The sequence below is a fragment of the Microcella alkalica genome (assembly GCF_014137945.1).
Classification (GTDB): Bacteria; Actinomycetota; Actinomycetes; order Actinomycetales; family Microbacteriaceae; genus Microcella; species Microcella alkalica.
Genome location: NZ_JACGWX010000002.1, coordinates 114,593 through 167,429, shown reverse-complemented (window position 1 = coordinate 167,429; position 52,837 = coordinate 114,593). Strand labels below are relative to the sequence as shown.

General features: G+C 69.3%; 65 protein-coding genes, 1 tRNA gene, 1 other RNA gene and 1 riboswitch (2 of these 68 cut by a window edge). Of the genes, 33 read left to right on the top strand and 34 right to left on the bottom strand.

What is annotated here, in order from left to right:
- The 5 genes from FHX53_RS05165 to FHX53_RS05145 all read left to right on the top strand — a co-directional run.
- Positions 1 to 313, top strand: the final stretch of a protein-coding gene (locus FHX53_RS05165) for a sensor histidine kinase (protein ID WP_182490290.1). 926 nt of this gene lie to the left of the window's left edge; 313 of the gene's 1,239 nt are visible here — the last part of the coding sequence; the start codon falls outside the window, past its left edge; the stop codon is at positions 311 to 313.
- Positions 310 to 1,077 (top strand): LytR/AlgR family response regulator transcription factor, encoded by a 768-nt coding sequence (locus FHX53_RS05160; RefSeq protein ID WP_343050834.1) that lies wholly within the window; start codon positions 310 to 312, stop codon positions 1,075 to 1,077. Before FHX53_RS05165 ends, FHX53_RS05160 begins: the two co-directional genes overlap by 4 nt.
- Positions 1,074 to 1,484 (top strand): hypothetical protein, encoded by a 411-nt coding sequence (locus FHX53_RS05155; RefSeq protein ID WP_182490289.1) that lies wholly within the window; start codon positions 1,074 to 1,076, stop codon positions 1,482 to 1,484. The genes FHX53_RS05160 and FHX53_RS05155 overlap by 4 nt, the downstream gene beginning before the upstream one ends.
- A gap of 13 nt (positions 1,485 to 1,497) precedes the next feature.
- Positions 1,498 to 2,979, top strand: coding sequence for a sodium:solute symporter family transporter (locus FHX53_RS05150; RefSeq protein WP_182490288.1), 1,482 nt, complete (start codon positions 1,498 to 1,500; stop codon positions 2,977 to 2,979).
- A gap of 86 nt (positions 2,980 to 3,065) precedes the next feature.
- The gene (locus FHX53_RS05145; protein WP_182490287.1) at positions 3,066 to 5,195 is read left to right on the top strand and encodes a S9 family peptidase; all 2,130 of its coding nucleotides are present in this window, start codon (positions 3,066 to 3,068) and stop codon (positions 5,193 to 5,195) included.
- Between the two features lie 6 nt (positions 5,196 to 5,201).
- On the opposite strand, the gene FHX53_RS05140 is transcribed toward FHX53_RS05145, so the two are convergent.
- Both FHX53_RS05140 and thiE read right to left on the bottom strand, forming a co-directional pair.
- Positions 5,202 to 5,576, bottom strand: a complete 375-nt coding sequence (locus FHX53_RS05140; RefSeq protein WP_182490583.1) for a YccF domain-containing protein — start codon at positions 5,574 to 5,576, stop codon at positions 5,202 to 5,204.
- A 357-nt stretch (positions 5,577 to 5,933) separates the two neighbouring features.
- Positions 5,934 to 6,620, bottom strand: coding sequence for a thiamine phosphate synthase (gene thiE, locus FHX53_RS05135; RefSeq protein WP_182490286.1), 687 nt, complete (start codon positions 6,618 to 6,620; stop codon positions 5,934 to 5,936).
- A gap of 58 nt (positions 6,621 to 6,678) precedes the next feature.
- A riboswitch (TPP riboswitch) is annotated at positions 6,679 to 6,795 on the top strand.
- Between thiE and thiO the strand changes: the two genes are divergently transcribed.
- The 4 genes from thiO (at position 6,788) to FHX53_RS05115 (ending at position 10,238) form a co-directional block, all read left to right on the top strand.
- Positions 6,788 to 8,011, top strand: a complete 1,224-nt coding sequence (gene thiO / locus FHX53_RS05130) for a glycine oxidase ThiO (protein WP_343050833.1) — start codon at positions 6,788 to 6,790, stop codon at positions 8,009 to 8,011. Its footprint overlaps the riboswitch before it by 8 nt.
- Before the next feature lie 11 nt (positions 8,012 to 8,022).
- Entirely contained in the window at positions 8,023 to 8,262 is a 240-nt protein-coding gene (gene thiS / locus FHX53_RS05125) for a sulfur carrier protein ThiS (RefSeq protein WP_220476210.1), read from the top strand.
- Between the two features lie 3 nt (positions 8,263 to 8,265).
- Entirely contained in the window at positions 8,266 to 9,039 is a 774-nt protein-coding gene (locus FHX53_RS05120) for a thiazole synthase (protein WP_182490284.1), read from the top strand.
- Positions 9,040 to 9,140: 101 nt separating this feature from the next.
- On the top strand, positions 9,141 to 10,238 hold the full coding sequence (locus tag FHX53_RS05115; protein ID WP_182490283.1) for a ThiF family adenylyltransferase: 1,098 nt from the start codon (positions 9,141 to 9,143) through the stop codon (positions 10,236 to 10,238).
- 57 nt (positions 10,239 to 10,295) lie between these two features.
- On the opposite strand, the gene ssrA is transcribed toward FHX53_RS05115, so the two are convergent.
- Positions 10,296 to 10,666: a transfer-messenger RNA gene (gene ssrA / locus FHX53_RS05110) on the bottom strand.
- A 209-nt stretch (positions 10,667 to 10,875) separates the two neighbouring features.
- Between ssrA and FHX53_RS05105 the strand changes: the two genes are divergently transcribed.
- A complete protein-coding gene (locus FHX53_RS05105) occupies positions 10,876 to 11,547 on the top strand; it encodes an SIMPL domain-containing protein (protein ID WP_182490282.1) in 672 nt (223 codons plus the stop codon).
- On the opposite strand, the gene FHX53_RS05100 is transcribed toward FHX53_RS05105, so the two are convergent.
- From FHX53_RS05100 to prfB, 5 genes are all read right to left on the bottom strand, one after another.
- Positions 11,544 to 13,049, bottom strand: a complete 1,506-nt coding sequence (locus tag FHX53_RS05100) for an MFS transporter (RefSeq protein ID WP_343050832.1) — start codon at positions 13,047 to 13,049, stop codon at positions 11,544 to 11,546. The genes FHX53_RS05105 and FHX53_RS05100 overlap by 4 nt on opposite strands.
- Positions 13,050 to 13,141: 92 nt before the next feature.
- The gene (gene smpB, locus FHX53_RS05095) at positions 13,142 to 13,618 is read right to left on the bottom strand and encodes an SsrA-binding protein SmpB (protein ID WP_182490580.1); all 477 of its coding nucleotides are present in this window, start codon (positions 13,616 to 13,618) and stop codon (positions 13,142 to 13,144) included.
- 80 nt (positions 13,619 to 13,698) lie between these two features.
- On the bottom strand, positions 13,699 to 14,613 hold the full coding sequence (gene ftsX, locus FHX53_RS05090; RefSeq protein ID WP_182490281.1) for a permease-like cell division protein FtsX: 915 nt from the start codon (positions 14,611 to 14,613) through the stop codon (positions 13,699 to 13,701).
- Positions 14,610 to 15,359: a cell division ATP-binding protein FtsE gene (gene ftsE / locus FHX53_RS05085; protein WP_182490280.1), complete on the bottom strand. Its 750-nt coding sequence runs from the start codon at positions 15,357 to 15,359 to the stop codon at positions 14,610 to 14,612. Before ftsE ends, ftsX begins: the two co-directional genes overlap by 4 nt.
- A 64-nt stretch (positions 15,360 to 15,423) precedes the next feature.
- Positions 15,424 to 16,533, bottom strand: a complete 1,110-nt coding sequence (gene prfB / locus FHX53_RS05080; RefSeq protein WP_182490279.1) for a peptide chain release factor 2 — start codon at positions 16,531 to 16,533, stop codon at positions 15,424 to 15,426.
- 59 nt (positions 16,534 to 16,592) lie between these two features.
- Between prfB and FHX53_RS05075 the strand changes: the two genes are divergently transcribed.
- On the top strand, positions 16,593 to 17,816 hold the full coding sequence (locus FHX53_RS05075; protein WP_182490278.1) for an MFS transporter: 1,224 nt from the start codon (positions 16,593 to 16,595) through the stop codon (positions 17,814 to 17,816).
- 49 nt (positions 17,817 to 17,865) lie between these two features.
- On the opposite strand, the gene FHX53_RS05070 is transcribed toward FHX53_RS05075, so the two are convergent.
- The 8 genes from FHX53_RS05070 to FHX53_RS05035 all read right to left on the bottom strand — a co-directional run bounded on the left by FHX53_RS05070 (position 17,866) and on the right by FHX53_RS05035 (position 23,727).
- On the bottom strand, positions 17,866 to 19,080 hold the full coding sequence (locus FHX53_RS05070; protein WP_182490277.1) for an SDR family NAD(P)-dependent oxidoreductase: 1,215 nt from the start codon (positions 19,078 to 19,080) through the stop codon (positions 17,866 to 17,868).
- Between the two features lie 63 nt (positions 19,081 to 19,143).
- Positions 19,144 to 19,578, bottom strand: coding sequence for a pilus assembly protein TadG-related protein (locus tag FHX53_RS05065; RefSeq protein ID WP_343050829.1), 435 nt, complete (start codon positions 19,576 to 19,578; stop codon positions 19,144 to 19,146).
- 41 nt (positions 19,579 to 19,619) lie between these two features.
- Positions 19,620 to 20,069, bottom strand: a complete 450-nt coding sequence (locus FHX53_RS05060) for a hypothetical protein (protein WP_182490276.1) — start codon at positions 20,067 to 20,069, stop codon at positions 19,620 to 19,622.
- On the bottom strand, positions 20,044 to 20,424 hold the full coding sequence (locus FHX53_RS05055; RefSeq protein WP_182490275.1) for a TadE family protein: 381 nt from the start codon (positions 20,422 to 20,424) through the stop codon (positions 20,044 to 20,046). The genes FHX53_RS05060 and FHX53_RS05055 overlap by 26 nt, the downstream gene beginning before the upstream one ends.
- Before the next feature lie 5 nt (positions 20,425 to 20,429).
- Positions 20,430 to 20,606 carry a hypothetical protein gene (locus FHX53_RS05050; protein WP_182490274.1) on the bottom strand — a complete coding sequence of 59 codons (177 nt, stop codon included), beginning with the start codon at positions 20,604 to 20,606 and terminating at the stop codon, positions 20,430 to 20,432.
- Positions 20,607 to 20,708: 102 nt separating this feature from the next.
- On the bottom strand, positions 20,709 to 21,647 hold the full coding sequence (locus FHX53_RS05045; protein WP_182490273.1) for a type II secretion system F family protein: 939 nt from the start codon (positions 21,645 to 21,647) through the stop codon (positions 20,709 to 20,711).
- On the bottom strand, positions 21,644 to 22,504 hold the full coding sequence (locus FHX53_RS05040; RefSeq protein WP_182490272.1) for a type II secretion system F family protein: 861 nt from the start codon (positions 22,502 to 22,504) through the stop codon (positions 21,644 to 21,646). The genes FHX53_RS05045 and FHX53_RS05040 overlap by 4 nt, the downstream gene beginning before the upstream one ends.
- Positions 22,501 to 23,727 carry a TadA family conjugal transfer-associated ATPase gene (locus tag FHX53_RS05035; RefSeq protein WP_182490271.1) on the bottom strand — a complete coding sequence of 409 codons (1,227 nt, stop codon included), beginning with the start codon at positions 23,725 to 23,727 and terminating at the stop codon, positions 22,501 to 22,503. The genes FHX53_RS05040 and FHX53_RS05035 overlap by 4 nt, the downstream gene beginning before the upstream one ends.
- Positions 23,728 to 23,892: 165 nt before the next feature.
- On the opposite strand from FHX53_RS05035, the gene FHX53_RS05030 reads away from it, so the two are divergent.
- The gene (locus tag FHX53_RS05030; RefSeq protein ID WP_182490270.1) at positions 23,893 to 24,111 is read left to right on the top strand and encodes a hypothetical protein; all 219 of its coding nucleotides are present in this window, start codon (positions 23,893 to 23,895) and stop codon (positions 24,109 to 24,111) included.
- A 47-nt stretch (positions 24,112 to 24,158) separates the two neighbouring features.
- A complete protein-coding gene (locus tag FHX53_RS05025; protein WP_182490269.1) occupies positions 24,159 to 24,455 on the top strand; it encodes a hypothetical protein in 297 nt (98 codons plus the stop codon).
- A 28-nt stretch (positions 24,456 to 24,483) separates the two neighbouring features.
- Here the strand turns inward: FHX53_RS05025 and FHX53_RS05020 are convergent, their stop codons facing one another.
- From FHX53_RS05020 to gabT, 3 genes are all read right to left on the bottom strand, one after another.
- Complete coding sequence (locus tag FHX53_RS05020; protein ID WP_182490268.1) at positions 24,484 to 25,251, bottom strand: type 1 glutamine amidotransferase; 768 nt, start codon at positions 25,249 to 25,251, stop codon at positions 24,484 to 24,486.
- A 100-nt stretch (positions 25,252 to 25,351) separates the two neighbouring features.
- Positions 25,352 to 26,812 (bottom strand): NAD-dependent succinate-semialdehyde dehydrogenase, encoded by a 1,461-nt coding sequence (locus FHX53_RS05015; protein ID WP_182490267.1) that lies wholly within the window; start codon positions 26,810 to 26,812, stop codon positions 25,352 to 25,354.
- A gap of 70 nt (positions 26,813 to 26,882) precedes the next feature.
- Positions 26,883 to 28,244 (bottom strand): 4-aminobutyrate--2-oxoglutarate transaminase, encoded by a 1,362-nt coding sequence (gene gabT / locus FHX53_RS05010; RefSeq protein ID WP_182490266.1) that lies wholly within the window; start codon positions 28,242 to 28,244, stop codon positions 26,883 to 26,885.
- A 101-nt stretch (positions 28,245 to 28,345) separates the two neighbouring features.
- On the opposite strand from gabT, the gene FHX53_RS05005 reads away from it, so the two are divergent.
- Positions 28,346 to 29,824: a helix-turn-helix domain-containing protein gene (locus FHX53_RS05005; RefSeq protein ID WP_182490265.1), complete on the top strand. Its 1,479-nt coding sequence runs from the start codon at positions 28,346 to 28,348 to the stop codon at positions 29,822 to 29,824.
- 31 nt (positions 29,825 to 29,855) lie between these two features.
- Here FHX53_RS05005 and FHX53_RS05000 read toward each other — a convergent pair whose 3' ends face one another.
- A complete protein-coding gene (locus FHX53_RS05000; protein ID WP_182490264.1) occupies positions 29,856 to 30,110 on the bottom strand; it encodes a hypothetical protein in 255 nt (84 codons plus the stop codon).
- Positions 30,111 to 30,225: 115 nt separating this feature from the next.
- On the opposite strand from FHX53_RS05000, the gene FHX53_RS04995 reads away from it, so the two are divergent.
- Positions 30,226 to 30,438, top strand: a complete 213-nt coding sequence (locus FHX53_RS04995) for a hypothetical protein (protein ID WP_182490263.1) — start codon at positions 30,226 to 30,228, stop codon at positions 30,436 to 30,438.
- A 15-nt stretch (positions 30,439 to 30,453) separates the two neighbouring features.
- Here FHX53_RS04995 and FHX53_RS04990 read toward each other — a convergent pair whose 3' ends face one another.
- The gene (locus FHX53_RS04990) at positions 30,454 to 30,657 is read right to left on the bottom strand and encodes a hypothetical protein (protein WP_182490262.1); all 204 of its coding nucleotides are present in this window, start codon (positions 30,655 to 30,657) and stop codon (positions 30,454 to 30,456) included.
- An 87-nt stretch (positions 30,658 to 30,744) separates the two neighbouring features.
- Between FHX53_RS04990 and FHX53_RS04985 the strand changes: the two genes are divergently transcribed.
- Positions 30,745 to 30,826: transfer RNA gene (locus tag FHX53_RS04985), tRNA-Leu, on the top strand.
- A 40-nt stretch (positions 30,827 to 30,866) separates the two neighbouring features.
- On the opposite strand, the gene FHX53_RS04980 is transcribed toward FHX53_RS04985, so the two are convergent.
- Both FHX53_RS04980 and FHX53_RS04975 read right to left on the bottom strand, forming a co-directional pair.
- The gene (locus FHX53_RS04980) at positions 30,867 to 32,000 is read right to left on the bottom strand and encodes a tyrosine-type recombinase/integrase (protein WP_182490261.1); all 1,134 of its coding nucleotides are present in this window, start codon (positions 31,998 to 32,000) and stop codon (positions 30,867 to 30,869) included.
- A complete protein-coding gene (locus FHX53_RS04975; protein ID WP_182490260.1) occupies positions 31,987 to 32,559 on the bottom strand; it encodes a helix-turn-helix transcriptional regulator in 573 nt (190 codons plus the stop codon). The genes FHX53_RS04980 and FHX53_RS04975 overlap by 14 nt, the downstream gene beginning before the upstream one ends.
- Positions 32,560 to 32,675: 116 nt before the next feature.
- Here FHX53_RS04975 and FHX53_RS04970 point away from each other — a divergent pair, with 116 nt between their 5' ends.
- The 14 genes from FHX53_RS04970 (at position 32,676) to FHX53_RS13540 (ending at position 41,189) form a co-directional block, all read left to right on the top strand.
- Positions 32,676 to 32,885, top strand: a complete 210-nt coding sequence (locus FHX53_RS04970) for a hypothetical protein (RefSeq protein WP_182490259.1) — start codon at positions 32,676 to 32,678, stop codon at positions 32,883 to 32,885.
- Complete coding sequence (locus FHX53_RS04965) at positions 32,882 to 33,148, top strand: hypothetical protein (RefSeq protein WP_182490258.1); 267 nt, start codon at positions 32,882 to 32,884, stop codon at positions 33,146 to 33,148. Before FHX53_RS04970 ends, FHX53_RS04965 begins: the two co-directional genes overlap by 4 nt.
- Before the next feature lie 78 nt (positions 33,149 to 33,226).
- Positions 33,227 to 34,054, top strand: coding sequence for a hypothetical protein (locus FHX53_RS04960; RefSeq protein WP_182490257.1), 828 nt, complete (start codon positions 33,227 to 33,229; stop codon positions 34,052 to 34,054).
- A gap of 91 nt (positions 34,055 to 34,145) precedes the next feature.
- Positions 34,146 to 34,526 carry a hypothetical protein gene (locus FHX53_RS04955; protein WP_182490256.1) on the top strand — a complete coding sequence of 127 codons (381 nt, stop codon included), beginning with the start codon at positions 34,146 to 34,148 and terminating at the stop codon, positions 34,524 to 34,526.
- The gene (locus FHX53_RS04950) at positions 34,523 to 35,557 is read left to right on the top strand and encodes an AAA family ATPase (RefSeq protein WP_182490255.1); all 1,035 of its coding nucleotides are present in this window, start codon (positions 34,523 to 34,525) and stop codon (positions 35,555 to 35,557) included. Before FHX53_RS04955 ends, FHX53_RS04950 begins: the two co-directional genes overlap by 4 nt.
- On the top strand, positions 35,554 to 35,799 hold the full coding sequence (locus FHX53_RS14150; protein ID WP_182490254.1) for a WhiB family transcriptional regulator: 246 nt from the start codon (positions 35,554 to 35,556) through the stop codon (positions 35,797 to 35,799). The genes FHX53_RS04950 and FHX53_RS14150 overlap by 4 nt, the downstream gene beginning before the upstream one ends.
- On the top strand, positions 35,786 to 36,109 hold the full coding sequence (locus FHX53_RS04940) for a hypothetical protein (RefSeq protein WP_182490253.1): 324 nt from the start codon (positions 35,786 to 35,788) through the stop codon (positions 36,107 to 36,109). The genes FHX53_RS14150 and FHX53_RS04940 overlap by 14 nt, the downstream gene beginning before the upstream one ends.
- Before the next feature lie 314 nt (positions 36,110 to 36,423).
- Positions 36,424 to 36,822: a helix-turn-helix domain-containing protein gene (locus tag FHX53_RS04935; protein WP_182490252.1), complete on the top strand. Its 399-nt coding sequence runs from the start codon at positions 36,424 to 36,426 to the stop codon at positions 36,820 to 36,822.
- Between the two features lies 1 nt (position 36,823).
- Positions 36,824 to 37,366: a hypothetical protein gene (locus tag FHX53_RS04930; protein ID WP_182490251.1), complete on the top strand. Its 543-nt coding sequence runs from the start codon at positions 36,824 to 36,826 to the stop codon at positions 37,364 to 37,366.
- Positions 37,363 to 37,635, top strand: coding sequence for a hypothetical protein (locus tag FHX53_RS04925; protein WP_182490250.1), 273 nt, complete (start codon positions 37,363 to 37,365; stop codon positions 37,633 to 37,635). The genes FHX53_RS04930 and FHX53_RS04925 overlap by 4 nt, the downstream gene beginning before the upstream one ends.
- 42 nt (positions 37,636 to 37,677) lie before the next feature.
- A complete protein-coding gene (locus FHX53_RS04920) occupies positions 37,678 to 39,666 on the top strand; it encodes a tape measure protein (RefSeq protein WP_182490249.1) in 1,989 nt (662 codons plus the stop codon).
- A 162-nt stretch (positions 39,667 to 39,828) separates the two neighbouring features.
- The gene (locus FHX53_RS04915; protein WP_220476208.1) at positions 39,829 to 40,173 is read left to right on the top strand and encodes a terminase; all 345 of its coding nucleotides are present in this window, start codon (positions 39,829 to 39,831) and stop codon (positions 40,171 to 40,173) included.
- Complete coding sequence (locus FHX53_RS04910; protein ID WP_182490248.1) at positions 40,170 to 40,430, top strand: hypothetical protein; 261 nt, start codon at positions 40,170 to 40,172, stop codon at positions 40,428 to 40,430. Before FHX53_RS04915 ends, FHX53_RS04910 begins: the two co-directional genes overlap by 4 nt.
- Before the next feature lie 237 nt (positions 40,431 to 40,667).
- Complete coding sequence (locus tag FHX53_RS13540) at positions 40,668 to 41,189, top strand: SHOCT domain-containing protein (RefSeq protein ID WP_182490247.1); 522 nt, start codon at positions 40,668 to 40,670, stop codon at positions 41,187 to 41,189.
- Between the two features lie 153 nt (positions 41,190 to 41,342).
- Here FHX53_RS13540 and FHX53_RS04900 read toward each other — a convergent pair whose 3' ends face one another.
- Together FHX53_RS04900 and FHX53_RS04895 are read right to left on the bottom strand one after the other, a co-directional pair.
- The gene (locus FHX53_RS04900) at positions 41,343 to 41,762 is read right to left on the bottom strand and encodes a hypothetical protein (RefSeq protein ID WP_182490246.1); all 420 of its coding nucleotides are present in this window, start codon (positions 41,760 to 41,762) and stop codon (positions 41,343 to 41,345) included.
- On the bottom strand, positions 41,723 to 42,070 hold the full coding sequence (locus FHX53_RS04895) for a hypothetical protein (RefSeq protein ID WP_182490245.1): 348 nt from the start codon (positions 42,068 to 42,070) through the stop codon (positions 41,723 to 41,725). Before FHX53_RS04895 ends, FHX53_RS04900 begins: the two co-directional genes overlap by 40 nt.
- Before the next feature lie 108 nt (positions 42,071 to 42,178).
- Between FHX53_RS04895 and FHX53_RS04890 the strand changes: the two genes are divergently transcribed.
- Positions 42,179 to 42,589 carry a DUF732 domain-containing protein gene (locus FHX53_RS04890; protein ID WP_182490244.1) on the top strand — a complete coding sequence of 137 codons (411 nt, stop codon included), beginning with the start codon at positions 42,179 to 42,181 and terminating at the stop codon, positions 42,587 to 42,589.
- Between the two features lie 236 nt (positions 42,590 to 42,825).
- Here the strand turns inward: FHX53_RS04890 and FHX53_RS04885 are convergent, their stop codons facing one another.
- From FHX53_RS04885 to FHX53_RS04875, 3 genes are all read right to left on the bottom strand, one after another.
- Complete coding sequence (locus tag FHX53_RS04885; RefSeq protein ID WP_182490243.1) at positions 42,826 to 43,050, bottom strand: DUF2188 domain-containing protein; 225 nt, start codon at positions 43,048 to 43,050, stop codon at positions 42,826 to 42,828.
- Between the two features lie 118 nt (positions 43,051 to 43,168).
- On the bottom strand, positions 43,169 to 44,734 hold the full coding sequence (locus tag FHX53_RS04880; RefSeq protein WP_182490242.1) for an L-lactate permease: 1,566 nt from the start codon (positions 44,732 to 44,734) through the stop codon (positions 43,169 to 43,171).
- Between the two features lie 28 nt (positions 44,735 to 44,762).
- Positions 44,763 to 45,098: a hypothetical protein gene (locus FHX53_RS04875; protein ID WP_182490241.1), complete on the bottom strand. Its 336-nt coding sequence runs from the start codon at positions 45,096 to 45,098 to the stop codon at positions 44,763 to 44,765.
- A 144-nt stretch (positions 45,099 to 45,242) separates the two neighbouring features.
- Here FHX53_RS04875 and FHX53_RS04870 point away from each other — a divergent pair, with 144 nt between their 5' ends.
- Positions 45,243 to 46,100, top strand: a complete 858-nt coding sequence (locus FHX53_RS04870) for a DedA family protein (RefSeq protein WP_182490240.1) — start codon at positions 45,243 to 45,245, stop codon at positions 46,098 to 46,100.
- A gap of 54 nt (positions 46,101 to 46,154) precedes the next feature.
- Here FHX53_RS04870 and FHX53_RS04865 read toward each other — a convergent pair whose 3' ends face one another.
- From FHX53_RS04865 to FHX53_RS04840, 6 genes are all read right to left on the bottom strand, one after another.
- Positions 46,155 to 47,426 carry an Nramp family divalent metal transporter gene (locus tag FHX53_RS04865; protein ID WP_182490239.1) on the bottom strand — a complete coding sequence of 424 codons (1,272 nt, stop codon included), beginning with the start codon at positions 47,424 to 47,426 and terminating at the stop codon, positions 46,155 to 46,157.
- A gap of 9 nt (positions 47,427 to 47,435) precedes the next feature.
- Positions 47,436 to 48,140: a metal-dependent transcriptional regulator gene (locus FHX53_RS04860; protein ID WP_182490238.1), complete on the bottom strand. Its 705-nt coding sequence runs from the start codon at positions 48,138 to 48,140 to the stop codon at positions 47,436 to 47,438.
- A gap of 274 nt (positions 48,141 to 48,414) precedes the next feature.
- Positions 48,415 to 49,023 (bottom strand): RdgB/HAM1 family non-canonical purine NTP pyrophosphatase, encoded by a 609-nt coding sequence (gene rdgB / locus FHX53_RS04855; protein ID WP_182490577.1) that lies wholly within the window; start codon positions 49,021 to 49,023, stop codon positions 48,415 to 48,417.
- 32 nt (positions 49,024 to 49,055) lie between these two features.
- Entirely contained in the window at positions 49,056 to 49,817 is a 762-nt protein-coding gene (gene rph / locus FHX53_RS04850) for a ribonuclease PH (protein ID WP_182490237.1), read from the bottom strand.
- On the bottom strand, positions 49,814 to 50,653 hold the full coding sequence (gene murI, locus FHX53_RS04845) for a glutamate racemase (protein ID WP_182490236.1): 840 nt from the start codon (positions 50,651 to 50,653) through the stop codon (positions 49,814 to 49,816). The genes rph and murI overlap by 4 nt, the downstream gene beginning before the upstream one ends.
- A gap of 241 nt (positions 50,654 to 50,894) precedes the next feature.
- On the bottom strand, positions 50,895 to 52,373 hold the full coding sequence (locus FHX53_RS04840; protein ID WP_182490235.1) for a cryptochrome/photolyase family protein: 1,479 nt from the start codon (positions 52,371 to 52,373) through the stop codon (positions 50,895 to 50,897).
- A gap of 30 nt (positions 52,374 to 52,403) precedes the next feature.
- On the opposite strand from FHX53_RS04840, the gene FHX53_RS04835 reads away from it, so the two are divergent.
- A protein-coding gene (locus FHX53_RS04835) for a nicotinate phosphoribosyltransferase (RefSeq protein WP_343050822.1) crosses the window boundary here: on the top strand, positions 52,404 to 52,837 show its beginning. The gene runs 904 nt beyond the window's last position; the window shows 434 of its 1,338 coding nt (coding positions 1–434); the start codon lies at positions 52,404 to 52,406; its stop codon lies beyond the right edge, outside the window.

Sequence of the window (52,837 nt, the reverse complement as noted above, 5' to 3'; positions counted from 1 at the left end):
CCGGCACGGGCTCGAACCGCGCGAGGCCGGCGGCACGGTCGTGATCGCCGCGCGCGACGACGGCACCCACACCGAGATCACCGTCGACGACGACGGCGTCGGGATGCGGCCGTCGGCGCTGCGGGCGCTCCTCACGGCCGGGGGGCGAACCGACCACATAGGGCTGCGGAACGTCGACGCGCGCGTGCGCAGCATCTACGGCGACGACCACGCGCTCGTGATCGAGACCAATGAGGGGGCGGGGACGATGGTGCGTATGCGCATCCCCAAGTCGCAGCCGTTCAACGAGACCGAACGGACGGCCGTCCCGTGACGGCCAGTCCCGACGCCGCGGGCGGGGCGACGCGCTCGATCGACGTGCTCATAGCCGACGATGAGCGGCGCGTGCTGGACGAGCTCGAGACGCTCCTCCGCGCCGATCCGCGCGTGCGCGAGATCCTGCGCGCGGCGACCGGGTCGGAGGCGCTCCGCCTCCTCGCCGAGCGCGAGGTCGACGCCGCCTTCCTCGACATCCACATGCCGGGGCTCTCCGGTTTCGACCTCGCGCGGGCGGTCTCGCGGTTCGCCGTTCCTCCGGCGATCGTGTTCGTCACAGCCGACGAGGCGGGCGCGATCGAGGCGTTCGACGTGCAGGCGGTCGACTTCATCCTCAAGCCGATCCGGCGCGAGCGGCTGCAGCGCGCCGTCGGCAGGATTCTCGCCCTGCGCGACAGCCCGACCGGTCCGGATGCGCCACCCGATGAGAGCATCCCCGTGCGGGTCGGGAACCTCCTGCGCGTCGTGCACCGCAGCGAGGTGCGCTGGGTCCAGGCGCAGGGAGACTACTCGCGCCTCGTGACCGACACCGAGAGCCATCTCGTCCGCGAGCCGATCTCCGAGCTCGAGCAGCGGTGGCAGGGGGCGGGGTTCATCCGCGTGCACCGCTCGTACCTCGTGCGTCGCGACGCGATCAGCGCCGTGAGGCTCGTGGGCGCGCATCCCACCCTCACGGTCGCCGGCGAGGAGGTCCCCGTGAGTCGACGGTCGATCGCAATCGTGCGCGAGGCGATGCTCCAGCCGCGCGAGGCCGGTCGGTGACCGAGCACCTCGGGCCGAGCGGCGGCGAGCGCCGTCGCGGCGGCACGCGGCCGGCGCGCGAGCGCGTCACCTCCGTCGACGCGGCGAACGCGCGCACGGAGCCTGCGCCGCGCACGAGTCGATGGGCGGTCGGCGAGGCCGAGACGCTCTTCACGCGCAGCCTCATGCTCGCGCACGGCCGGCTCGCGATCGCGTGCCTGCTGTCGTTCGGCGCCGCGCTCGTGCTCGTGACGGTCGTCATGAGCGGCATGCCGCTCCTCGACGCCCTGGAGGTCGGCGGCGTCCCGGTGTCGTGGCTCATCCACGCATACGGCTTCTACCCGCTCATGATCGTCTGGGCGATCGGGTACACGCTCGCCTGCCAGCGGCTCGAGCGCCGCTTCAGCCAGCTCGTGGAGCCCGAGTGAGCGGGGCGGCGCGGTGAGCGCGGCACTGTCGATCGGCGCGATCGTCGCGGTCGTCGTGATCACCGCGATCATCGGCATCTGGGGCCTGCGCATCTCGCGCACGACGAGCGACTTCTTCGTCGCCTCCCGCACCGTGCGCCCCGTGTGGAACGCCTCGGCGATCAGCGGCGAGTACCTCTCGGCCGGCACGTTCCTGGGTCTCTCCGGGCTCGTGCTGCTCTCCGGATCCGATGCGTTCTGGTTCCCGATCGGCTACGCCGCCGGGTACCTGCTCGTGCTCATGCTCGTCGCCGCCCCGCTTCGGCGAAGCGGCGCGTACACGATTCCCGACTTCATCCACGCGCGGCTCGACTCGCTCATCGCTCGACGTCTCACGAGCGCGCTCGTGCTCATCATCGGCTGGCTCTACATCGTACCCCAGCTGCATGGCGCGTCGCTCGCGCTCACGGTCGTCGCCGATATCCCGCCCTGGGTCGGCGCCACGACGGTCGCGCTCGTCGTCGGCGGATCGGTCGCGGCCGGCGGCATGCGCTCGATCACGTTCGTGCAGGCGTTCCTGTTCTGGCTGAAGTTCGCCGCGCTCGCCGTCCCGGCGATCTTCTTCGTCATCACCCTCAGCGGAGTCGAACCCGAGATCGACCCCGCGCTCGTCTTCCCGCCCGATCTGGGCCCCGCCGGTCTCGACCCCTATGCGACGACCTCCCTGCTCATCGGGCTCCTGCTCGGCACCGTGGGCCTCCCCCACGTTCTCGTCCGCTTCTACACGAGCCCGACGGGCAGCTCGGCGCGCTGGACGACCGTGGGCGTCATCGTGCTCATCAGCGCCTTCTACATCGCCTCGAGCACGATCGGGCTCGTCGCCCGCATCGCCGCGCCCGACCTTGCGACCCCCGGCGTCGCCGACACGGTCGCCCTGCAGCTGCCGTCGCGACTCGTGCCCGGTCCGGTCGGCGATCTGCTCACGGCACTCGTGATCGCCGGGGCTCTCGCGGCCTTCCTCGGCACCTCATCGGGGCTCGTCGTTTCGCTCTCGAGCGCTGTCAGCCAGGATCTCTTCCACGGCACAGTCAGCTCGTTCCGCTGGGCGGCCGTGATCTGCACGCTCGTGCCGCTCGCGGTCGCGCTCGCGACCGCGCCGCAGGGCCTCGTGACCTCGGTCGGCACGGTGTTCGTGTTCGCGGCGTCCTCGCTCTCGCCGGTCATTCTGCTGGGCATATGGTGGCGACGCCTCACCGCCCGAGGCGCGATCGCGGGCATGATCGTCGGCGCGGGTCTCTGCGCGGCTTCGCTCATCGCCTCGACGGTGATCGGCTCCAGCGCGGGGGTGCCCTCCACTATCCTCGCCCAGCCGGGCATCTGGACGATCTCGGCCGCGACGCTCACGAGCGTCATCGTCTCGCTCGCCGACGGCCGGACCCCGGTCAGCACCGACCGCATCCTCAGTCGACTGCACTCGCCCGAGCGATCTCGCGGCGAGATCCCCGCGGGCGGCTGACGGCCGATCGCGCCGCTGACGGCAAGGGGGATGCGCGTGCGAGCGAACCGCGACGCCGTTCCGCCGCTCTCGATAGCGTCGAGGGCATGACTGCCGCGAGGCCCTCGACGCCCTTCCACTCGCTCGACTCCTACATCGCGCTGCCGCGCGTGGAGGGCGTCGCCCTGTCGCCCGACGGCGAGCGCGCGATCCTCACGGTCGCCACGCTCTCCTCCGATCGCACGCGATACGAGCGGGCGCTCTGGGAGGTGCCCGCGAACGGCGGAGGCGCGCCGCGCCGGCTGACCCGCTCGGCGAAGGGCGAGTCGGGCGTCGCGTTCACCGCCTCCGGCGACGCGCTCTTCGTCTCGAGCCGGCCCGATGCGGAGGCCGACGGCGAGGATGACGTCGCGCAGCTGTGGCTCCTGCCCGCGCGCGGCGGCGAGGCCCGCCCGATCACACGTCTCTCGGGCGGCGTGAGCGGCGTCGCCGCCACCGCGGTCGCGAGCGACACGGTAGTGATCGCGGCCGACCTGCTCCCGGGCTCCGATTCGCTCGAGGACGACGCCGCAGCCCTCGCCGAGCGGAAGAAGCGGAAGGTGAAGGCGATCCTGCACGAGAGCTACCCCGTTCGCTACTGGGACCACGACCTCGGCCCGGCCGAGTCGCACCTGCTCGCCGTCGAGCTCGATGGTCTCGCCGACGCCCTCCCCGACCGCGCCGAGATGCCCGAGGGCGCGAGCGATGCAGGTGGCGATGGGGCGGCCGCGGACGACGACGCCGCCCCGACCCCGTACCCCGCGCACCTCCCCCGCCCACGCGATCTCACGCCGAAGCCCGGCCGTAGCGCCGACACGGCCGGTCAGGCCCTCACCCCCGACGGTCGCACGCTTTTCGCCGCCGTGCGACTGCCCCGCCGCGGCCTCGCGCGCTACGAGCTCGTCTCTATCGACGTCGCCTCGGGCGAGCGCCGCACGATCCTCGGCGAGGAGGGCGTGCAGTACGAGTTCCCGACGATCAGCCGCGACGGCACACGACTCGCCTACCTGCGCGTGCCGACCAGCACGCCCGCCGGCCCGACCGACCACGAGCTGTGGGTCTCCGACCTCGATGGCGGCAACAGTCGCCGCATCGCCGCCGACTGGGATCGCTGGCCGGCCGAGTTCCTGTTCTCCGCCGACGGCGAGTCGCTCATCGTCGCGGCCGATCACGACGGGCGCGGCCCCGTCTTCCGCGCCCCGCTCGACGGAGGCCTCGTCGTCCGCCTCGTCGACGACCGGTTCGCCTACGCGAACCTGAGCGTGGATGCGGCGAGCGGCGACGTGATCGCGCTGCGGTCCTCGTGGCAGGCGGCCCCGCATCCCGTGCGCATCGATGCCCGCAGCGGCGAGGTGACCGAGCTCGCGTCGCCGGCCGCGCCGCCCGCCCCGGTCGGCGACATGGTCGAGGTCGAGACGACGGCGGAGGACGGCGCGTGCGTGCGCGGCTGGCTGCTGACGCCCGAGGGCGCCTCGGCCGAGAGCCCGGCGCCGTTGCTGCTGTGGATCCACGGCGGGCCGCTCAACAGCTGGAACGCGTGGAGCTGGCGCTGGGCGCCGCAGCTCGCGGTCGCGCGCGGCTACGCCGTTCTGCTGCCCGACCCGGCGCTCTCGACCGGCTACGGCCTCGACTTCATCGCGCGCGGCTGGAACTCATGGGGGCAGAAGCCCTACACCGACCTCATGGCGATCACCGACGCGGTCGAGCAGCGACCCGAGATCGACGAGACCCGGACGGCCGCGATGGGCGGCTCGTTCGGCGGCTACATGGCCAACTGGGTCGCCGGGCACACCGACCGCTTCCGCGCGATCGTGAGCCACGCCAGCCTGTGGGCGCTCGACCAGTTCGGCGGGACCACCGACAACTCGGCGTACTGGATGAGCATCTTCGACGCCGAGGGCCTCGACGCCAACTCGCCGCACCACGCGATCGACGACATCGTCACGCCGATGCTCGTCATCCACGGCGATCGCGACTACCGGGTGCCGATCGGCGAGAGCCTGCGTCTGTGGTCGGAGCTCAACGCCCGGCACGCGGAGGACGACGGCTCGACCGTGCACCGCTTCCTGTTCTTCCCGGACGAGAACCACTGGGTGCTCAAGCCCCAGCACGCTATCGTCTGGTACGAGACGGTGTTCGCCTTCCTCGGCCAGCATGTCCTCGGCGAGGAGTGGGCGCGGCCGGCGAACGTCGGCTGACGTCGGCTAGCGCTGCTCGACGATCTGCTTGCCGAGCGGCAGGAGCGCGACGGGCACCATCTTCAGGTTCGCCCAGGCGAACGGGATGCCGATGATCGTGATCGCGAGCGCGATCGCCGAGGCGATGTGCCCGAGCGCGAGCCACCAGCCGGCGAGCACGACCCAGACGACGTTGCCGATCGCGGAGCCGATGCCCGCGGTCGGACGGTCGATGACGTCCTTCCCGAACGGCCACAGCGAGTACACGCCGATGCGCCACGCGGCGATGCCCCACGGGATCGTGACGATGAGCACGAACATAATGACGGCCGCGAGCGCGTAGCCCAGGAAGAGCCAGAAGCCCGAGAGCACGAGCCAGACGATGTTGAGGAGCGTGCGCACGGAAGGACTCGATCCGGTGAGGTGGGCGGAGGGCGACTCGCACAGCGACTCGGGAGGGCGTCGAGCGCCGGTCATGGCGTAACCCGAGAGTACAGCTCGCCGATGCCTTTCCGCGCAGAAGAGAGTACGGCCCCGTCGAAGAGGACTTCTTGGCCGAACATGCACCCGAGAGCAGCATCCTGCGCTTCACCATCGCCGCCGGGGCCCCGTTGTGATCGGCCGGCTCGGGCGTGGGAGCAGCGACACGTTCTCCTCGCGACAGACAGTCGATGGCGAAACTGGTTCGCCGGGCCTCGGCACCATCAGCTCGAAGGAGCGGGCGCGTGAAGTTCACCCGCCCGCTCCTGCAAACCGCAGCTACTCGCTCACGCAGGACGGGGACGAGTTCGTCGCCACTGCCCGCTCGGGAGTCGGCAGGGCCGCGCACAGCCGCTGCGCGGCGTCAGCGGGGTCGCTCGCCTCGGTGATCGCCCGCACGACGACGATGCGGCGCGCTCCGGAATCGACGACGTGCGACACCGTAGATAGATCGATTCCACCGATGGCGAACCACGGTCGGTCTCGCTCGGGGATGACCTCGCGCGACGCGGCGTACTCGACGAGCTCGAGCCCGACCGCATCGCGGCCGGGTTTCGTCGGGGTGGCCCACACCGGACCCACGCAGTAATAGTCGAGCAGGTCGTCCGCGAGCGCGGCATCCACTTGCGCCCGAGAGTGGGTGGAGAGCCCGATTGCCGTGGTCGGATGTATGACCGACCGGGCGGCGGCACGCGACAGGTCCCTCTGACCGAGGTGCAGGACGGGTGCATGCGAGGTTGCCGCGATGTCGGCCCGATTGTTGACCGCCCAGAGTTTGCCGTGTCGTTCTGCCGTCTCCGCGAGTACGACCAGTGCCTCGAGTTCGTCGGCGGCCTCGAGGCTCGCGTCGCGCAGCTGGATGACGTCGACGCCGCCCGCGAAGGCTGCGTCCACGAACTGTGCGAAGTCGGCCTGGCGAGTTCGGGCGTCCGTGCAGAGGTACAGCCGGGATTCGCCGATCTCCATGCGAGAAGCCTATCCACGGGCGGAACGTGCGATCGTCGCCCGGAGCCACCCTCTACAGTGGAAGCACTGCGGGAGCCCGCCGTTCGATTTCGAGCCGGGCTGAGAGGGCGTTCGGCGCCGACCGCTTGACCTGATCCGGTTAGTACCGGCGTAGGGAAGGAGCAATGGTGTCCGAGCACGAATCCGAGACGGCACAATCACACGACGCGTGGCCGCGCACCGTCGACGTCGCAGTCGTCGGCGCTGGGGTCATCGGCCTCGCGATCGCCTGGTCGCTCGCGCGGGCGGGACGCGCTGTCTGCGTGATCGACCCCGATCCGGCCGGCGGTGCGACGTTCGCGGCTGCGGGCATGCTCGCCCCCGTGAGCGAGTTCCACTATCGGGAGGAGAATCTCCTCGAGCTGATGCTCGCTTCAGCGGCCCTGTATCCCGCCTTCTTAGGCGCGTTGTCCGAGGTCGGCTGCAGCACCGGCTATCGAGCGAGCGAGACAATCGTGGTGGGGATCGATTCCGCTGACCGCCAGTCGCTCGCGGATCTGCACGACGCGCAGCAACGGAACGGGCTACTCGTCGAACCGATCACCCTGCGCGAGGCCCGGTCGCGAGAGCCGATGCTGAGCCCCGGTGTGTCGTGCGCCTATCGGGTGCGGCATGATCACCACCTCGACCCGCGATTGCTCGCCGCAGGGCTCCTCAAGGCTCTCACGTCCATTGCCGAGCAAGCGGGACTGCCAGGTGGGGTCGTGAGGCAGCGGGCCGCCGGCCTCATCCATGCGGAGGTGGAGGACGATGACTCGATGGTCGTGGGGGTGGAACTCGTCGACGGAACGCGCATCATGGCGACCGAGGTGGTGGTCGCCAACGGGCTGAGCGCCCCGGGCCTCGTTGGCCTTCCCCCTTCGCTGGCTCTCTCGATGCGCCCCGTGCACGGTGAAATCCTGCGGCTGAGCGTCGGCGAGCGACTTCACCCCCTGATCACCTCGACCGTGAGGGGACTCGTGCGCGGCGAGCCGGTGTACCTCGTACCTCGCGACGACGGAACGATCGTCGTTGGCGCCACCCAGCGCGAGGACGACTCCGCACGTGTCTCAGCCGGTGGCGTGTACCGGCTGCTGCGCGATGCCCAGGAGATCGTGCCTGCCGTCGCTGAGCTCGATCTCATCGAGGTAACGGCTCGGGCGCGGCCGGGAACCCCGGACAACGCCCCCTTACTCGGCCGCGTCGCCATGTCGGGAGGAGCACATGTCGCAGGTCTCGTCATAGCAACTGGATTCTTCCGCCACGGCGTGCTTCTCGCCCCGATCGCCGCAGAGATCTGCTGCGGCCTCATCGAGGGTGCGCGCGACGCGCGCTGGGATGCCTACCGGCCAGACCGCTTCGGACACTCGTGAGAAGAGAACCCATGATCGACATCACCCTCAACGGCCGACCGCACTGCTTGCCTGGTGCCTCGACGGTCGCCGAGCTGGTCGCCGAAGTCACCGGCAGGCCGTTGCGCGCCGACGGTCGCGCGATGGATGGCGGCGGGCTTGGTCTCGCAGTGGCGAGGAACTCCGAAGTCGTGCCGAGAAGCCGGTGGGTAGACACGGCCGTCGCGAACGGCGACTCCGTCGAGATCCTCGGCGCCGCGCAGGGCGGCTGACTCATGCATCGGGAAGCCCTTGTGATCGACGGCGTGAGCTTTCATTCCCGCCTTTTCATGGGAACGGGAGGAGCGCCAAGTCTCTACGGGCTCGCGGAGGCGCTCATCGCCTCGGGAACGGAGCTGACGACGGTCGCGATGCGTCGGCACGACTCGGCGTCCGCCGGCTCGCTGTTCGGACTCGTCTCTGACCTCGGCGTTCGGGTGCTCCCCAACACGGCGGGCTGCTTCACGGCGCGGGAGGCGGTGCTCACCGCCGAGCTCGCACGCGACGCGCTCGAGACGGACTGGATCAAGCTCGAGGTCATCGCCGACGACCAGACCCTCCTCCCCGACGCGCTCGAACTGCTCGATGCGGCCGAGCAGCTCGTTTCTCGCGGATTCGTGGTCTTCGCCTACACCAACGACGACCCGGCCCTCGCCGTACGCCTCGAGCGGCTCGGTGTCGCAGCGGTAATGCCGCTGGGCGCTCCGATCGGCACCGGGCTGGGCATCCTCAACCCGCACAACATCGCCCTCATCGTCGAACGGTCGGGAGTGCCCGTCGTGCTCGATGCGGGAATCGGCACGGCATCTGACGCGGCGCTCGCGATGGAACTCGGATGCGACGCGGTTCTGCTCGCGACGGCCGTCACACGGGCACAGGATCCACCACGCATGGCGAACGCGTTCCGTCACGCGGTCATCGCGGGACGACTGGCCGCGGAAGCTGGGCGCATACCTCGCCGCGGTCGCGCCCGGGCGTCCTCCGCGATGGACGGACGGCCCGACCTGTGACCGTGAGCAGGACACCGCGCGCGACTTCGTCTGCGCTCCCGCCGCTCGTCCAGCCGGGGCCCCCTCTCACCCCAGAACTCGTCGAGCGGTATTCGCGGAACATGATGCTGGCGGAACTCGGCGATCTCGGGCAGCGCCGACTGTCGCGCGCCCGAGTGCTCGTGGTCGGCGCAGGAGGGCTCGGATCGCCCGTGCTGCTGTATCTCGCAGCGGCTGGCGTCGGTACGCTCGGGATCATCGACGACGACGCGGTGGAGCTGAGCAACTTGCAACGCCAGATCGTTCACGGAACCGACGACGTCGGGCGGTTGAAGGCCGAGTCGGCCCGAGACGCGATCGTCGCGGCGAACCCGTCCACGCGAGTGCAGGCACACCCTTTTCGCCTCACCGCGCTGAACGTCCTGCCGCTTTTCGAGCAGTACGACCTGATCATCGACGGTGCCGACAACTTCGCGACCCGCTATCTCGTGAGCGACGCTGCAGCACTCCTCGAGAAGCCGTGCGTGTGGGGCTCGATCATGCGGTTCGGCGGGCAGGTGAGCGTCTTCTGGGAGCCACACGGCCCCACGTATCGTGACCTCTTTCCCGACACGCCGCTCGTCGGCTCGGCCCCCTCCTGCGGCGAGAGCGGCGCACTGGGCGCGCTGTGCGGGTCCGTCGGCTCCGTCATGGCGGCAGAAGCCGTCAAGCTGATCACCGGAATCGGAAGGACTCTGCTGGGCCGCCTGCTGACGTTCGATGCGCTCGATTCCCGGTGGCACGAAGTTCGCATCGTTAAAGACCCCCGCGCCACGTCGGCCACTGATCTCACAGACGGCGACCTGCTGTGCAGAACTCCTCTCGCGCCCGAGCGGGCGGCGGAAGAAACGGAGATCTCGCCGGAAGATTTGCGGCAGGCTCTTGGCGCAAGGGCGCAAGGCGCGCGAGACTTCGACCTGATTGACGTGCGCGAGCCGGGAGAGCACGCGCTGGTCAGCATTCCCGGCGCGCGACTACTGCCCCTCGCGAAGATCCGATCGGACCCGCTGCTGGATGATACGCCGCACGATCGCGAGGTCGTGCTGCACTGCAAGCACGGCCCCCGTTCGTGGGAGGCACACGCACTGCTCACCGCCGCGGGGTTCGTAACGGTGCGCACGCTCGCCGGCGGCATCATCGCATGGGTGAACGACATCGAACCGCACAAGCCCCGCTACTGAGGGCGACACCCGTCGCACGCGGACCCGAGCGAACCGACAGCGCGTGATGACGACCAGTGGTGGAGATGGGGGGAATCGAACCCCCGTCCACTGCTGTGATCCGATGCCTTCTACGGGCGTAGTCTGCTGAGACGTTCTGCTCGGCTCCGACCTTTGTTGCAGACCCCTAGGTCGACGAGCCCAGCCTCAGTTCGAGTCCCGCGTGCACCTGAGACGCACACACGCAGCGAGCCTCCTTGATGACGCCAGTGACCGGGGCGGAGGCGAACCCGGACTGACGGACTGTCTACTCTGCCTTAGGCGGCGAGAGCGAAGTCGGTGCGCTTAGCATTGGCACCTGTTGTTTGCAGAGATCGTTAACGAGATAACCCTGCATCCTCGACCCGCTCCTCATCGTTTCGCAGGCAATGTCGAAACCGATCATCCCCGTGCGTCACCTCGCCCCCCTCGCGTCGTGCAGGGCACGAGGCGGTGGATGGGCGCTGAGGTGGGTCGTCATCACGCGCTGTGGAGTTGTGAATCGCTCACCGGGCGGGCCTGGGAGCGCATCCAGCGCCTGTCATGGCGCAGCCCTACAGTATAGCTCACCGCTGACGTTCCGCCCAGAGACGGGTTCGGCCGCACCGAGGAGGAGCCCGTGACCGAGACCGTCATCACCGTGCAGGGAAAGGCCCGCGCCGAGTACGCACCCGAGCGCGGCATCCTGCGCTTCACGATCGCCGCCGACGGGCACGACCGCAGTGACGCCGTCGAGCGCGCGGCCGCCGCCCTCGACCGGGTGAGCGCCGCGATCGCCGCCCGGCACGACGTCGACGCCGGCCCCGTCACCGCCTGGTCGGCCGACCGCGTCTCGGTGACCGCGCAGCGCCCGTGGACGAACGACGGCTCCGTCGCCCCCGTCGTGCATCGCGCGGCCGTCTCGGGCCGAGCGACCGTCACGGGCCTCGACGCCCTCCCAGAGCTGGTCGAGGCGCTCGCGGCGGAGGAACTCGCGGCGATCGACGGCCTCGAGTGGTCGCTCAGCGAGAGCCGCCGCACGTCGGTGCTCACCGAGGTGCGCTCGCGCGCCGTGAAGGACGCCGTGACCAAGGCGACGATCTACGCCCAGAGCATCGGTCTCGGCAGCGTGCACGCGGTCGCCCTCGCCGACCCCGGCATGCTCGGCGACCCCGGTGCCGGCACGGGCCCGCAGCCGCGCATGGAGCGCGTCGCGATGATGGCGTCGGATGCCCGGGGCGGCGCGTTCTCGCTGCGCCCCGAACCGATCGTGGTCGAGATCGCCGTCGACGCGCGGTTCGTCGCCCGCTAGAGCGAGTCTGTGCTGCGCGCCCGCAGATCGAGCAGCGCGAGCACGAGCGCGACACCCACGAAGGCGAGGATGACGAGGGACGCGTGCAGGAAGGCGTCCTGGTAGACGTCGACCCGGCCCGCCCTCCCCTCCTCGGCGTAGATCGTCGCGTAGAAGGCCGCGGTGGCGGCCGCGATGCCGACCGCGGTGCCGGCGCGCTGGCCTACCTGCCCGATCGAGCCGGCGACGCCCGCGGAGGTGAGCGGGACATCCGCCAGGGTCAGCGTCTGGTTGGGGGCGATGACGGCTCCGCCGCCCGCGCCCGCGAGGGCCATGAAGCCCGCGACGACCCACGGTGAGATGCCCGCGGGCAGCAGGAAGGCCGACGCGATCGTGCCTGCGAGCCCGAGCACGACGCCGACGAGGCCCCACACGACGACGGGCCGACCGATCGTCGTCGCGACGCGGCCGCTGTACCAGGAGGTCACGGCCGAGGCGAGGGCGAACGGGATAGTCACCATGCCCGCGTAGACCGGCTCGAGGCCGAGGCCGAACTGCAGGAAGAGCGACAGCGTCAGGAAGGTCGCCGGCATCGCCGCGAAGTAGGCCGTCGCGATGAGGGTGCCGTTGCGGTACGCGCCGATGCGGAACAGGGCGAAGTCGACGATCGCGGCGCGGCCGCGGCCGGTGTAGCGGCGCTCCCAGGCGACGAACGCGACGGCGAGCGCGACGAACGCGGCGAGCCACCACCAGCGGGAGGGATCGTCGTCGGGCGCGCCGGTCGTGAGCACGAACGGCAGCATGAGGCTCAGGACGGTGCCGCCGAGCAGCGCGGTGCCGAAAAGATCGAGGTCGCGCGGGCCGTGGGCGTCGGGCTGCGCGCGCGGCAGGAGCTTGTAGGCGAACGGGAAGAGCCCGATGACGAGCGGCACGTTCATCCAGAAGATGAGCCGCCACCCGAGCTCGGGCCCGCCGACGCCGATGAGCAGCCCGCCGAGCGTCGGCCCGAACGCCGTCGAGAGCCCGATCACGGCACCGAAGATGCCGAAGGCGCGGCCGCGCGCCGCCCCGGTGAACAACTGCTGGGTGAGCCCGAGCACCTGCGGCATGAGCAGTCCCGCCGAGACGCCCTGCAGGATGCGCGAGGCGGCGAGCAGCTCGACGGTCGGCGCGATCGCGCACAGCAGGCTCGCGATGAGGAACACCACGAGGCCGATGAGGAACATCCGCCGCCGCGAGTGCAGGTCGCCGAAGCGGCCGGAGGGCACGAGCACGATGCCGAAGGCGAGCACGTAGCCGGCGACGATGAGCTGGATCTGCGTCGGGCTCGCTCCGAACGCCTGCTCGATGGCGGGGATGCCCACGTTGACCTTCGACAGGTCGAGGATCGTGAGCGAGGCGACGGCGACCGCGACCGCGAAGGCCTGCCAGCGGGTGCGCTCGCTCACTCCATCCGCTCCGATCGCGTCGCCGCCGGTGGCCTCGCCTGAGGCGGATACGGGGGCGCTCGGTCGTGCGGTCACGAACGACGAGCCTACGCGCCGTGGCGGCGCGCGACGCTCAGCCTGGGCTCACCCTGAACCTCGCCGGCGCGCGGCGCCCGAGGTCGGCGCGGTCAGTCGCCGAGGTTTTTGCGACTCGACATCGCGCGATCGGCCTCGCGCTTGTCCTGCCGCTCGCGCAGCGCGTGGCGCTTGTCGTACTCGCGCTTACCCTTCGCGACCGCGAGCTCTACCTTGGCGCGGCCGTCGCTGAAGTAGATGCTCAGGGGGACGAGCGTGTACCCGCCCTCCTTCGTCTTCTGGCTGATCTTGATGATCTGCGCCTTGTGCAGCAGCATCTTGCGCTTGCGGCGGGGCGGGTGGTTCGTCCACGTGCCCTGCGAGTACTCGGGGATGTGGACGGCGTCGAGCCACGCCTCGCCCCCGTCGATGAAGCCGTAGCCGTCGACGAGGCTCGCGCGGCCCATGCGCAGCGACTTGACCTCGGTGCCGCTCAGCACGAGGCCGGCCTCGAAGGTGTCCTCGATCGTGTAGTCGTGACGCGCCTTGCGATTGGTGGCGACGACCTTGCGACCCTGCTCCTTGGGCACTGCCATCACCTCCGGTTCGGCTGTCGGATGCTCCCCGCGGGTGCGGGGCAGCCCTCCAGCATACCCGCAGAGGGCCCGCGCTACACGCGCAGGTAGCGCGAGATGGCGACGTTCGCCGACAGGGCGGCGAGCAGCGCGCCGACCCCGAGCAGGACGGGCACGACGAGGAGGGCGTCGTCGAGCCCGACGAAGGATGTCTGGGGCAGCGTCTGCGACAGATAGCCCTGGACGAAGAACTCGACGATCGCGACGACGGCGCCCGCCGCGAGGATCGAGCCGATGAGCGCCGCGACGACGCCCTCGATCACGAACGGCGTCTGGATGAAGCGGTTCGAGGCGCCCACGAGGCGCATGATGCCGAGCTCGCGCCGGCGGGAGAACGCCGAGAGCCGGATGGTCGTGGCGATCAGGAGGGCCGCCGCGACGAGCATGAGGGCGGCGATCCCGATCGCGGTGAAGCTTGATGCGTTGAGGATGTCGAAGATCTGATCGAGGTAGCTGCGCTGGTCGACGACGCTCTCGACGCCCGCGAGCCCGGAGAGGGCATCCGCCAGGATCTGGCTCTGCGTCGGGTCGACGAGGTTGACCCAGTACGCCTCGGTCATGAGCTCGGGCGTGACGAGGGAGGCGATCGCGTTGCCCTCGAACTGCGTCTGGAAGTTCTCGAAGGCCTGGTCGCGATCCTCGAAGTAGTAGGCGTCGATGAACGGGGCGAGGGTCGCCGAGTCGAGCTGCGCCTCGACGGCGGCGACCTGCTCGGGCGTCGCGGCGGTCTGGTTGCACGTGCCGACGCTCGAGAAGTCGGTGCAGAAGTAGACGGCGACCTGGGCGCGGTCGTACCAGTACGACTTCATCTGGTTGATCTGGGCCTGCAGGAGGATCGCGGTGCCGACGAAGGTGAGCGAGATGAAGGTCACGAGCACGACCGAGACGACCATCGAGAGATTGCGGCGGAGGCCCTGTCCGACCTCGCCGAGGACGAGCGCGAGCCTCATCGCAGGCCCTCCCTCGGGCCGGCGGCGGGGATCACGATGTCGGGCTGCACGTGCGGGATGGCCTGCGTCACGTAGCCGCCACCGCGCTCGTCGCGCACGACGCGGCCGCCGACGAGCTCGACGACACGGCGCTGCAGGCGATCGACGATGCCGGCGTCGTGCGTCGCCATGATGACGGTCGTGCCGTTGGCGTTGATGCGCTCCAGCAGGGTCATGATGCCCATGCTCGTGGTCGGGTCGAGGTTTCCGGTCGGCTCGTCCGCGAGCAGGATCGACGGCTTGTTGACGACGGCGCGCGCGATCGCGACGCGCTGTTGCTCGCCGCCGGAGAGCTCGTGGGGGAACCGCTCGGCCTTGCCCTCGAGCCCGACCATGGCGAGCACGTCGGGCACGGCCTCGTGGATGAAGCCCTTGCTCTTGCCGATCACCTGCAGGGTGAAGGCGACGTTCGCGAAGACGGTCTTGTTCGGCAGCAGCCGGAAATCCTGGAAGACGACGCCGAGGTTGCGGCGGAAGTACGGGATCTTGCGACTGGAGATGCGATTGAGGTCCTGCCCCAGCACGTGGATCGCGCCGGACGAAGGGCGGTCCTCCTTGAGGACGAGGCGCAGCATGCTCGACTTTCCGGAGCCGGAGGCGCCGACCATGAAGACGAATTCGCCGCTGAGCACCTCGAGGCTGACGCTGTTCAGCGCCGGCTTCGCGGTTCCGCGGTAGACCTTGGTGACCTCGTCGAATCGAATCATCGCGCGTCAGCCTAAGCCGGGGGCCCGGGGCCGCGAGGAGCGACACCCGGAAGCGGGAGTGCTCTTAGTCGTCCTGCGGGCGCTTGCGCCACTTGATGCCCGCGGCGATGAACCCGTCGAGGTCGCCGTCGAACACCTTCGAGGGGTTGCCCTCCTCGTACTCGGTGCGGAGGTCCTTCACCATCTGGTACGGCGCGAGCACGTACGAGCGCATCTGGTCGCCCCAGCTCGCGGTTATCGTGCCGGCGAGCTCCTTCTTCGTGGCGGCCTCCTGCTCCTTCTGGATGAGCAGCAGTCGCGACTGGAGGACGCGCATCGCGGCGGCGCGGTTCTGGATCTGGCTCTTCTCGTTCTGCATCGACACCACCGTGCCCGTCGGGAGGTGGGTGATGCGGACGGCGGAGTCGGTCGTGTTGACGCTCTGCCCGCCGGGACCGGAGGAGCGGAAGACGTCGACGCGGATGTCCGACTCGGGGATGTCGATCTCGGCCGTCTCCTCCATGAGGGGGATGACCTCGACCGCGGCGAAGCTCGTCTGACGCTTGCCGGCCGCCCCGAAGGGGCTCATGCGAACGAGACGGTGCGTGCCGGCCTCGACGCTCAGGGTGCCGAAGGCGTAGGGCGCGTCGATCTGGAACGTGGCGCTCTTGATGCCCGCCTCCTCCGCGTAGGAGGTGTCCATGACGGTCGCGCCGTAGCCGTGCTTCTCGGCCCAGCGCAGGTACATGCGCATGAGCATCTCGGCGAAGTCGGCGGCGTCGACGCCGCCCGCGCCGGAGCGGATCGTGACGACGGCCGGGCGGTCGTCGTACTCGCCGTCGAGGAGGGTCTGCACCTCCATGTCGCCGAGGGTCTTCTCGATCGCGTCGAGCTCGCTCGCGACCTCGGCCGTCGCGTCCTCGTCGTCGGCCTCCTTCGCCATCTCGAGCAGCACGTCGAGGTCGTCGAGGCGCTGCTCGAGCTCGGTGATGCGGCGCAGCTCGGTCTGGCGGTGGCTGAGGGCGCTCGTGATCCTCTGCGCCTTCTCGGTGTCGTCCCACAGGTCGGGGGCGCTCGCCTGCTCGCTCAGCTCGGCGACGGCGGCCGCGAGGCGCTCGACGTCGACGACCGATTTGATGTCGCGGAAGGTGGAGCGGGCGGCGGCGATGCGCTCGGCGATGTCGAGTTCGATCATGTCTACCCCAGCCTACCGGCGGGGCGGGTGCGCTTCCCGGGCGTAGCCTTGACCTCGAGATGTCGACCGACGAGCCCGTTTTCCGCTGGAGGACGATGGCCGCCCCCGCGTTCGTGCCGTCGACGCTCTTCATCATCGGCGAGGGCGCGATCCTTCCCCTCATCCCCGCGCTCGCGGGCAGGCTCGGCGCCGACCTCGCCGGAGCGGGCCTCGTCGCGGCGATGGTCGTCGTCGGCGTGCTGCTCGGCGACATCCCCGCCGGCTGGATCGTCGGCCGACTCGGAGAGCGCGCGACGATGCTCGGCGCCTCGGCGCTCGCGGCTGCCGGCGTGCTGCTCGCGCTCGTCGCGCCGACCCCGGTGGTGCTCGGGGCCGCGATGGCGATGATCGGCTTCGCCGCGGCCGTCTTCGGGCTCGCGCGCCACGCGCTCCTGACGAGCGTGACCCCCGCCGCCTTCCGCGCTCGAGCTCTCTCCACCCTCGGAGGCTCGTTCCGCCTCGGTCTTCTCATCGGGCCGTTCGTCGCGGCGGGCATCATCGCCCTGACCGGCGAGCTCACCTCGGTGCTGTGGTTCTCGCTCGTCATGTGCGCCGTGGTCGCGGCGAGCATCCTGCTGCTGCCCGATCCGGAGCGCATGCTGCACCACCGGTCGACGCCGAAGGGAGCGCAGGTCGGGCTCGGGGCCGTGTTCCGCACGATCGCGGCACGGCGCTCGGTGCTCTCGCGCCTCGGCCTCGGGGCGCTCACGATCGCGGCGACGCGGTCGGTGCGGCAGGTGATCCTGCCCCTGTGGGCGGTGAGCATCGGGCTCGGCGGCGCCGAGACTGCGCTCATCATCGGCATCGCCGGCGGCCTCGACTTCGCCCTGTTCTACCTCGGCGGCTGGCTCATGGACCGCTTCGGCCGCCTCTACACCGCCGTGCCGTCGATGATCGGCCTCGGCCTCGGGCTCATCGGCCTCGCGCTCTCGGCCGGGAACGCGAACTCCGTCGCGTGGTTCATCGCCGTCGCCCTGTGGCTCTCGCTCGCGAACGGCATCGGCGCGGGCGTCGTCATGACGATGGGCTCAGATCTCGCGGGCCGCGAGAACCCGGCGCCGTTCCTCAGCGCGTGGCGGTTCACGATGGATGCCGGAGGCGCGACGGCCCCGCTGCTGCTGTCGGCGATCACCGCTGTCGCGAGCCTCTCCGTCGCCTCGGCCGCCCTCGGCGTCATCGGGCTCGGCGGAGCCGTGCTGCTCGCCCGGTACATCCCGCGCCAGCTGCCCCGCGACGAGGGCTGAGCCGGGCGGACGACCGGCGGCTCCGCGCTGTCGGTTCAGCGGGGTCGACTCAGCGGTGCCCGGCGTGCTCGGGCTGGTGGCCCTCGTCGTGCTGCTCACCGTCGTGCTGCTCGCCCTGCTCCTGCTCGCCCTGGCTGGGCTCGACGAGCGGCTCGGGCGCGACGTACTCCACGGCCTCCGCGTGCACGACCTGGGACTCGTCGTCCTCCGCGGCGGCCTCGGTCTGCTCGGCCTGACCGTGCTGCTCCTCCGCGGGCGGGCTCGGCACCGATGCCGCGCTCTCGGCCGAATCGGCGCTCTCCACGGAGGCGGGGCTGTCGACAGACGCCGGGCTCGCGGGCTCGGCGGGCGGCTGCTCGGCGGCGGGCTGCTCGAGCGTCGGCTGGTCGTCGCCGGCCGGCTCGGCCTCAGCTGCGGCGCCCTCGGTCGCGGAGGACGGCTCGGACGAGCTGCTCACGGGAGCGGAGGCCTCGAGAGGCATCTGCGCCGCCATGCGCACGGCGGGGTGCGCGCCGGTGTTGACGTCGGCGGGCTCGACGGGGATCATCTCCGACTCGGCGGCCGGCACCTCGGTGAAGGCGCTCGAGGGGAGGTCCTTCTCGTCGGCGACGATAGCGGCGATCACGCGGCGCGCGACGCCCTCCGGCTCGTAGCCCGTCGGGAGCTTGGGTGCCTCGCCGGCGATCGGGTGGCGGGAGAGCTCAGTCTCGGTATGGCCGGGTCGGGCGTCCAGAACGCGGATGCCCTGCCGACGCAGCTCGCGGGCGGCGACCTGCTGGTAGACCGCGAGCGCCGACTTCACCGCCGAATAGGCGCCGAGGCCGGAGGTAGGGGCTTCGCTGACGAGCCCGCTGAAGTGGACGATGAAGGGCGTGGAGCCCTCGGTCTTCGCCTCGGCGAACGCCGGGGCGGCGGCGCGCACGATGCGCATGGGGGCGAGGGCGTTGACCTGCCAGAGCTCGTCGAGCACCTCGTCGCTCGTCTCGGCGATGGGTCCGAAGGCGACGACACCGGAGGCGTTGATGACGCCGTCGAGGCGGCCGTAGGCCATGATCGCGGTCGCGACGAGGGTGCGGGGCAGCTCGGGGTCGCGGAGGTCGCCGGCGATGGAGATCGCGCTGACGTCGAGCTCGTCGAGGGCCTGCTGCGAGCGGCCGCTCAGGACGAGGTTGGCGCCCGCATCCGCGAGCTGTCGAGCGAGATGCCGACCCAATCCCCCGGTCGCGCCGAGGATGAGGATCGAGGAGCCAGCCAGTTCAGCCATGGAAGCAACCTAACCACACCCGACCGGGGGGCAACGGCGCGAACGACAGGGGTTGACGCGGGCTCACGGGAGAAGCACGCTTCGTGCTTCCGCGGTCACGTCGATTCGGATGCCTTCCGGGACGAGCAGAGTGACGACCGGCGGGCGCCAGTAGGAGGAGAGACTCACGACCGCGGTCGTTCCATCGTCGGTCGCCGCCCGCTCGAGCTGGACACCCTCGAGCCCGCCGATCGGCGCCTCGCGCAGATAGGCGACGACATCGCGCGCGACGGCGTCTGAGGTCAGACGAGGCCGCAGTCCCTCCTCCATCCGTTCGACGTCCTCGAGCGCGAACGACTCGGCGCCGACGAGCGCCGCCCCGTCGGCGAGCGACAGAAGGCGCTTGCGCTCGAGATAGAGGGACGTCGCCGCGGTCACGAGGAGGACCACCACGAGGCCGAGGCTCGCGAATCCGGCGATCAGCGGGAGGATCGAGCCCTCCTCGTCGCGCCAGGGCACGGACCGGCGCCTGGTCGACCTGCTTCCGAGCAGTCGCGCGGTCACGGCGCACCGCCGAAGCGCGAGACCTGCTGCGTCGAGGCCGCTTCGAGCGGGACGACGAGAGGGGCTCGCACGTCGAGGAATGGCGGGACGAGCGGCAGCGGGACACGGGCGTCGATCCGCACCGTCACCCAGCTACGCCGGGCGAGGCAGTCGGCAGGGTCGGGCGTGCAGGTGATGGTCACCCTGGTCTCGGCGCTCACACCGTGATCGGCGAGGGCGAGCTCGAGCGCCCGGGCCGCGCTCGCCTCGCCCGCCTCGATCGATGGGGCCTGCACGAACACGCGCGCGGCCTGTCGGGCGGCCCCCTCGGTCGCGAGCGCGGCGGACTGCACGCTCGCGACGAGGATCACGAGATAGACGATGGGGACGAGCAGGAGCATCCCTGCTGTCAAGAACTCGATCGATGCCGAGCCGGCGTCGTCAGTCGCGCGGCTCGATCGCCGCACGGCCCGACACCTCCAGCCCGTCGTCGAGACCCGCCATGCCGAGCAGCGGCAGAGGTGCCCGCACCGTGATGACCACCACGGGCGCTCCGGCGAACTCGCTCGTCGTCGCGGTCACCGCTCGCGCGTAGCCCGGGCCGAGCGCGGTGGAGATGAGATCTCGCGTGCGGTCGACACCGGCCTCGAGCGAGGTGTCGGCGAGAGAGGCGTGCCGAGCGCCCTCCGCCGCGGCGTCGATGAGGGTGGAGCGGATGTGGGAGGCGAGGGCGATCTGCAGCACGGACAGCGCGACGAGCGTGAGCAGCGTGCCCACGAGGACGAACTCGACCGGTGCAGAGCCGCGATCGTCGCCGCGCATCGGCGTCAGAATCCGGTGACCCGGTCGATCGCCTGCTGGAAGACGCCGCTGAGCGCGGGCCCGGCCAGTGCCCAGATCACGACGACGAGCCCGGCGGTCATGAGCGTGATGAGCACCCAGCCAGGCACGTCCCCCCGCTCCTCGGAGCGAAGGCGTGACGCGAGTGCCGTGCAGCGGGACATGATGGATCCTTTCGTTCGATGACCGCGGACAGGATGCGCATCCGCGATTGAGGGCGTCGCGCGCTCTCCACAGCCCGGTCGGCACGAGCCGGCCGGAGAACTTCACAGCCCCACCTGCAGCACCATGAGGCCCGGCCAAACCGCGAAGAGGACGGTCACGGGGAGGATGAGGAACACGAGGGGCACGAGCATGGCGACCTCGCGGGTGCCGGCCGCTTCGAGGATGTACCTCTTCGACTCCTCCCGTGCGTCGAGCGCATGCGCCCTGAGCACCTCTGCCAGCGGGGTGCCGCGCTCGAGGGCGGCGAGGATCTGATCCACGAGGCGCGACACGGCGGGCATCGCGAGGTCGTCGCGCAGCTCGGCGAGTGATCGCGGAAGCGGCTGGCCGGCGGTCGTGCGCGACACGACGCGCGAGAACTCCCCAGCGAGTTCACCCGACCCCGTGGTCGCGATGCGACGCAGCGCGTCGAGGATGGACTCCCCCGCCGAGACGCTGAGGGCGAGGAACTCGACGACCGTGGGGAACTCCTGCGTCATGCGCGCGACGCGTCTCGAGGCGGCGCGCGCGAGCAGGGCATCCGTCGCCCCGATGCCCACGACGGCACCCGCGACCAGACCCGCTGCTCCCACCGGGATGACGAGCCCGGCCTCGCGGCTGGCGAGGAGTGCGGCTGCGGCTCCGGACGCGCCGCCGAGGAAGGCCCCGAGGAGCTGTCTCGCGCGGTGCCCCTGCACGGTCAGCGCCGAGCCGGACTGCCGGAGCCGCGCGTGTATGACCGACGTTCCGCCGAGAACGGACTCGAGCGCACCCCCCAGAGACTCGGCGACAGGAGCCATCATCGCACCGACGAGGGGCAGAGGATCCGCGCTGCGCGGCCTCGTCATTGCGCGCGCCTCGCTCGAGACGTCCACGAGGTACGGGGCCAGCCGGATGGTGAGCCGCGGACGACCGACGCGGGGGGCAAGGCTCGCGAGGAGCCACAGGCCGGTGCCGAGGGCCGCGCCGACGAGCGCGGCGAGAGCGATGGTCGGCGTCACCGGAACCACCTCCCTTCCTCGGGGAGGCGCCCCAGCGCGACCATGAGCCGGTAGGCGACGAGCGTGACACCGAGCCCGATGAGCACGAGCGCCGCGCCGCCCGCCGAGTTGTAGGCAGCGGCTGCTTCGGGCCGAGTGCCGAGCAGGAGGAGGACGACCCACGGAGCGGCGACGCCGAGCCGGGCGGCGTTCCGCACCCACGACTGCCGCGCCTCCACCTCCGCCCGCACGGCGGCGTCGGTGCGAAGGTACTGCGCGAGCGCGCGCAGCACGCCGGGCAGTTCCGTGCCCCCGACCTCGCGCGCCATGCGGAGCGTCTCGATGATCCGATCGGCGACGGGGTCGGAGAGGGCGGCCTTGAGGTCGTCGAGTGCGTCGCCGAAGCGGGCGGTTCGCGCGTACTCGCGACGGAACTCGCGAAAAGCGGGTCGGACGGAATCCGGCGCCGACTCGGCGAGCGAGCCGATCGCCTCGGGCAGCCCGAGACCGGCGCGGAAGCCGGACACGAGATGGTCGACGACATCGGGCCACACCTGCCGCAACGCCCTGCGGCGCGCGGCGGCTCGCGCCCGCAGGGCGACAATCGGGAGGGCGGCCGAGACGAGGCCTGCCACGGGGGCGAGCGCGGCGACGGGCACGAGGAGGACGGTGATGGCGGCGCCGACGACGCCGACGAGCGCGACGACGCCGAGCAGAGCGAGCGGGCTCGCGTGCACGAGACCCGCGCGGGCCAGGAGCTCGGCCAACGGCTTCAGTGCGCGGCGCGAAGTCGAGGCATCGCTCCGACGCGGCCACAGCCAGGGGGCCGCGATGAGAAGCACCCCGGCACCCATGAGCAGCGCGGCGATGACCGTCATGCCGCCGACGTCACAAGTCTCGGGTCGAGCCCGGCCGCTGCGAACTTCTCGTCGCGGGTCGGCAGGAGGCCCGTGGGTTCGAGACGCCCTTCCACGCGGTGGAAGATCGTGTCGACCTCTATACGTTCCGCGACGACCTTCCCCGTGGGTGCCGCGATCTCCGCGACCCGCCGCTGACCCCCGGCGACGAGCTCGCAGTGGACGACGAGGTCGATCGCGCTCGCGACCGTCGGCACGACGAACGATGCGTCGATGTTGCGTCCGGCGAGCAGAGGCAGTGTCGAGAGCTTGATGAGCGCGTCGCGGGCGCTGTTCGCGTGGAGACTGCAAGCGCCGGGGAGTCCGCTGTTGAGAGCGATGAGCAGGTCGAGCGACTCGGCCTCGCGCACCTCGCCGACGACGAGCCGATCGGGGCGCATGCGCAGAGCCTCCTTGATCAGGCGTCGGAGGGAGATCTCGCCCGTCCCCTCGAGATTGGGGCTCCGGCACTGCATCGCGACGCAGTCCGCTGCGTGGAGGTCGAGCTCGAAGGTCTCCTCCACGGTGACGATGCGCTCGCGAGGGCGGGCGCCGGCGAGCAGCGCGCCGAGCATCGTCGTCTTCCCCGACTGAGTGGCCCCCGAGACGAGGACGTTGCAGCCGGCGAGCACGCCCATCCGCAGGAACTCGGCGGCCTGCGGCGTGAGCGAGCCGAGCTCCACCAGACGGGAGAGATCGCGGATGCGCTGAGAGAATTTGCGAACGTTGATGGCCCAGTGCGAGCGTGTGACGTCGGGGATGACGACGTGCAGGCGCGAGCCGTCGGGGAGGGAGGCGTCCACGAACGGCGAGCTGAGATCGACGCGCCGGCCGGTCGCCTGCAGCATGCGCTCGACGAGGGTGCGGACCTGCTCGTCGGTGAGGCGGACATCGGTCCGCTCGCTGATGCCGGCGCGGGCGATGAAGACCGCGTCCGGTCGGTTGATCCAGATCTCCTCGACGCTCGGGTCGTCGAAGAACGGCTGCAGCGGGCCGTAGCCGGTGAGGCCCGCGAGCACCTGGCCGAAGGCGTGGGCCTCGTCGGCAATGCGCGGCAGCGAGCCGGCGAGCGAACGCTCGGCGTACGACCGGAGCTCCTCGCGGACGAGCCGCTCGGCAGTCTCGGGGTCACGGTGCAGATCGAGACGCTCCGCGCGCACGCGCTCTCGGACCCGGTCGGTGATGGCGGAGACGGCGGTCGACATGCGCGACATGGTCGCCCGAAGCGCCCCGCGCATCCCCCGTTTTTCCACAGTCGTGTCGGCGTTCTGCAAGGTTCGAGAAAACCCGTGCGTTCTACGCCCCGATGTGGTCTTATTGACTATTCCCCGCCTCCCCCCGGCGGCTCCCGACTCCCGAAGGTGCCTAACATGAGCGTGTTCGCGGTGTCCTCCGCCGAGGCGATCGACCTCGACCTCAGCGGGCTCACGAGCGTTCTCGCCGTCGTCCTCGGCATCGGGGTCATCGTGTTGCTCGTGTGGATGTGGCGCATCGGCCACCAGCTCGAGACGGCCATCAGCCCCGACGCCGCGGCCCGGGCAACGACCGAGCGCGACGAGACGCTCGCCGCCGACAGCGTCGGCCGCTAACCGGAGGCGCGACGCTGGCCAGAACGCGCATCCTCACCGTCGAGGAGTTGCGCCGCCGCGAGGCCGCCCTCCGCCGCGGCTTTCCGATCGCGATCGGGTCGGCCATCATCGGCGCCGCCATCACCCTCATCATCTGGGCGATCGCCACCGCGCGCGCCCTCACCCTCATAAGTCTCTCCGGGGCTCCCACGCCGCGCCGCCTCGCCGAAGCGATCTCAGCCACCTCGCTCGAATCCGAGCTCCTGCTCGTCGGCGCCGGGCTGCTCTGGCTCGCCGCGATCGTCGCCGTCGTCACCGCCAACCGCCTCTCGCGCCTGCGATCGCGCGCGGGTCAACGGCGCTGAGCGAATGTCGATCGGGCGGATGCCCGGCTCAGGCCTCCGCGAACCGGTGCACCTGGCGCGCGAAGGCCGCGCCGACCGCGTGCGCGCGGTCGCGGTAGGCGAGCCACTTGTCGTGGCTCAGCGCCTCCTGTCGCGCGGGGTCGGCCCCGACGCGCTCGAAGCCCGGGCGGTCGCCGGCGATCCACGCGAGCTGCGTCGCGAGACCCACCTCCAGGTGGAATTGCAGGCCCCACGCGCACTCACCCACGCGGAACGCCTCGATGATGCCGTCGGTCTCGCCGAGCAGGGTCGCGCCCTCCGGCAGCTCGAAGGAGTCGAAGTGGTAGTGGAAGACGTCGAGGGCGCCGTCAGCGTCGCTCTCCGACGCGAGCGGCGCGACGACGGGGTCGAGAGCCGCCTCCGGCGTCGGAGTCACGCGGGTCCAGCCGAGCTCGGGGACGGGCGAGGGGCGGAACGCGGCGCCGGCCGCGGCTGCGAGCAGCTGCGCGCCGAAGCACAGACCCAGGACGGGCATCCCCTTCTCGATCGCCTGCTGCATGAGCGCCTTCTCGACCGGCATCCAGGGCGTCGTCGCCTCGTCGCGGACGCCCGCGTAGGCGCCGAGCGAGACGATGCCGCTGAACGCGTCGAGAGTCGCCGGGGCGCCGTCGGGCACGCGCCCGGCATCCCACATCACGATGCGGATGCCCGCCTCCGCGAGCGGCGGCGCGAGCTCGCCGAGGTTGTCGTCGACGTCGTGCTGCACGACGAGGACGGCGGGCGGGAACGGAGACGACGACGGCGTCGGATCGGGCATGCGATCAGGCTATCGCCTGCGAGTGGACGACGCGGAGAGATCCGCCGCCGGGCGGCCACCACAGCGCCCGGCGGCGGAAACCGATGTTCCGCGACGAGGTCTAGGCCTTCGGGATGAACGTGTACTTCGTCGTCAGGTACTCGTCGATGCCCTCGAGCGAGCCCTCGCGACCGATGCCCGACTGCTTGACGCCGCCGAAGGGGGCTGCGGCGTTGGAGATGACGCCGGCGTTGAGACCCATCATCCCCGTCTCGAGGCGGTCGATCATGCGCATGCCGCGGTTGAGGTCGGCGGTGTACACGTAGCTGATGAGTCCGTACTCGGTCGCGTTGGCGAGCTCGACGGCCTCATCCTCGGTGTCGAACGGGACGATCGCGAGCACCGGCCCGAAGATCTCCTCGGTCAGCAGGCGGGTGCCGGGCTGCACGCCCGTGAGCACCGTCGCGGGGTAGAACGAGCCGACGCGGTCGGGGATGACGCCGCCGGTCGTGACGGTCGCGCCCTTCGCGACGGCGTCCTCGACGAGCTCGTGCGAGCCCTGCACGGCGTTGTCGTCGACGAGCGGGCCGATCTGCACGCCCTCCTCGGTGCCGCGGCCCATCCTCATGGCGCTCACGCGCTCGGTGACGCGGCGGCCGAACTCTTCGGCGACGGACGCCTGGACGAGGATGCGGTTCGCCGCCGTGCAGGCCTGGCCGATGTTGCGGAACTTCGCCAGCAGCACGCCGTCGATCGCCTTGTCGAGGTCGGCATCCTCGAAGACGACGAAGGGGGCGTTGCCGCCGAGCTCCATCGAGGTGCGCAGGATCCCGTCAGCGGCCTGCTTCATGAGCATGCGCCCGACCTCGGTCGACCCGGTGAAGCTCAGCTTGCGCAGGCGCGGGTCGGCGATGATCTCGGCCGACAGCGCGCCCGACTTCGCCGTCGTGACGACGTTCACGACGCCCTTGGGCAGCCCCGCGTCCTCGAGCGTCTTCACGAAGTACATCGTCGTGAGCGGCGTGAGCGCGGCGGGCTTGATGATCGAGGTGCAGCCGGCGGCGAGCGCGGGCGCGATCTTGCGCGTCGCCATCGCGAGCGGGAAGTTCCAGGGCGTGATGAGGAATGACGGGCCGACGGGTGCGTGCGAGACGACGATCCGGCCGGTGCCCTCGGGATTCTGGCCGAAGCGGCCGGTGATGCGCACGGCCTCCTCGCTGAACCAGCGCAGGAACTCGGCGCCGTAGGTGACCTCGCCGCGCGACTCGGCGAGCGGCTTGCCCATCTCGAGCGTCATGAGCAGCGCGAACTCGTCGGCGCGCTCGATGACGAGGTCGAAGGCGCGGCGCAGCAGCTCGCCGCGCACGCGGGGGGCGGTCGCGGCCCAGCTCGCCTGCGCGTTCGCGGCGGCGTCCATCGCGCGCGTGCCGTCGGCGACAGACGCGCTCGCGATCTCGACGAGCGTCTCGCCCGTGCTGGGGTCGGTGACGGCCATCGTCGCGCCACCTTCGGCGTCGACCCACTGCCCGTCGATGTAGAGCCCGCGGGGCACCTTCGCGAGGAGGTCTGCTTCGCTGATCATGTCGTCTCCCTGATCTGTCTTGTGCGGGGATGCGGTGGTGGCGATCCGCGGTTCGGTTCCGATGGTGGTGCTAGGCGGCGTTCGCGGCAAGGGCCTCGGCGATGACGCCGATGCCCTCCCGCAGCAGTGCGTCGCTGATCGACAGCGGCGGCAGCAGGCGGATCACGTTGCCGTCGGTGCCGCACGTCAGAACGATGACGCCGGCGGTGTGGCAGTGCTTGGCGACGCGGCCGGTGAGGGCGGCGTCGGGGCGGCCGTCGGCGTCGACCAGCTCGATCGCCATCATCGCGCCGCGCCCGCGGATGTCGCCGATGCGCGCGTCGCGCGACTGCAGCGCGGTGAGCTCGTCACGGATGATCCCCTCGAGCTCGCGAGCCCGCGCGAGCAGGTCGTGCTCGACGTAGGCGCGCAGGGCGCCGAGCGCCGCGGCCGTCGCGATGGGGTTGCCGCCGTACGTGCCGCCGAGCCCGCCGGCGTGCGGAGCGTCCATGATCTCGGCGCGACCGGTGACGGCGGCGAGCGGGAGGCCGCCCGCGATGCCCTTCGCGAGGGTGATGAGGTCGGGCACGACGCCCTCATCCTCGCTCGCGAACATCCGCCCGGTGCGGGCGAAGCCCGTCTGCACCTCGTCGGCGATGAAGACGACGCCGTTCTCGTTGGCCCACGTCTGCAGCGCCGGGAGGAATCCGGCGGCCGGGACGATGAAGCCGCCCTCGCCCTGGATGGGCTCGATGATGATCGCGGCGATGCGGTCGGAGCCGATCTGGCGCTCCATCATGTGGATCGCCCGCTCGGCAGCCTCGGCGCCGCTCAGCCCGTCGCGGTACGGGTATGACATGGGCGCCCGGTGGATGTCGGGGGCGAACGGCCCGAAGCCCGCCTTGTACGGCATGGCCTTCGCGGTGAGGCCCATCGTCAGGTTGGTGCGGCCATGGTAGCCGTGGTCGAACGCGACGACGGCCGACTTGCCCGTGTAGTAGCGGGCGATCTTGATCGCGTTCTCGACGGCCTCGGCGCCCGAGTTGAACAGCGCCGTGCGCTTCTCGTGGTCGCCGGGAGTGAGCCGGTTGAGCGCCTCGGCGACCTCGACGTAGCCGTCGTACGGCGTGATCGTGAAACACGTGTGGGTGAAGCGGCGCACCTGCTCGATGACGGCCTCGGTCACGAACGGGTCGGCGTTGCCGACGTTGGTCACGGCGATGCCCGAGCCGAGGTCGATGAGCGAGTTGCCGTCGACGTCGACGACGACGCCGCCGCCCGCGGCCACCGCGTAGACGGGCATCATCGTGCCGACGCCGGAGGAGACCGCGGCCTGCTTGCGCGCGATCCACTGCTCACTGAGCGGTCCGGGGATGCTCGTGACGAGGCGTCGCTCCTGCGGCAGCAAGGGCCCGCCGGCGAGGTGCTCGGGCGCGGTGACGGTCATGCTCATGACGGCCAGCGTAGGGCGGGGGCTCGCGATCGAGACTGTCCGGTCAGTACAATGTGGAGTCCCGCTCTGTACGGCGTGGACATCCCCTTCTGGAGGGCCGCATGCCCGTTTCCCTGCACACGGTGCTCGCCGATCGCGACCTCGCCCTCCGCACCGTGTGGGCCGACGAGCCGGCGCTCGCCCGACCGTGGGCGTGGGTGCACTCGAGCGATCTCGCGGATCCGACGCCCTTCCTCTCCCCCGGCGACGCCCTGCTCACAACCGGCACGCAGTGGTCCGACGACGACGCGATCGCGCCGTGGGTCGCCCGTCTCGCCGAGCGCGGCGTGCCCGCGATCGGGTTCGGCACCGAGGTCGTGCGCGCCGGAACCCCCGAGCCGCTCGCCGCCGCGTGCGAGGCCGCCGGGATCGCCCTGTTCGAGGTTCCGTACCGCACGCCGTTCATCGCCGTCGCCCGCGCGGTCGCCGACGCCCAGTCGCGCGAGCGCTACGCCCGCCTGCGCTGGACGCTCGAGGCGCAGCGCGCGATCGCCGTCGCTGCCCTCAAGCCGGGCGGGCTCGCCGAGGTCATCGCCGAGCTCGCGCGCCGCGTCGACGCTCCCGTCGCGCTGCTCGGCACCGACGCCGAGATCGTGCACGGCGGGCCCGTGACGCCCGAGGCGCAGGAGGAGGCGCGGCGCATGCTCGCCGAAGCGCGCCGCGCTGCCGTCGTCGCCGACGGGGTCGCGCTGCAGACAGTCGGCCGCTCGGAGTCGCTGCGCGGCGTGCTCGTCGTCGGCGCGGCGAGCCAGCACGACGACGCCGTCCGCGCGGTCATCACGAGCGTCGTCGCCATGACGGGCCTCGCTCTCGAGCAGGATCGCACGCTCGCCCGAACCCTCGACCACCTCCGCACGGGCCTGCTCGCCGCCCTCATGCGCGGCGAGCGCGACCTCGTCGCCTCGACCTCCCGGGCGCTGTGGGGAGCCCTTCCGACCGAGCCGCTCACCATCGCGGTGATGGATGCGCGCGGCGCGCGACGGGCCGCCCTCCTCGAGCTGCTCGAATCGCGGGCCGAGCGGGCTCGGGGCGCGGTGTTCCACGCACGCGACGGGCAGCGCGTCGTCGTCATCGTGCCCGAGGCGGAGACCCCGGTGCTCGACTACCTCGCCGACCGCGTGCGGCTCACCGGCGGCCTCGTGCGCGGTGCCCGCTACTCGTCGCTCGCAACGGCCGTCGACGAGGCGGGGCGCGCCGCCGACCGCGCTCACGCCGACCATCGGCTCGTCGACTACGCGATGCTGCGCGACGACGGGGTGCTGGCGTCGCTCTCGGGCGACGACACGCGCCGCATCGCCGCCTCCGTGCTCGCGCCGCTCGACGAGCACGACGCGCGCTCGCGCGACGAGCTCGTGCGCACGCTCAGCGAGTGGCTCGCGGCCGACGCCGTGGCCGAGGCGGCGGCGACCCGGCTCGGAATCCACCGTCACACCCTCCGTGCCCGCGTCAAGCGGGCCGAGCAGCTGCTCGGGCGCGACCTCGGGTCGTTCCCGGCGCGCGCCGAGCTGTGGGCCGCGCTCGTCACGGCCGGCCGGGCCTGAGCGGGGCATCCGCCCGTCGCCGCTCGAGAGGTCAGGCGGGAGTGCGCGTGCGCCGTCGGCCGAGCGCGAAGCCGATCGCGGCTCCGACGAGCGCCCCTCCGACGACGAGCATAGCGAGCCCGGTCTGCGTGATGGCCGAGATCTGCGTCGTGATGTCGAGCTCGCCCGCATCGTCCGGCTGCACCCATCCGAACCAGCTGACACCGATCGGGTACTCGGCGAGGAGCCAGACACCTGCGCCCAGCAGGAGCAGGCCGAGGAGCGGGAGCACGACGCGCGCGATCATGCGACGAACGCTAGTCGAGCATCCGTCGCCTCGATAGAGCGGACGGCGCGAACATGCGGCCTCGCGCTGGGTCGACCCCGTTGACGACGACCGATGCCCGGAGGACAGTGTGCGCATGAGCGACCACCGCGAACCGAAGAGGCCCACCGACCACCTGCCGCCGCGCGACGAACGCGAGGACGGCGACGACCGCACGACGGACCAGCGCTACCCCGGGAACGACGGCGCGCAACCCGACTCGCGTGACGTCATCAGCGACGCCACCGCCGCGCAGCACGAGGGCCCCGACATCGACGGCCTGCCGAAGCTGCCGCCGGGCGCGCGCTGAGCTCGCGAGCGCTGATCAGTCGCTCCGGGTCATCCCGAGCTCGTTGAGCGGTCGCCGGTCGTCCGGCGCGGGCAGGTGATCGACGGGGCAGTGCAGGATCCCGTCGCGGCCCGAATGGTCGACGCGGTGCTCGCTCATGGGGTGCGCGCACAGAGGGCATGCGCCGTGGCTATCCGAGTGGTTCTCCGTGGTGCCGCTGTGCGGCTCGCTGCCGTCCATGCGCGCATCGTACGCCCGCGGCGGCGTCGCGGCGAGGGGTCTGAGGGACGGGTCTGAGGGACGCCCGTCGATAGACTGCGAGCGCCCGCGGAAGTGGTGAAATCGGCAGACACGCAGGATTTAGGTTCCTGTGCCTTCGGGCGTGAGGGTTCAAGTCCCTCCTTCCGCACTGTAGTCGAGGGCTCAAAACCCCCGGAAACACGCGGAAGTTAGATGCTCCCGGAGCGCTCCTGAGGAGCAGAACCCCACAAAAACCCCACACTCTGCCGAGAGCGTGCATCCTCGAGTCGCGTCGCCACGGCCTCGAGGTCGTCGTCGAAGAGGTCGGCGTAGGTGTCGAGGGTCATGGTTGCGGAGGCGTGTCCGAGCATCGCTTGCACGGCCTTGACGTTCGCCCCGGCACTGATCGCGAGGCTCGCGGCCGAGTGCCGCAGATCATGCAGCGTCAGGCGTGGGAAGTCGGCGTCTTCGGCCTGTGCAGCTCGAACAGCATTAGCGAACCATCCCCGCTCCCCGTAGGTCGCTCGGACGTGCGTCAGGCCGTCACCGAAGACCAGCCGGTCACGACCCTTCCCCTCGCATGCTCGAGCGATCGGCTCGGACATGAACGTCGGGAAGGGAACCGACCTAACCCGGTGTGTCTTCGGAGTGCCGACGTGGATCTCGCGGCCGATGCGGACGGCGTTCTCTCGGACGACTGCGCGGCGGCGGAGCATGTCGATGTCTTGAACTCGGAGGGCGGTCGCTTCACCCCATCGGAGGCCCGTGTACGCGAGGAGCATGAGGAGCGCCCCGTGCTGCCCGGCATGGTGGGCGAGCCGTTCGATCTGCGGCATGGTCAGGTAGGAGCGTTGCTTTGACAGCTTCCGCGGCAGGCCGATACCTCGCGCCGGGTTTGTCGAGATGCGGCGGTCGCGGACGGCGACCTCGAGCACGCTCGCGAGGATGCCGTGCGCGCGGCGGACGACCGTGGCGGACTTCTCGGCGGAGAGCTGCGAACACCATGTTTGGATCTCGCTGTGCCGGATCTCGGATACTCGCCGGTCACCCCATTGGGGTTCGACGTGGACGCGCCATGACGTTTCGAGCGGCCGGATAGATGACGGCTTGAGGTGGGTCTGCGCGGCCAGCCAAGTGGAGCCGAGGTCGCGGATGGTGGCGCGCGCTTCGCCGGGGTCGATGAACTCTCCGCGGCGAATGTTGATCGTGACGGCAGCTAGGTACTCTTCGGCGTCGATCTTCCGAGTAAACCCGGCCTTCTCGCGCTGGCGCCGGTCAGGGTCGCGGTAGCGGACGCGGTACCTCTGAGAGTTGCCGACCTTGTACCCCTCAACGCTCCCCATCCTCGGGGCCTCGCTTCCACTCGTCGTCTACCCAGTCGTAGTCGAGCCGCCACAGCAGGTCCTCGAACCCCTCGGTAGCGTGTCGCGCAACAGGATGATCGAAGATCGGCCGGTAATGCTCGACCCAGCTCTCCGCCTTCCCATCGATAGCTCGATCGGTGCCCGTAGTAATCTTGTCCAGCAGGGCAGCCGAGTCACGTAGCTCACTCTGCTTCTCTTTGGCCTCTTCGGCCGCGGCGGCGACTTCCTCGATGTATTGAACCGTCTGACGAGCCATGAATCGGAGCGTCTGGCGACGCCGCTGGAGCGAGTCCTCACTGCGTGCCGCAAGCACGTCGAGCGGCACTTCGACGAGCTCCGACAGGGCCAGCGCCTCTCCGACAGTCACTTTCCTCTTCCCGGACTCGATCCGGTAGACGGTCTGCTGATGAAAGTCGAAGCCTCGGTACTTCATCTCTTCCGCAAGCTGCGCCTGTGTCATGCGTGAGCGCTCTCTTGCTTCTCGAACCGCTGCGCCAAACGTGTCATCAACGACGGCGTAGGTCTTCAATTCCTCCATGGTGCGAGTGTAAGCCAAAAATGTTAGAAACGGTCTTGCAAATCAAATAAATGTGAGGCACACTGGAATCACCGAAACGATGTAGGAGTCGCTTCGACACCAACTTGGAGGATGACATGGACAACGGCGAGAACGACTATCTGAACCCTGAGCAGGTGACAGCGATGGTCTCCGGGATGACCGAGGGCAAGCTCGCGCAGCGCCGGTACATGGGCTTGCCGCCGCGGTTCTACAAGCCGACGCCGAAGACGGTCCTGTACAAGCGCCAGGACATCATCGACTGGATCGAGGGCAGCGCCCAGACGCGAACCGGGCAGGTCGCATGACCCCAACAGTCGCGCACGTCGCGAACATCAGTCGGGCTGACAAGAGGTCGCCGGACAACCAAGACGGGCCGCTCTGGTACGCCGACCCCACGGGTGAGCAGGCCGTTCAAAACATGCGCGGCGTCTGCGTCATCTACTTCGAGAACTCGCCCGACCTGCCGATCTATGTCGAAGCGGAAGACATGAAGCTGATTCTGCGGCAGTACTTCATCCTCAAGCCGAGCCGGAAGCGAATCCGCGCTCACCTCAAGCGGGCTGCGTAGTCCGCGACATAAATACCCCCGCACCTGTTGGAGCAGGCCGGGGGCAGGTTCATCACTCAACTCACGAAAGGCAAGACAATGAACAGCGCCAATTCTACTCTCGTCGGCTCCCCCACCGCCCTCGACGTCGAGCAGCTCCTCGCGGAGATCGACGCCGTCGAGCCGGGCTACTACCTGACCGTCGAGGAGGACAGCCCCTTCTTCACGGCGCCTGTCGACGTGTGGGTCCGTCCGGCGCGCTACTTCCGCAACCCGGATGAGGTCGCTCAGAACGTCGGCAACCGCAGCTACCTCGTGCACTACTCCGAGATCTACGACCTCGACGGCCGACTGATCCCGCTCGAGGAGCGCCCTGACGGGTGGTGGGCGGAGCAGTTCGAGACCACACCGAGCGCGTGGGCTCTTTTCACTCCGAACGCGGTGCACCGCCTTGGCCACAACTACCTCATCGTCGGACGCGGGGACTACTACGTGACCGCCGAGACGGTCGTGGACGGTGAGCGCGCATTCGAAACGATCACGTACCAGGAGGTCATGCGTCGGGATATGGCAGGGCTGGAGAAGTACCGCCCCTTCGCGATGGCCGCGAAGCCCATCTGGGCCGACGAGCCGACTCTGCGTTGCATCAGCGATGACGGCGACGAGGAGTTCAGCATCACCTACAGCCGTGCCGGGTTCCTGTGCGAGAGCGAACCGGTCTGGGGCGCGTATGTCGCAATCGAGCAGTTCGTCGAGTTCGGCGCCAACGGTGACGTGCTCCGCGCTGACGAGCCGCGGCCGGTTGTCTCGGTCGAGCAGCCTCGCCGGCACGACCCCGCCGTGACGCCGGGCGGTCTGCGTGACCTGGCGAAGGGCATCTCCGCAATGGCCGATCTGTACGAGAGCATCCTCGACGACGGCGAGTAGCAGTACCCCCACAACTTCATACGATCCAGACAGAAGCGCTTGTCCCGTACCCGCGGGGCCGGCGCTTTTGTCATTTCAGGGAGACGAGCACATGACCCGACGAAACGACGAAAACCCCGCACGAGGCGGGGCATCCGTACACACTCTTAGGCCTGGCAGCCATTCCAATTCTACCGCCGCCGCCGAACCCGAGCCCCAGAAGATCGAGATCTCCGAGCAGGGCGCAGCCTTCATCGACGGCCTCTCCAACGGGCTCGCGGCAGGTCTGCTCGAGCTTTGGCAGCTTCCCGATTCGTTGCATTGGTTCTACGTGCGCGCGTGGATTCAAGGCCGGGAGTCTCGCGATCACGAGGTGGCTCGACTGAACTTCGAGGCAAATTACTGGTACTTCCGCCACGCGAACCCGCGGCTGAACTGGGAGCGTCACGCCGAGTCCGAGCTGTGGCGCCAGGGATCGGAGGCGGCCGCGTGAGCGCGCCGAAGATGTTCGGTGCCGACTGGCTCATGCAGCAGGAGTTCCCGCCGCTCCAGTACGTAGTGCCGGGGATCATCCCCGAAGGCATGTCCCTTCTCGTCGCGGCACCGAAGATCGGCAAGAGCTGGATGGTGCTCGGTCTCGGCATCACTCTCTCTCAAGGCGGCGACGCCTTCGGAGTGCTCCCGGTCGGCTCACCGAGGCCGGTGCTCTACCTCGCACTCGAGGACGGACACCGCCGACTTCAGTCGCGCATTCACAGCATGGGCGCAGGGCGACTCGACGCACGTCTGCAATTCGTTACGGAGCTTCAGCCGGGGCAAGTGCTCCGCACGATCAGCAACTACATCAACGCTTTCGCCGGCAGCGATCCAGTCGTCATCCTCGACACGCTCGGCAAGGTCATGCCGCCTGCAGGCAACAGCAACGCCTACGCACACGACTACAAGGTGCTCAGCGAGCTCAAGGCGACCTGTGACGCCGTACCCGGCTCATCCCTCCTAATCGTGCACCACACGCGAAAGAGCGACGCAGGCGACTTCCTGGACGCAGTGAGCGGAACGCAGGGCATCGCAGGAGCCGCCGATTCGGTACTGGTTCTCCGACGTGAACGACTCGAGAAGCGCGCGATCTTGAACGTCACTTCCCGCGACGCAGCCGAAGGGGAGTACGCCCTCACCATGTCCGAGAGCGGCGTCTGGACCCTCGACGGCGAATCACTCGAGCAGGCGCAGAACAACGCCCGGATCGTGAAGGCGAACAAGAGCGTCGGGGAACCGATGCTCGAGCTGATCGAAACGGTGAACCGGTTCCCCGAAGGCATCAAGGCGGGGGCGCTCCGACAGCTCCTGCCCGGTCAGCCGAACTTGAACGAGTACCTGCGTAGGGCCGTCGAAGCCGAGCGGATCAGGAAGTTGGAGCGCGGTCTATATGCGCCTGTGACAAGTGGGACTTTGAGACTTTCGGGCTCTGAAAGTCACAACATCCCACAAATCTCACTCCCTCTAGAGAGTGACTTCGCGGCATGAGGGTCGCAGAAGCGTGGGAAGCCCTCGTCGACGCGATGGAGGATTACCGGCCCGCGTGCCGTGACCTCTATTTGTTCACGGCCGACGACTTGACCAGGGCCGACGTTGCGGCGTGCGCGGCCGTCTGCGCCGAGTGCCCCGTCTTCGCCCAATGCGAGCAGTACCGAAGGATCGCGCGACCTGCTGCGGGCGTCTGGGCAGGCAAGAGAAGCAATGGGAGGCCGGGACGTGAAGACGCCTGACCAGATCATCACGGAGCTCGACGCCATACGGATTCAGATCGCCCGGAACGCAACCGAAGTCCGCGAGCTCGAGCTACGCGCGGTCACCGAAGCGGAGTCATTCGCGACGGAGTACGCGAACGCATACAAGCGCGCTAGCGGCTCGATCGAGGAACGCAAGCAACAGGCCACCCTCGACACCGCCCGGTTCAAGGCCGCGAAAGAGCGCGGCCGGGATCTGGAGGCGCAACAAAGCAACCTGCAAACGCAGGCGCGCCTATTGGACATCCATTTACGGAGTATCGAGTTTCGCATGAGAGGAGGGCACTGATGCTTGGTGGACACAATGACAAAGGTGCTCGCTGTTATCGGCATTATGGCGAAGTTTTCTTGCCGCGCTGTGTTGCTTGTGAGGGATTGAATCGTGAATACAGCCTCCTGCACATTGAGGAGCCGCCCAATGCCTCGTAGAACCCATTCGGAACAAACGCGGGCAGTGAGGTTCGAGCGGAGCTCGTTCGATGCGATGGCGGCGGATCTTCACCAGCAGTGGGCGAAGTGGCGCAACCGGGACGAGGAGCGTAGGCGGGAGCGTGAGCAGGCTCGAAAGATCGACCAGTTCCGTGCAACGTATGCGGTGCGCTCATGGTGAACCGCACCCCGGAGCATTACGTGCACGCCGACGGGATGGTCGTCATCATGCCGGCGAGAGTCGCCGCCGTGCTGAACCGTCACGCCAAATTGGACGAATTCCGTTTAGCGCATCGCGGATTTGACCCCGAGGTTGACGCGGTGCTGCTTGCCATGCGGAGAGCAGATTTACAGTGGCGTGTTTCCGTAACCGGAACCAGTGAAGCGGCTAAACCGGAACTCGACCCACAATTGAACTGGCTGTCAACCACACAAGTGGCAGCCATAACGGGAATCACAGACCGAGGAGTCCGCGCAGCAATTGGGCGCGGCGATCTGGTTGCGGAATGCCCGGACGGACGTTATCGGATTTCGCGGGAAGAACTCGCCCACTGGCGGTCAAGGAGACAATGATATGGCACTCACAGATATTGATAAGCAGCTCGACGCGTTGCGGAATCAGGCGCAGAAACATCGAGACAACGTTTGGACGCTGTTGAACGCGGTTCGCGCGAATGCTCTGCTGAGCGTCGAGGGGCAGGATGACCAGATTCGCGGCGACCGCGAGAAGGCGATAGCCGCGATCAAAGCTCTCCGCGCCCAGGAGGAGAAGATCGTCGACGAACGGATCCTGTCGCTGGAGCGACGCGTGTTCGGTGAAGTGTCCTCCAGCAGTGATGTGATCGCGATTCGCGACGCTGCGGACCGTGCCGAACAGCTCGAGTCGGATGCTGAGGCTCTGCGCTTGTTCGAGCGGGCGAAGGTGACCCGCGATGAGGGGCTCGCAACAGCGGTGGTGCGTCGAGCAGTGGCGATGCGGTTCCTCGGAACTCTCGAGGCGTTCGAGAAGTCCGATCCGAGCAAGGCGGAAGCGTTGCGGGACCTCACCGCGCTGACGGCGTTCCGGGATACCCCGTTCGATCTGACGCGCGAGCTCGCGTATCAGCCGCCGCAGTGATCCGGCACCTGTTCCACCGGAAACCGGATGCGCGCGACGCATACGCGATTGCCGCCGCGATGGTCGTGCAGCTCCTCGAGCATCCCGAGGACGCCGAGAACATCGCCGTATTTCACCTGACGAACCGACCCGATGCGGTCGCGATCCTCAGCTACGCGCTCGGCTATCAAACGCATTTGGCGATCGCACTGCGTAACGCATCCCCGGAAGGGCTCGTCGAGGCCGAACGGCAACTCGACCTGATCCGCACGGAAGCAATGAGCATCTAGCGCCCCTGTCGGGCGCGGCACAACTACAGAGGGAGCACCACCATGGCCATAGAGCTAGCCACTGCCTACATCAGCGTCGTTGCCTCTACGGGTGACCTGAAACAGTCCGTCCGGGAAGCATTCGACGCGTCCGGCAAGGAGGCGTCCAAGGGTGGCAGCACTCTCGGCTCCAAGCTGCTCTCCTCCGTCGGGAGCGTACTCAAGGGCGGCGCGCTCGGCATCGGCGCAGTTGTGGCCGGCGGCATCACTGCAAGCCTCGTGAAAGGGTTCGGACGCCTGTCCGCACTGGATCAGGCGAACGCGACCCTTACCGGGTTGGGGCACTCCGCCGAGTCTGTGGATCAGATCATGGCGAACGCTCTCGCGTCCGTGAAGGGCACCGCGTTCGGTTTGGGTGATGCGGGGCAGGTTGCCGCGTCTGCTGTGGCGGCTGGCGTGAAGCCCGGTAAGGATCTCGAGCGCACCCTGAAACTCGTTGCGGACTCTGCCACGATCGCCGGCACGGACCTTGGTTCGATGGGCGCCATCTTTGGCAAGGTTGCCGCATCGAACAAGGTGCAAATGGATGTCATCAACCAGCTGCAGGACGCGGGTGTGCCCGCGTTGGCTCTGATTGCCGATCAGCTCGGCGTGACTGCGGAGAAGGCGTCTGAGATGGCGTCGCGGGGTGAGATCGACTTCGCGACCTTCCAGGCAGCTATGGAGGGCGGGCTCGGCGGCGCTGCTCTCTCGTCCGGTGCCACATTCTCAGGCGCGATGGCGAACGTCGGAGCCGCACTAGGCCGGATCGGTGCCGGGTTCCTCGGCCCCACCTTCTCAGCCCTGCCACCCCTGTTCGCCGCGATCGCAACAGCGCTCGGACCCGTCGAATCCGTCGCCGGATCAGTGGGCGAGAAGATCGGCGCGTTCCTCGTGCCCGCGATCGAATCCCTCGCGAAGTTCCTCACAACCGTCGACCTCGGCCAGATCCTCGGAATGGTGACCTCATTCTCACCCTTGGCGATCCTGTTCCAAACCCTCGGCCCGCTCATGCCCCAGATCGCGGCCCTATTCAGTCAGATCGTCGCCGCCGTGATCCCCCTCGTCGCAACCCTCGCCACAGCGCTCCTGCCCGTCATAAACGCACTCATCCCAGTATTCGGGGCGATCGTCGGCGCGGTGCTCGTAGTGGTGTCTGCGATCGTCACAGCCCTCACCCCCGTGATGGACGCACTTATCCCGATCGTGCAGAACAACATCGCAGCACTCCTGCCCCTCATCGACATGGTGCTCCCCCTGCTCGCAGCACTCCTCACCCAGGTGGTCCCGATCTTCAGTGCCCTGCTCGGCGCAATCGCACCGATAATTCCCCCAATACTCGCCCTCGTCGCACCCCTGCTGCAGCTGGTCGCAACAATCCTTCAGCCCCTCATCGGATTGTTCGCCATGCTCATCGGAATGGCCCTCAAGCCGTTCCTGACCGCAATCAAGTTGCTCCTGCCGCCGATCATGGCCGTCGTCGAATCCCTCGCCGTATGGCTCGGCGGAGCAATCCAAGCCGCCACGCAGATCATGCGCGGCCTCATCGACTTCATCACCGGAGTGTTCACCGGCAACTGGAAACAAGCATGGTCCGGGATCGTCCAAATCTTCACCGGCATCTTCGAAGGCATAAAGGGTGTCGTTCGAGGTGTAATGAATGTTGTCATTGACCTGATCAACGGAGTTATTGGCGGCATTAACGGTATTGCCGGTGCAGTGTCGAATGCTACCGGCGGCGCAATCAACTTGAAGATCGGCAAAATTCCGCGCCTCGCGCAGGGTGCAGTCATCAACCGGTCTGCCGGTGGACGCATCGTCAACGTCGGAGAGGGCCGCTTCGATGAAGCCGTCATCCCCCTTTCCCCGACCGTCCTCTCCCAGATCGGGGAGGCAATCGGCTCGAGCGGCGCTAAACGCCAGGAAGGCAACACGTTCTATGTGTCCGGCGCTGACCCGATGGTAGTTGTCCAGAAGATCGATCAGATCTTGGGCGGAAGGTTGGCTTACTAATGGCAACTGTCACGGCCGAGAACGGCAAAAGTATCCCCCGCTGATAACACCCACCCCCCCACCCCCCCCACCCCCTGCCAGCGGCACCCCCGACGGCATAAGGCCTTTACCCCCGCAGAAGTCCGAAACGATCGGCCCTGGAATGACAGTTAGGAATCCTTGATGAGCGTCAGACGTGCACCGGTTGGTCTGGGGAAGCCCGGGCGGAAGCTGTGGGATGCCGTGTTGGAGGAGTTCGAACCTGCGGAGCATGAGGCGGCTCAGTTGGAGGAGGCGTGCCGGGTTCGGGACACGATCGCGACCTTGCGTGCCCGGCTGGAGGGGGACGGGTTGATGTTGGATTCGTCGCAGGGCTCACGCCTGCATCCGGCGGTGGCGGAGATCCGTCAGCAGCAGTTGGCGCTTGCGCGGCTTCTGGCGACGTTGCAGGTTCCCGGGTTGGAGGAGGACGCTTTGCCGCGCTCGAGGGGCGTGCGGGGCGTGTACGCGCTGAGGAGCGTGTCGTGAGACGCCGCGTTGCGGTGTTCAAGGGTGACAACCAGGGGTTGCGCACGTTCAAGCCGTTCGTAGATGACTTCTCTGCCCCGTACTGGGAGCGCGTGGCGGCGTGGGATGAATGGACGGCTCGACGGGATGACTGGTTGGAGCAGCGCCAACTGTTCGCGGAAGTGCATGGCTGGCCGGGTGGCGAGTTGGAACGGTTCTTCGAGGAGTGTTACGTGTTCGCGGATCGTCCGTGGGACCCCGGTATCGAGCCCGTTTAGGCCCCTGTGAGGGTGTGCTGTGGCCGCTCCGCGTGAGGGGGGCTGGGGGGTGGGTGCCCGGGTCGTAAGTGGTTCCGGGTGTGCCCGTGGTGGGCTCTAGGCGATGTGACCTTTCGGTCAGAGTGTGCGGCGAATCAGACATCGCGGCACGTCTTCTGTCGAGGTTCCTCATTCACCAGGTGCGAGCCGACAATCGCTCGGCTACGCTCAGCGCAAACCACCGATAGGGGAACCGCTATGACTGACTCACCGTTGCACCAGTTCACATCACATGTTGCGGGGAAGAATGCGAAGGTCAGCATTTACGCGGATCGGGTTGAGTGGAATGTTGCCCGCGGTGTTTCGGGCGCCAAGGTGACGGCTGGGATTATGACCGTGGGGCTTTCAATGCTTGCCACCGGCGTGAAGAACGGCAAGGCGGGCTCCGAGATGATCCCAATCAAGTCGATTACGTCGGTGACGACCGCGCGGGATGGGATGCTCAATTCTCGTGTGTCGGTCATCACGGCGGGCAACACAGTCGATTTCCGCGTTTCGCACGCTGAAGCGAAGACCGTGCAGGACACTCTCACTCGGCTGATTTTGGGTCGGCCCTTGGACGGCCAGCTTGCGCCGGCGGAGCCAGTGGCAGCTGCGGTAGCTGCGCCGCTCGTCGACGTTGCAGCTCAACTAGAAAAGCTTGCGAGTCTTCGGGATGCTGGTGTCCTCACAGAAGAGGAGTTCGCCGCGAAGAAGACCGAGCTTCTTGCGCGGATGTAGGTGGCTGTCTACATCCGGTTGACCTCCATGGTCGCGAGTGGTGCTCGCAGCGAAAGGGGGCGGAAGCGCCGGTTCGGGTCGGTTTTCGGATCAGCTCGCCCGCCTTTTCGAGGTTTACCGGATGTATTGCCGTGCATGACCGCCTTGCATCCATCAGAATGAGAAGCAATCTGAATCAGTGAAGCGAATCGCTTCGATTAACGAGTCCGCTCCGTATCGCTGTTCGTCTGCGAGTGACAGCGAAAAATAAAGAAAGTCCGCGTCGCCCGCTTGGAATAGGCCTGGGGTGAAGAAGTCATCCACTGCTCGTCGACTGTCTTCGTAAGCCGCGGCCATCTCGGCACCCGCATCGACTGCGTCGCCGATGATGACGTGACAATCGTCGAGAGCTCGATACGCATCCTCATAAACTTCGTCGAGAGTGTCACTGTACCCACGAGCCAAAATCGAGAGGCTTTCCAGTTGCTCCCGCTGCGTGGCAACTACCGAGGCGTCGTACAGTCCGATCGTTGCTCCCGCGCCCACAAGAGCACCTAGCGCCGCTCCTCCAAAGATGAGGCCGATTCTTCCCATGTCGTGAGGCTAGCGCCGCTGGCGAGTACCGCGCCACGGTCGCCGTTTAGGTTCGGATAGATAGTTGCCGGGTCGGGGTGTGGCCCGTGTTGTTTGATCCAGTTTTGGTGTGCGAGCTCGCACCCGCTGCGTAGGGTGCGTCGGTAGCCGATGAAACGCCGCGGTTGTGCGTAGGTGGTGGCCCGGTATCCGCGATCCCCCGCGATCTCAATCAGCCGCACGGCGGCGTACGCGCCCGTCTGCGCGGTCAGGAACCACACGCCGGGTGTTTGCTCGTGGGCGGCTAGTACGGGGTGCCAGGCGGTCACGGTGTGCTCCTCGAGGGTGTGGACCAGTCCGGCCTACTGCGAGAGAAGGCTACGCCGGGTCGCCGTCCTGCGCTGGGCTATTCGTTTCCTGAGAGGTACTGTGCAGCCATGAGGAGATCTCTTCACTTCGTGGCGCTACTGGTTTTGGTGACTGCGGGTTGCACGATCGTCTCTGAGACCCCCGATGCTCAACCGACACCCGCACTGGACGCCGTTGAGCCCACGCAGGCATCATCGGCCCCGGAGCAGTCACCCTCGATCGACAATGGCGACGACGACGCATTCCTCGAGTCGTTGCGCCTCCTCGATCCCGGCCTGTACGCAAGTTCGTCGCCTGCCGATCTGGTCTCCCTCGGTCAAGCTGCGTGCGGTCTCATCTCGCAAGAGGGAAACATCTACGCATTCGTAGAGAGCGTGACGAACACAATGCGGGCGGAGGCCCTGACGCTCGCGGCGGTGCCGTCATACTGCCCCGAGCACCTCGAGGCGCTGTACCAGATGGATCTCGAGCGCTACTAGCTGAAGTGCAGAGCGGGCGGGTTGGTCTTCGGATCAGCTCGCCCGGTTTCTGCGTTCGGCGGCATCTGCTCCCCACGAAAACCCCACAAACCCCATACAATCGCTGACGCCGACGTGAGCGAACGTGACCCAAAAGGCCCGGAAACATGCGGAACTTGCTCTAGATTGAGGCCAGAAATAGGCCCGCGTGAGGGTTCAAGTCCCTCCTTCCGCACTCCTCGTCGGCCTCCAGCCGCTCACACCCGGGCGAGTACCCGATGAACGATGGCGGTCTCCACGGTCTCCCGGTGCACGATCGCTCCCGTGGCGCTGTGGACGAGGATCATTCCGCCCGTGCGCTCCAGCACGGCACGCGCCGATTCCAGGGCCCCGTCCTCGCTGTCGTGAATGCTCTGCGAGCGTCCCTCGACCCGAACGATCCACACTCCGCGTCGGGGCAGCAGTTGAACCAGAGTCTCCATGCGAACGGTCTCCTGTCTCGGCGGGCCGGAAAGGAGGCCCGTCCCCTGTTCGGACCCGGTCACGGCAGAGGTTTGGTCCTGGTGCCCCCGCCCCGCGATCGCGGAGCGGCACGCGCGCCTAGCCGGCGAGCGTCAGGATGAGCGCGAGCCCGCCTCCCAGCGCCGTGCACAGCAGCACCCACGGAAGAGTCCTGCGCAGAACATCCCCCTCGCGTCCGGTGAGGTTGACGGTCGCCGCGGCCGCGACGATGTTGCCAGGCGCGATGAGGTTCCCGATGGCCGCGCCGTAGCCCTGCGCGCCGAGAAGGGGCAGCTCCGAGGCGCCGAGTCGTTGCGCGGTCGAGAGCTGCAGGTCGGTGAATAGAAGGTTCGACGCCGTCGCCGAACCCGTGATGAAGCTTCCAAACACGCCGACCGCGGGCGCGATGAGGGGCCAGAGAAGCCCGGTGGACGCTGCAGCGAGCGCCAGATCGGCGGTCATGCCCGATGCGGACATCGTCCGGGCGATCAGGATCATTCCCAGCAGCGCGAGGAGCACCGGCCCCAGCTGCATCGTCGCCGTGACGATCGCGATCCGAACGCGGCGCCAGGACGCGCGCTGAAGGACCGCCCCGGTGATGAAGGCGACCGTGAGAAGCGTCGTCGGGTGGTACAGCGGCTGGACGCTGCCGAGGAACCCGCCTGGGAGTTCCCAGGCGATCACCAGCGATTGCAGCACCGCCTTCACCGGCGGGATGAGCCGGGTCACGAGGACGACGGCGACCAGCACCAGGTAGGGAGCGGCCGCGCGGAGGATCGAGATCTCGGGCAGCGCCGCCTCGCTCGCATCCGGATGAGGATGGTGCGCGCCGGCGCGGACGGCGGCGCATTCGCGGCGCCAGGCGAGGACGGCGGAGAAGACGAGCGCTCCGACGAGGGCTCCGCCGAGCGAGGGCAACTCCGGCCCGATGAACCAGGAGATGAGCGCGTACGGCACGAAGAAGGTCACCCAGGCGAGCGCGCCCCAGCCGATGAGGCCGCGCAGGTCGCCGTAGCTGCGCCCGATGATGAGCAGCAGCGCGACCAGCAGGATCCAGCCGAACGCGAAATGGTAGGGCGTGACCGCCTGCGCCAGTGCCGCGGGTGTCGCCTCCGCGAAGAGGGACGACGCAATCGTCGCCTGCGCGAGGACCGGTGTGCCGACGGCTCCGAACGACACGCCGGCCGCGTGTCCCACGAGGGCGGCGGCGACCGCCGCCACGGGACTCATTCCCGCCGCGACGAGGAAGGGAGCGGCGAGAGCGATCGGAGTGCCGAAGCCGGCGGCGCCCTCGAGGAAGAGCGCGAAGAACCAGGCGACGAGCAGCGCCCCGAGGCGCGGGTCCGGATGCAGGACGGCGAGTGCGAGGCGGAGTCGCGCTGCCGCGCCCGTCGCGCGCTGCAGGAGGTGGATCCCGAGTGCGGGACCGATGATCCCGAGGATCGTCAGCGCGATGAAGCCGGCCTCGGCGGTCACCCCGACGAGCGCGAATGCGAGCGGCAGGTCGCCCTCCTCCGTGCCGAAGCCGAACGCCGCGACCGCGACCGCGAGGGTGAGGGCGGCGGTGACCAGACCGGCGCGCGCCGCCGACCAGCGCAGGAGGGTCATCAGCACGAGAACGACGAGGACTGGAACGGCGGCGAGCACCGTTGTCGTCCACTCCATGCGTCCGCCCCCTCCTGACGGCCCGAGGCTACCCGACCGTCGATGCGGTGCCCGCCGCCGGTGACTCGATCGGGGGTCTGCGAGAACCGCCCGAGAGGTCGGGGTACTGCTCCGTCCCGGGGTCGGGGCCGTGCCGACGCAGCCAGTCGCGGTGCGCGGCCTCGCATGCCCCGCGGAGCGTGCGGCGGTAGCCGATCAGGTGACGCGGCTCGGAGAAGGTCGTCGCACGATAGCCGCGCTCTCCGCCGATCTCCACGAGGCGCACGACCGCGTACGGGCCGGTCTGCGAGGCGAGATGCCACAGCCCGGGCTCCTGCTCGACCGCGGCGAGGAGCGGATGCCAATGGTTTACGCGCTGCGACAAGGGGCTCCCTCCTGACTCGAATCGAGCAGTCCGGCCACTGCACGACGAGCGTAGAAGTTCCCGCCGACGAGACGACGGATTCTAAGGAATCGGGCACTAGCCTTGTCGAGACCTCCACCTCCTTCCGACGAACAGGGAGCCGCCATGCTCGCGACCGACATCGGTCTCTTCGACGTGGAAGGCATCATCACGGGCGCCGGCCCGTGGGCTCTGCTCGTCGTGTGCGCGATCGTGTTCGTCGAGACGGGCCTCCTCGTCGGCGTCCTCCTGCCCGGCGACACGCTCCTCGTCATCACGGGCGTTCTCACCTACACGGGCGTCATCCCGCAGCCGATCTGGGTCGTCTCGCTGTCGATCATGATCGCCACGATGGGCGGCGACAACCTCGGCTACTGGATCGGACGGAAGGCGGGCCCCGCGATCTTCGAGAAGAAGTCGGCCGGCTTCTTCTCCAAGAAGAGCGTCGCCCGCACCGAGGCCTTCTTCGCCAAGTACGGCGGCTTCGCCGTCACGATCGCCCGCTTCATCGGCGTCGTCCGCACGATCGCGCCGGTCGCCGCGGGCGTGGGACGGATGAACTACCGCACCTTCCTCATCTTCGACACGCTCGGCGCCTTCCTGTGGGCCGTGGGACTCACCGTCCTCGGGTGGGGCGTCGCCCACATCCCCGGCGTCGCGGAGGTCGTCACCGAGTACATCGAGATCGTCCTGCTCATCGTCATCGGCATGGCGCTCGCGGGCATCGGATACCACGCGCTCAAGGAGCGCCACGAGCGCAAGCAGGAGGAGGCGGCTGCACGCGCGGGCACTCCGATCGAGATTGAGATCGTCCGCCTCGACGAGCCCGAGCACGACGGCCGCCACGAGGCCCCCGCGCACGCCCGGCGCCGCGGGGACGCGGAGGAGGTCGAGCCGGCCGGCGCCAAGCGCCGCGGCGGCGACCCGCGCAAGCTGCTCGGCAAGCCCGACGGCGCTCACGAGAAGCCCGACGGGCTGCTCTAGCCGCGCATCCGGCCCGTCGGGTTCCGATCGCGCCCGCTCGACCGTGAACCGCTCCTACGCACCGGTCGCGACGAGCACGAGAAGCGTCACGTTGAGCGTGATGAGAAGCCCGGCCGCGATGATCGCGAGCGCGGTCGTGAGTCGACTGTTGACCGACGAGCCCATGATGGAGCGATCGGCCGTGAGGCGCACGAGCGGGATGAGCGCGAAGGGGATGCCGAAGCTCAGCACCACCTGACTCAGCACGAGCGCGAGCGTCGGGTCGACACCGAGCACCAGCAGCAGCAGAGCAGGAGCGATCGTGATCGCGCGCCGCACGAGGAGCGGGATGTTCACGCGCAGCAGCCCGCGCATGATCTCCGCTCCCGCGTAGGCGCCGACCGACGTCGACGCGAGCCCCGAGGCGAGCAGACCGATCGCGAAGAGCAGCGCGACCGGCTCTCCGAGCGCCGCGCCGAGCGCGGCGTGCGCGCCCTCGAGTGAATCGGTTCCCTCGATGCCCTCCAGATTCGCGGCCGCGAGCAGCAGGATGACGACGTTGACGGTGCCGGCGATTGCGAGCGCGATCGTCACGTCGATTTTCGTCGCGCGGAGCACTCGACGGCGCTCGACGCCCGCTGCGACCAGCCCGAAGCGGTCTCGCGTGAGGGCGGAGTGCGCGTAGATCGCGTGCGGCATCACGGTCGCGCCGAGAATGCTCGCCGCGAGCAGCACCGAGTCGGTGCCGTCGAACTGCGGCACAAGACCCGCCACGGCCTCGGCGGGGTCGGGAGGACCGATCACGAGCCCGGCGCAGAATCCGACGGCGATAATGACCATGAGCCCGGTGATGACGCGCTCGAACGGCTTCGCCCCGTGCTCGGACTGCACGACGAGCAGCAGCATCGACACGACGCCCGTGATGAGCCCGCCCACGATGAGCGGAAGGTCGAACAGCAGATACAGCGCGACGGCGCCGCCGATCACCTCGGCGACATCGGTCGCCATCGCTACGGCTTCCGCCTGAAGCCAGTAGCCGTAGCGGGTCGGCCGCGACCGGAATCGCTTGCCGAGCGCCTCCGGCAGGCTCTCGCCGGTGACGATGCCGAGCTTCGCCGACAGGTACTGGATGAGCCACGCCATGATGTTCGCCGACACGACGACCCACACGAGGAGGTAGCCGAAGACGGCGCCCGCGGTCATGTTCGCCGCGACGTTCCCCGGGTCGAGATACGCAACACCGGCCACCATCGCCGGGCCGAGCAGTGGGACGATGAGGAGCCCTCGTCGGGCGGCCGTCACGGCGGGTACGGCAGTGGGCAGTGCATCCGTCGTATTTTTCGGCATACCGAAATATTAGGCCCGGATGCTTCTCTCGAGCCACACCGATGCCGCGACGCTCGGCGAGATCACCACGGGGCCGCCCGTCGCCCGCACGATCGAGACGCCTGCCGACTCGGCGGGTTCCTCGGCGACCCGCAGCAGGGCGTCGAGCGCGATGCCGAGCCGGTCGAGAACGCGCAGCGTGTCGGGGTCGCGGTCGCTGATGCGCACTACGCTGCCCGCGAAGCCGAACGGTGCGGCGTCGAGGCGCACGGCGTCGGGCCGCGTGAGGTCGCCCGCCGCGCTCGGGATGAGGTCGCCGTGCGGGTCGCGCTCGGGGTGCCCGAGCTGCGCATCGATCGCGTCGAGCAGTCGATCGCTGATGGCGTGCTCGAGCACCTCTGCCTCCTCGTCGACCTCGTCCCAGCCGTAGCCGTGCACGCGAACGAGCCACGACTCGATGAGCCGGTGGCGGCGGAGCATCGCAAGGGCGCGACGCTCGCCGTCGGCCGTGAGCGTGATCGCCGAGTACGGGCGATGGTCGACGAGACCCGCGGCGGCGAGCTTCTTCACCATCTCTGTGACGCTCGACGGAGCGAGACCGAGACGCGCGGCGAGCTGGCTCGGCGTGATCGGGTCGGGCTGCCACTCGGTGTGCGAGTAGATCGTCTTGAGGTAGTCGTCGACGGCCGTCGAGGTGGCGCCGCTGAGCGCCGCGCGCACCCCGGATTCGACCATGACTCCAGGGTAGGGGGCGGGGTCGCTCGACCCGCCGTGCGACGGCCCGCCGCCCGAGATCACGTGTTCGTGGCGAGGTGAGGTGAACTTCCCCGTGCTCTCGCCACGGATGCGTGATCTGGTGGGGAAGAGTCGTCGAGCGGGCCCGTTCGTCGCGATTGCGGCTGAAAGTTCGGGCTCACGTGCGACGAGCCGGCACAACCGCAGGGCGGTGCAGGGCGCGGCAGGGCGCGGCGGGGCGCGGGCCGCGTGCGTCAGCGGGGGCGGGGCGCGGCTAGCGGGCCGCGCGCTCGCGCAGCACCGCGGCGAGCGCCGCGAAGGCGAGCGCGCGGTGGCTGATCGCGTTCTTCTCGTCGGCGGTGATCTCCGCGCTCGTGACGGTCAGCCCATCGGGAAGGAAGATCGGGTCGTAGCCGAACCCTCCCCCGCCGGCGGCCTCGGCGGCGACCCGGCCAGGCCAGATGCCGAGCTCGACGGTCTCGAACGGAGCCCCGTCGACCGTCTCGGTCGGGTCGACGAGCGCCGCGGCGCACGCGAACTGCGCGGTGCGGTCGGCGTCGGAGCCGAGCGCGGCGAGCTCGCTCAGCAGGTGGCGCACGTTGGCCGCGTCGTCGCGCGTGCCCGAATAGTAGGCCGAATGGATGCCCGGGGCGCCGCCCAGGGCATCCACCGAGATCCCAGAATCGTCCGCGATCGCGGGGAGCCCGCTGTGCGCGGCCGCCGCCCTGGCCTTGATGAGGGCGTTCGCGGCGAACGAGTCGCCGTCCTCCTCGGGCGCGGGCCCGTCGTAGGCGAGAAGCTCGAGGCCCGGCACGCGGGCGCCGAGGATGCGCTGGAGCTCCTGCACCTTGTGCGCGTTGTGCGTCGCGACGACGACCCGCATCGGCGAGCCGGTGCCCACGGCGTCAGCGCTGCTCACAGTCCGAGCGCCTCGCGCTGGTGCTCGGCGAGCGTGCGGCACCCGCCGAGCGCGAGGTCGAGCAGCGCGTCGAGCTCGGCGCGGTCGAACGGCGCGCCCTCGGCCGTGCCCTGCACCTCGACGAACTTCCCCGACCCGGTGACGACGACGTTCATGTCGGTCTCGGCACGGACGTCCTCGACGTAGGGCAGGTCGAGCAGCGGGATGCCGTCGATGATGCCGACGCTGATCGCCGCGACCGAGTCCTTGAGGGCGACGGCCTTCTTGCCGATGAAGCCCTGCCCGCGGCCCCACTCGATCGCGTCGGCGAGCGCGACGTAGGCGCCCGTGATCGCGGCAGTGCGGGTGCCGCCGTCGGCCTGCAGCACGTCGCAGTCGATGACGATCGTGTTCTCGCCGAGCGCCTTCGTGTCGACGACGGCGCGCAGGCTCCGGCCGATGAGGCGCGAGATCTCGTGCGTGCGCCCGCCGACCTTCCCCTTGACGCTCTCGCGGTCCATGCGGCTGTTGGTCGAGCGCGGCAGCATGCCGTACTCGGCGGTGACCCAGCCCTTGCCCTTGCCGGTGAGCCAACGCGGCACGCCGTTCGTGAAGCTCGCCGTGCACAGCACCTTCGTGCCGCCGAAGCTGATGAGCGCGCTGCCCTCGGCCTGGGCGCTCCAGCCGCGCTCGATCGTGACGGGGCGCAGCTCGTCGGCGGCGCGGCCGTCAGCGCGCCTGCTCGAGCCGAGGCCCGTGGATTCGGCGATCGTGGTCATGGGGTGCCTTTCGGGAGGGGGATGGTGCCGGTCGCGAAGGTCTCGACGTGTGAGACCTCGGGGCCGAGGAAGCGGGCGGCGAGCTGCCGGAATCGCTGCGTGTCGGGGCCTGTGGCCTCGAAGACGTGGCGCGGAGCATCCGTCGTCTGCGACAGGATGTCGTGCTCGACGAGGCGTCGGTAGACGTCGTAGGCGGTCTCCTCCGCGCTCGAGACGAGCGAGACCTCGGGGCCGACGACGTACTGGATCGCTCCGGCGAGGAGCGGATAGTGGGTGCAGCCGAGCACGAGGGTGTCGATCTCGGCCTCGCGCAGCGGCGCGAGGTACTCGTCGGCGACGGCCATGAGCTCGTGGCCGGTCGTGATGCCGGACTCGACGAATTCGACGAAGCGCGGCGCTGCGGCGGTCGTGATGACGAGCTCGGGGTCGGCGACGAACGCGTCGGTGTACGCGCCCGAGCGGATCGTGCCCTCGGTGCCGATGACGCCGATGCGCTTCGTGCGGGTGCGACGCACCGCCTGGCGGACGGCCGGCTGGATGACCTCGATGACGGGGATGCCGTGGCCCTGCTCGAAGCGCTCGCGCGCGTCGCGGAACATCGCCGCGCTCGCGGTGTTGCACGCGATCACGAGCGCTTTGACGCCCTGGTCGACGAGCTCGTCGAGCACCGCCAGAGCGTGCTCGCGCACCTCGGCGATCGGGCGCGGGCCGTAGGGGCCGTTCGCCGTGTCGCCGAGGTAGAGCAGCTGCTCGTGCGGCAGCTGGTCGATGATCGCGCGGGCGACGGTGAGGCCGCCGACGCCGGAATCGAAGACTCCGATCGGCGCGCTGCTCACCCCGCGAGTCTAGAGGGGCGGGCGTTCTGCATGGCGGGGCGTGGTCGACGCGATTCGCGAGTGTGCCGCTGATGGCACAGAGGCGACGCTCGCGGCATGTGCCGCGAAGGACACACACCGAAAACGGCAAGGGCGTTCCCCGCGAATCTCCGCCCCGATGCATGCGGGCACCACGAGCCGGGCCGGTTCGTCACCGCTCAGTGCGCCAGGTGGCGCCGGCAGCACACTCAACGGGCACGGTTCAGTACGCCGTCCGGGCGCGCTCCTGCGCGACGACCTCCTCGCGATCGGCGAGGCGGCGCAGCCCGGCGAGCGGCTGCGCCATGCGGTGATTGCCGCGGATGCGCGGCTCGACCCGGTCGAGGACCGCCCAGTACCCGGCGGTGAACGGGCACGCATCCTCGCCCAGCCTCTTCGAGGGCGAGAACCGGCACGACCCGCAGAAGTCGCTCATCCGGTCGATGTACGCCCCGCCCGAGGCGTAGGGCTTCGTCGCAACCATGCCGCCGTCGGCGAACTGGCTCATGCCGACGACGTTCGCGGGCATGACCCACGGCGTGCCGTCGACGAACGCGCCCTGGAACCACGCCGTGAGCTCGGCCGGGTCGTACCCGCGCTGCAGCGAGAAGTTGCCGAGCACCATGAGGCGCTGGATGTGGTGCGCGTAGCCCGTGCGACCGGCGCCGTCGAGCACGTGGCTCAGGCAGCGGGCCTCGATCTGCGCGCCGTCGAGCTGCCACCACTCGGCGGGCAGCGGCGTCGTCGCGCCGAGGTGGTTGCTGCGCTCGACGTAGTCGGGCCCGAGGTGCCAGTAGAGGTGCCAGACCCAGTCGCGCCATCCGATGAGCTGTCGCACGATGCCCTCGGCGCTGTTGAGCGGGGCGGCGCCGTCCCGGTGGGCGGCGACGACGCGGTCGACGATCTCGAGCGGGTGCAGCAGCCCCAGATTGAGCGGCACGCTGAGGCGGCTGTGCGCCATGGTGTCATCGCCCTGCAGGCTTGCGTCCTCGAACGGGCCGAAGTCGGTCAGCCGCGTGCCGATGAAGTCGTCGAGGGCGGCGAGGGCCTCGTCGCGCGTCGCGGCGAACGCGCGCGGAGCATCCGCCCCCAGAAAGCGCACCCCGTCGGCCTCGAGACGATCGAGCGTCTCGCGCACGCTCGCATCGATGTCGTCCTCGACGGGCCGCCACGGGTCGGGCAGCCCGAGCGACACCGCCCCCTTCGGCGGGCGCTGCCGGTTGTCGTGGTCGAAGCTGAACTGCCCGCCGACGGGCTCTCCGCCCTCCATGAGGATGCCGGTGCGCTCGCGGACCTCGCGGTAGAAGCGGTCCATGAGCAGCTGGGTCGGCTTCCTCCCCTCGGCCCACGCCGCGAACGTCGCGCGGTCGGTCACGATTCCCCGATCGGGCAGGATGCTCGCCCCGAGCCGCTCGACGAGCCGGGCCTGCGCCCACGAGGTCGCGCCGACCACCTCGAGTCGCTCACCGGTGAGCCCGCGCTCGCGCAGCGCGGCGGCGTAGGACGGCGCCTCGACGAGCTCGCCGCGGTCGCCGAGCTCGCGCGCGCGGTGCCGCAGCGCGCTCAGGTACAGGTGCGCCTTGAGCCGGTGCGTCGGCCGGCGGCGGAAGACCTCGTGGTTCTCGATGAGGATGATGCGCCCGCCGTCGTCGAAGTGCGGGCCGAGCTGCTCGGCGGTGAGCCAGCGGGTGGGGTCGGTCACGCTCGAACGCTAGAGCCGTAGGCTGAGCGCGTGACGACAGCGCTGCTCACCGACCGCTACGAGCTGACGATGATCGAGGCCGCGCTGCGCTCGGGTCGGGCGCATCGGCCGTGCGTGTTCGAGGTATTCGGCCGCCGCCTTCCTGGCGGTCGCCGCTTCGGCGTCGTCGCCGGCACGGGCCGCGTGCTCGACGCCATCGCCGACTTCCGCTTCGGCACCGACGAGCTCGACTGGCTGAGCGACAACGGCGTCGTCGACGAGGCGACGCTGCAGTACCTTGCCGACTACCGCTTCACGGGAAGCGTGCACGGCTACCGGGAGGGCGAGCTGTACTTCCCGAACTCGCCGCTGCTGACGGTCACCGGGACCTTCGCCGAGGCGGTCGTGCTCGAGACGGTCGTGCTGAGCATCCTCAATCACGACACAGCGGTCGCGACGGCCGCCGCCCGCATGGTCGCCGCCGC

Excerpts from the sequence above, each read along its gene's own strand:
- FHX53_RS05075 (WP_182490278.1), top strand. The coding sequence starts at position 16,593 with ATGTCGACCGACGAGCCCGTTTTCCGCTGGAGGACGATGGCCGCCCCC.
- FHX53_RS04865 (WP_182490239.1), bottom strand. The coding sequence starts at position 47,426 with ATGCCGAAAAATACGACGGATGCACTGCCCACTGCCGTACCCGCCGTG.
- FHX53_RS14150 (WP_182490254.1), top strand. The coding sequence starts at position 35,554 with ATGAGGGTCGCAGAAGCGTGGGAAGCCCTCGTCGACGCGATGGAGGAT.
- thiS (WP_220476210.1), top strand. The coding sequence starts at position 8,023 with ATGATCGACATCACCCTCAACGGCCGACCGCACTGCTTGCCTGGTGCC.
- FHX53_RS04860 (WP_182490238.1), bottom strand. The coding sequence starts at position 48,140 with ATGGTCGAATCCGGGGTGCGCGCGGCGCTCAGCGGCGCCACCTCGACG.
- FHX53_RS05050 (WP_182490274.1), bottom strand. The coding sequence starts at position 20,606 with ATGTCCCGCTGCACGGCACTCGCGTCACGCCTTCGCTCCGAGGAGCGG.
- FHX53_RS04965 (WP_182490258.1), top strand. The coding sequence starts at position 32,882 with ATGACCCCAACAGTCGCGCACGTCGCGAACATCAGTCGGGCTGACAAG.
- FHX53_RS04935 (WP_182490252.1), top strand. The coding sequence starts at position 36,424 with ATGGTGAACCGCACCCCGGAGCATTACGTGCACGCCGACGGGATGGTC.
- FHX53_RS05040 (WP_182490272.1), bottom strand. The coding sequence starts at position 22,504 with ATGACGGTCATCGCCGCGCTGCTCATGGGTGCCGGGGTGCTTCTCATC.
- FHX53_RS04890 (WP_182490244.1), top strand. The coding sequence starts at position 42,179 with ATGAGGAGATCTCTTCACTTCGTGGCGCTACTGGTTTTGGTGACTGCG.
- FHX53_RS04970 (WP_182490259.1), top strand. The coding sequence starts at position 32,676 with ATGGACAACGGCGAGAACGACTATCTGAACCCTGAGCAGGTGACAGCG.
- FHX53_RS05000 (WP_182490264.1), bottom strand. The coding sequence starts at position 30,110 with ATGATCGCGCGCGTCGTGCTCCCGCTCCTCGGCCTGCTCCTGCTGGGC.
- FHX53_RS04920 (WP_182490249.1), top strand. The coding sequence starts at position 37,678 with ATGGCCATAGAGCTAGCCACTGCCTACATCAGCGTCGTTGCCTCTACG.
- FHX53_RS13540 (WP_182490247.1), top strand. The coding sequence starts at position 40,668 with ATGACTGACTCACCGTTGCACCAGTTCACATCACATGTTGCGGGGAAG.
- FHX53_RS04990 (WP_182490262.1), bottom strand. The coding sequence starts at position 30,657 with ATGGACGGCAGCGAGCCGCACAGCGGCACCACGGAGAACCACTCGGAT.
- FHX53_RS05015 (WP_182490267.1), bottom strand. The coding sequence starts at position 26,812 with ATGATCAGCGAAGCAGACCTCCTCGCGAAGGTGCCCCGCGGGCTCTAC.
- FHX53_RS05055 (WP_182490275.1), bottom strand. The coding sequence starts at position 20,424 with ATGCGCGGCGACGATCGCGGCTCTGCACCGGTCGAGTTCGTCCTCGTG.
- FHX53_RS04955 (WP_182490256.1), top strand. The coding sequence starts at position 34,146 with ATGACCCGACGAAACGACGAAAACCCCGCACGAGGCGGGGCATCCGTA.
- FHX53_RS05115 (WP_182490283.1), top strand. The coding sequence starts at position 9,141 with ATGATGCTGGCGGAACTCGGCGATCTCGGGCAGCGCCGACTGTCGCGC.
- thiE (WP_182490286.1), bottom strand. The coding sequence starts at position 6,620 with ATGGAGATCGGCGAATCCCGGCTGTACCTCTGCACGGACGCCCGAACT.
- FHX53_RS05070 (WP_182490277.1), bottom strand. The coding sequence starts at position 19,080 with ATGGCTGAACTGGCTGGCTCCTCGATCCTCATCCTCGGCGCGACCGGG.
- FHX53_RS04915 (WP_220476208.1), top strand. The coding sequence starts at position 39,829 with ATGAGCGTCAGACGTGCACCGGTTGGTCTGGGGAAGCCCGGGCGGAAG.
- FHX53_RS04960 (WP_182490257.1), top strand. The coding sequence starts at position 33,227 with ATGAACAGCGCCAATTCTACTCTCGTCGGCTCCCCCACCGCCCTCGAC.
- FHX53_RS05120 (WP_182490284.1), top strand. The coding sequence starts at position 8,266 with ATGCATCGGGAAGCCCTTGTGATCGACGGCGTGAGCTTTCATTCCCGC.
- FHX53_RS04900 (WP_182490246.1), bottom strand. The coding sequence starts at position 41,762 with ATGGGAAGAATCGGCCTCATCTTTGGAGGAGCGGCGCTAGGTGCTCTT.
- FHX53_RS05145 (WP_182490287.1), top strand. The coding sequence starts at position 3,066 with ATGACTGCCGCGAGGCCCTCGACGCCCTTCCACTCGCTCGACTCCTAC.
- ftsE (WP_182490280.1), bottom strand. The coding sequence starts at position 15,359 with ATGATTCGATTCGACGAGGTCACCAAGGTCTACCGCGGAACCGCGAAG.
- FHX53_RS05005 (WP_182490265.1), top strand. The coding sequence starts at position 28,346 with ATGCCCGTTTCCCTGCACACGGTGCTCGCCGATCGCGACCTCGCCCTC.
- FHX53_RS04930 (WP_182490251.1), top strand. The coding sequence starts at position 36,824 with ATGGCACTCACAGATATTGATAAGCAGCTCGACGCGTTGCGGAATCAG.
- ftsX (WP_182490281.1), bottom strand. The coding sequence starts at position 14,613 with ATGAGGCTCGCGCTCGTCCTCGGCGAGGTCGGACAGGGCCTCCGCCGC.
- prfB (WP_182490279.1), bottom strand. The coding sequence starts at position 16,533 with ATGATCGAACTCGACATCGCCGAGCGCATCGCCGCCGCCCGCTCCACC.
- rdgB (WP_182490577.1), bottom strand. The coding sequence starts at position 49,023 with ATGCGGGTCGTCGTCGCGACGCACAACGCGCACAAGGTGCAGGAGCTC.
- FHX53_RS04870 (WP_182490240.1), top strand. The coding sequence starts at position 45,243 with ATGCTCGCGACCGACATCGGTCTCTTCGACGTGGAAGGCATCATCACG.
- FHX53_RS05020 (WP_182490268.1), bottom strand. The coding sequence starts at position 25,251 with ATGCCCGATCCGACGCCGTCGTCGTCTCCGTTCCCGCCCGCCGTCCTC.
- rph (WP_182490237.1), bottom strand. The coding sequence starts at position 49,817 with ATGACCACGATCGCCGAATCCACGGGCCTCGGCTCGAGCAGGCGCGCT.
- FHX53_RS05035 (WP_182490271.1), bottom strand. The coding sequence starts at position 23,727 with ATGTCGACCGCCGTCTCCGCCATCACCGACCGGGTCCGAGAGCGCGTG.
- FHX53_RS04880 (WP_182490242.1), bottom strand. The coding sequence starts at position 44,734 with ATGGAGTGGACGACAACGGTGCTCGCCGCCGTTCCAGTCCTCGTCGTT.
- FHX53_RS05030 (WP_182490270.1), top strand. The coding sequence starts at position 23,893 with ATGAGCGTGTTCGCGGTGTCCTCCGCCGAGGCGATCGACCTCGACCTC.
- gabT (WP_182490266.1), bottom strand. The coding sequence starts at position 28,244 with ATGAGCATGACCGTCACCGCGCCCGAGCACCTCGCCGGCGGGCCCTTG.
- FHX53_RS04995 (WP_182490263.1), top strand. The coding sequence starts at position 30,226 with ATGAGCGACCACCGCGAACCGAAGAGGCCCACCGACCACCTGCCGCCG.
- FHX53_RS04980 (WP_182490261.1), bottom strand. The coding sequence starts at position 32,000 with ATGGGGAGCGTTGAGGGGTACAAGGTCGGCAACTCTCAGAGGTACCGC.
- FHX53_RS04885 (WP_182490243.1), bottom strand. The coding sequence starts at position 43,050 with ATGGAGACTCTGGTTCAACTGCTGCCCCGACGCGGAGTGTGGATCGTT.
- FHX53_RS04975 (WP_182490260.1), bottom strand. The coding sequence starts at position 32,559 with ATGGAGGAATTGAAGACCTACGCCGTCGTTGATGACACGTTTGGCGCA.